The following is a 56,025-nucleotide window of genomic DNA, read 5'->3' as shown; positions in this document are numbered from 1 at the left end:
CAGTGTGCTCGCGATCGCTCTCAGCCTGCCGCTCGGCATCCTGGCGGCGAAATCCGCGGTGGCGTCCAACATCATCCGGCCGATTCTCGACTTCATGCAAACCATGCCGGCCTTCGTGTACCTGATTCCCGCGCTGATCCTGTTCCGCGTGGGCGTCGTGCCCGGAATCGTGGCCACCATCATCTTCGCGATGGCTCCGGGAGTCCGCCTCACCGAGCTGGGCATCCGCGGGGTCGACCGAGAAGTGGTCGAGGCCGGACAGGCATTCGGCGCCTCGCCCTGGCGCATTCTCCGGCAGATCCAGCTTCCGCTGGCGATGCCGACGATCATGGCGGGTATCAACCAGGTCATCATGCTCTCGCTGTCGATGGTCGTCATCGCCGGTATGGTCGGGGCCGGGGGGCTGGGAGCGGATGTCGTCGCCAGTCTGAACCGCATCGACGTCGCACTCGGTTTCGAAGCCGGCCTCGCCGTGGTGATCCTCGCCATCTTCCTCGACCGCCTGACCGCCGCACTCGGCACCGGCGACACCCCGCTCGGTCGAAGCATGTCGGCCCGCAAGCGCCGTGCCCAGCAAGCCCTGGCCGCCTGAGTCCGTGCGCCGCGCACAGAACCTCCTGATTTCTCATTCTGCCCCGGTCGCCCACCAGGCGACACGAAAGGAAACAATATGAAAAACCGATCACTGTCCCTGCTCGCACTCGGAGCCGTTGGGCTCCTCGCACTCAGCGGCTGCGCCTCGGCCGAGGCCGCCGTCGTCGGCGACGGGAACAAGGACCAGAAAGACATCACCATCGCCGTGTTCAACGGCTGGGATGAAGGCGTCGCGGTCTCCGAACTGTGGAAGGCCATCCTCGACGAGAAGGGCTACAACGCGGAGTTGGAATACGCCGACGTTGCCCCCGTCTACTCGGGTCTCTCCACCGGAGACTACGACATCAACATGGATGTCTGGATGCCGGAGACCCACGCGTCCTACGTGAAGGAGTACGGCGATGACATCGTCGACCTCGGCGCATGGAACGAGGAATCCCGCCTGACCATCGCCGTCAACAAGGATGCCCCCATCGATTCCCTCGACGAGCTGGCCAGGAACGCCGACAAGTTCGGCAATCGCATCGTCGGAATCGAACCCGGAGCAGGCCTGACCAAGGCCACCACCGAGAAGGTCATCCCGGCCTACGGCCTCGACGACATGGAATACCTGACCTCATCGACCGCAGCCATGCTCACCGAGCTGACGGCGGCCACCAAGGCGGGCGAGAACATCGTCGTCACCCTGTGGGAGCCGCACTGGGCCTACGGTTCGCTGCCGATCAAGACCCTCGAGGACCCCAAGGGAACCTTGAAGAACACCGAGTCGCTGCACAGCTACGTCAAGTCCGACTTCGCCGCGGACTTCCCGCAGGCCACCGAGTGGATCAAGGGCTTCGACATGGACCTCGACAAGCTGTACTCGCTTGAGAAGGCCATGTTCGTCGACTACGACGGCAAGGACTACGAGCCGATCGTGGCGAAGTGGATCTCCGAGAACCAGGAGTACGTGGATTCTCTGACCACCGCATAACACAGAACACAAACTGCCCTGGTGCCGTCGCCGAGCTCGACGGCGATTGCCCCGGCAACGGTTGCCGACTACGGGGTTGTCTGTGTCAGGAATCCAGTGAGCTCGCGGGTGATTTCGGCGGCAACGGCATCCGTTGACTTGGTGGCAACACCGTCGCCGCTCTGCACGCCGTAGTCGCCGAACCGCGCATGGTTGGCTCCGTCGATTTCGACGAAACGGGTGTCGGGCACAAGCAGATCCGCGCTGTCGGCGATCTTCTCCGGGGTGCTGAGGCGGTCGGCGCTGCCGCTGAGGCTGAGGGCCCGCAGATCGGCGCGCTCCGGCGCGACCGCGCAGTAGCTGCCGAACAGTACGAGCCCGGCCACCGCGGGATCGTCCGCCAGCATGCAGGCTCGCACGCCGCCGATCGAGTGGCCGCCCACGAACCAGGTGGAGACCTCGGGGACGGCGTCGGTGAAGGTGGACAGCATCCGGCGGTCGAAGATGGCGAGGTTGAGCACCGGCTTGGTGATCACAACGGTCACCCCGGTGTCTTCAACCGTGCCTGCCAGCTTGTAGAGGTAGGCATAAGGGTCGACCCGGGCACCGGGAACGAAGACCAAGCCGATGTCCCCGGCGTCGTCGGCGGGCGCGAGGACGACCGACGTGGGGGTGTCGGTGACGGTCACGTTCGGGCTGGCGAAAACCTCGTCCGCCGCGGCCCGATCGGCCACGCGCACAGTGTTCGCCCAGGCCAGGAACACGATCACGACGAGTACGAACGCGGTCAGGCTCCACCAGCCGCCGGCCCGGATGCCGCTCCGCAGCCGTCCTCGTCGTCGTGCCTCGGACGTACCGCTGGGCTGGGTCATCGCGTTCCGCTCCTCGCCTGTCCGGTCGGGGTGAGACCGGAAACCGCTGGTGGTCTCAACCTAGCCGCAACCGCACTGCCGGGACCGAACCGCTCCGGCCTCAGTCGTCGAGACCGCGGGCGGCCAGAGCCTCGCCGATCGCATCCGCGGCGTAGAGCGAGCGCACGACCACCGGCACGGCCAGGGCGAGCAGCGAACCCTGGGTGCCGCGCGCCCGACGTGCCTCGATCACCTCGGACACGATCTCGGTGACGAGCGGGATGCACCGCAGGGTGAGGGCGAGGAGGAGGCCGACCCGGTCGGCGTCGACCCAGCGACGGAACGGTCGCAGAAGCTTCTGAAAGCCCTCGAGCACGGCCGTGACCGTGGTCGTCACGGTGAACAGTGCCGCCAGCGCCACGGCGATCAGCAACCGCCCGGCCATCAGGCCGGCCGTGGTCCAGCCGGCGAACAGCGCCTGGAGTGGAACGGCGATCACCAAAATCCACAGAATCGGGCCGATCTGCTGCCACGCGGCGCCCAGCGGCACCCGCGCCACCAGGAACAGCGCGGCGACCCCGAGAAGGCAGGCACCCAGCTGCCAGAGCTCGCCGAGCGAGCCGACGAGCAGCACGGCGAGCGAGAGAAGCACGAGCTTGAGCAGCATCGGCGCGCGGTGGATCAGCGAGTGGCCAGGGTGATAGAGCCCGATCATGCCGGCCCGATCATGCCAACAGCTCCCGGTACGCGCCGAGCGCGGCATCCGGTTCACCGTCGGCGACCACCCGGCCGTCCTCGATCACAATCACGCGGTCGAAGGCGGCGAGCAGGTCCAGCTGGTGGGTGACCACGATGACCTGCTGGCTCAGGCCGAGCAGAAGTTCGGTGATGCGCCGGGCATTGCGTGCGTCGAGCAGTGTGGTCGGCTCGTCGGCGACCACGATCTCAGGCTCCACCACGAGCACGGCCGCCAGCGCCAGCAACTGCTTTTGGCCGCCGGACAGCCGGTGCGCCGGATGGTCGGCGTGCTGGTCGAGCCCGAAGCGCTCGAGCGCCGCCCGCGTGCGGGTCGAGATCTCGAGCGGGGTCAGCCCGCGGCGGCGCAGGGTGAAGGCGACGTCTTCGGCCACGGTGGGCATCACGATCTGGTTGTCCGGGTTGGTGAAGATGAAGCCGACCTGCCGGCGCACCGCCTTGGTGTTCCGGGCCACGTCGAGGCCGCCGACGCTGACGATTCCGGTGTCGGGCTTGATCAGTCCGTTGATCAGGCGCACGAGGGTGGACTTTCCCGACCCGTTCGCCCCGACAATGCCGATGCGCTGTTCGGTGAGGGACAGACGGATGTCCCGCAGCACCATCCGTTCACCGAACGCATGCGAGACACTGTCGAAGTCGATCCTGCTCATGATGCGGGCGTGACTGCTCCGGCGGTGACGTCGTCGGCCTCGGGCGCGGGAGCGGCGCGGCGGCGCGGCGGGATCAGACCCGGGTAGGCCCTGTGAACCTGGCGGGCCACCAGTACGGTCACGACCACCTTGATCAGGTCGCCGGGCAGAAACTTCGCGGCGTCGACGAGAGCAACCCACAGCGGCAGGCCCAGGTTGATTGCGGTGACGGGCACGCCGATCAGGTAGACCACGACGATGCCGCCGAGCGTGGTGGCGCCGAGCGCCGCCCAGAGCCGGTAGCGGGGGAGGAGCAGGCCGGTCAATGAGCCGATGACCAGGGCGCCGAGCAGCCAGCCGTAGAGGTAGCCGGCGGAGGGTGAGGTGGTGAACCAGACGATGCCGCCGCGCCCGCCAGACAGCAGCGGGAGGCCGGCGGCGGCGAGGGCGAGCAGGAGGAGCACGGAGAAGAAGCCCTTGCGCGCGCCGAGGATCGCCCCGGCCAGCATCACCCCGAGGGTCTGGAAGGTGATCGGCACGGCCACCGCCCCGATGCTCAGGGCGCCGGGCAGTCCGAGTGCGGCGATCAGGGCGGCGAAGATGGCGATTTGCGACAGGTCGCGCGCGCTCATGATGCGGGTTGTCGGGGTGCGGGCGATGCGGGGGCTGGAAGTCATGTTCTTCAATCTAGAATTCCGCGGCAGGGCGAGTCCGAAGAAGACCTACAAAGAATGCGGCGGAACTCTATCAGGATGCGTCCGGCGAGCCCCCCGGCGCAGGGGTGCGCCGGGAAGACCCCGGCGGGACGCATCCGCTCCTCCGCGATGAGAGTGAGGTCGAGTCTCCGTTGAGCTGTGCAGCTTCGTGCGCTTGAACGGGAACACGACACTGTCGTCGAGCGTCGAGCGTCGAGCGTCGAGCGTCGTCCTCTCGGCCCTGCCCGACGCCGACGTGTGGGGACTTCGACCGGCTCTATCACCGGGGGGCTCACGCCGGGCGGGTGGCCTGGGTCAGGCGACGAGGCGGGCGTTGTCCGTCGAAGCAGCGGCGGAGAAGCGCGGAAGGGAGGCCGTCGGCGCCCGCTCCGGTTCGGCCCAAACGGAGATCGGGGCGGGGATGAAGGGGAGCGCGGTGGGCTCGGCGATGACCTCGCCGCGCAGAACGGCGGTCTCGGTGCGGAGCACGGAGGCCAGGGACGAGGCAATCTGGTTCGCCTTCAGATCGTGGAAGATCACGTCGGTGTCGTCACTGCTGCGGGGAACCAGAGTCCACTGGCCTTGGGCGCCGACGAGACGGGCGATTTGGGTGTGCAGGAGCTCGAACACCTGAGCGTCGCTGAGCTCGGGAACGGGCGGGGGGATGACCGGTGCGACCGGTGCGACGCGACGTCGACGACCAAACATCGGGAGCCCCTTTCGGCTAACGTGCCCGTGAACTCTTCAGTTTGCCGTGCGGCGCCCTGCGGCCCGCGCTGACACGCCGACAGTGGAAGACTTAGTCCTCGATTCGGCGATCGTCGGCATCCTGGATGACGGTTCCGATGGCGACCGCGGCGCTGAGCAGCCAGCCGACCCACATCAGCACCAGGCGCCAGTCACGCGGACCGGTGCGGGTGGCACTCAGAATGTTCCAACCGCCGGCGAGCACGCCGATGATGGCACTGCTGAAAATGAACTTTCGCATGAAGACCTCCGCGCCTAACGCTACCCGGAAGTCGCCCGGCTGCGCGTTTCCCGACAATCTGACCGATCGGACAGGCTCTGACCGATCGGTCAGGTACCGTGATCGGGTGACTCCAGAGCCCGTTCTGCCCCAGCCCCCCCACAACCGCCAGAGCACCAGCGTAGAACTGCGCGCGACAGCGCTGGAACAGTTCGCCTCGGTCGGGTTCGCCGGCACCTCGCTGCAGCAGATCGCCGACGCGGCCGGGTACTCCAAATCGAGCGTGCTCTACCACTTCGCCTCCAAGGAAGCGCTCCTCGACGAGGTGCTCACCCCGGCGGTGAACCGGCTGGAGGCCATTCTCGAACGGTTCCTCGCCACCGAGGAGAGCGCCCTGACCCGGAGCCGGTTCGTGAACGACTTCATCGACTTCATCCTCGAATTCCGCCTCGAGCTGCACACCTTCATCAACCAGTCTCAGTCGCTGCGCGGCATCCCCGTGATCGACCGTGCAGGAGTGGTGATCGTGCGCCTCTCCGACACGCTGTGCCACGGCGATGCGAGTACGGAGGACCGCATCCGCTTCGGTATCGCCCTCGGCGGCGCCGCCTACACCCTGGTGGCCGGCATGACGTTCCTCGGAGAGGAGATAGCCCCGGTGGAACAGGTCCGACCGGCTCTTTTGACCGTCATCACCGAGCTGCTTGCCCCTGTCACCGTTCGCACCGCCCCGTCCCGGAAGTAGCACCCATGGCAACCCTGCTCTATCGAATCGGCCACTTCGCCTACCGGCGTGCGGGCCTGATGCTCGGCATCTGGGCCATCCTGCTGGTCGGGATCCTCGGCTCCGGGTTGGCCCTCGGTGGCCAGACCCAGGAGTCGTACGCGATTCCCGGCACGGAATCACAGGACACCATCGACAAGCTCGGCGAGGTGTTCCCCCAGGCGGCCGGCGCCGCGGTACAGGTTGTCTACACGGCCCCGGACGGGGCATCCGTCACCGACGAGCCTTACCGCACGGCCATCGTCGACATGGCGGCCGAACTCGCGGACGTGCCCGGCGTCGACTCGGTGCTGACGCCCTATGACGAATATGCGTCGGGCGCGATCTCCGACGACGTGGAGAGTGCGTTCAGCCAGATTCAGTTGTCCGCCTTATCAACCGACGTCACCGCGGAAACCCTCGACGACGTGACCGGGACGCGGGATATCGCCGAGGAGGCCGGACTCGAGGTCGCTTTCGGCGGCCAGGTGTTCCAGGACAACACCTTCGGCATCACCATTTCCGAGGTGCTCGGCCTGATCTTCGCCGGCGTGGTGCTGATGATCACCTTCGGTTCGCTCGTATCCGCCGGGATGCCGCTGCTGATGGCCCTGGTCGGCGTCGGCGTCGCCATCGGCGGCATCACCGTGATTTCCGCATTCGTGCCCGTCTCGAGCACGGCCCCCATGCTCGCCCTGATGCTCGGGCTCGCCGTGGGCATCGACTACGCGCTCTTCATCCTGTCGCGGCACCGCACGCAGCTCGCCAACGGGGTCGAACCACACGATTCGGCCGCCTCGGCCGTGGCCACCGCCGGCAGCGCCGTCGTCTTCGCCGGGATCACCGTGATCATCGCCCTGCTCGGGCTGCTCGTGGTCGGCATCCCGTTCCTCAGCGTGATGGGGCTGGGCGCCGCCTTCGCCGTGCTGGTCTCTATCTTCGTGGCGGTCACGCTCCTCCCCGCCGTTCTCGGCCTTGCCAAGGGGCGCCTCACTCCCAAGACAGGCAGCCGCGCGTACCGCCGGGCCACCCGTCCAGACACCGGCCGGCCCACCCTCGGCCACCGCTGGGTCAACCTCGTGCTCAGGGCGCCGGTCGTGGCCGTGCTCCTCGTGGTGGGCGTGCTCGGCACGCTGGCGATCCCGGCCCTCAGCCTCGATCTGAACCTGCCTGACGGGGCATCCGAGCCGGCCGGTTCGACGCAGCGAGAGGCGTTCACCATGCTCGAGGAGGGCTTCGGTCCGGGCTACAACGGTCCGCTCATCGTCGTCGTCGACATCACCCAGACGACGGATATCTTCGGTGACCTCGACACTATCGGCGCGGCCCTGCGCACCCTGCCCGACGTGGCCTTCGTCGGCACGGGCACTCCGAACCCGACCGTCGACACCGCCATCATCCAGGTCATGCCGGACAGCGCGCCGAACGCGCCCGAGACCAAGGCGCTCGTGCAGGCCATCCGCGATCTGGCACCATCGATCGACGACAACTTGGGCACCCCCATCGCCGTGACCGGCGCGACCGCCGTGTCGATCGACATCTCCAACCGCCTCAGCAACGCGCTCGTGCCGTTCGCCCTGATCGTGGTGGGGCTCTCGATCATCCTGCTGACCATGGTGTTCCGGTCGATCTTCGTGCCGATCAAAGCTGCCCTCGGGTTCCTGCTGTCGGTGGCCGCATCGCTCGGCGCGACCGTGGCGATCTTCCAGTGGGGCTGGTTCGCCGAGCTGCTCGGGGTGGAAACCCCCGGGCCGATCCTGAGTTTCCTGCCCATCCTGCTGATGGCCGTGCTCTTCGGGCTGGCCATGGACTACGAGGTGTTCCTCGTCTCGGGCATGCGGGAGGAGTTCGTGAAGACCGGCCTGGCCCGCGAATCCATCGTGCACGGGTTCTCCCACGCCGCCCGCGTGGTCACGGCCGCCGCCCTGATCATGTTCTTCGTCTTCTTTGCCTTCGTGCCCGAGGGCACCGGGGCGATCAAGGGCATCGCGTTCGCCCTCGCCGTCGGAGTCTTCCTCGACGCGTTCCTGGTGCGGATGACATTGGTCCCGGCCGCGATGGCCCTCGCCGGCGATGCCGCCTGGTGGCTGCCACGCTGGCTCTCCCGCATTCTGCCCGACGTCGACATCGAGGGTGAGGGTCTGCGCCGACACCTGGCCGACAAGGAATGGGCCATCAGCCAGCCGCACGCCATCACAGCCGAGGGAGCCGTCTTCGGGCTGCCGGAGAGCCCCTTCAGGCCGCTGGACCTCACCATCGACGCCGGCGCGGTGGTGGTACTGACCGGCTCCGCCACCCACCGCCGCGTCGTCGCCGCCACCCTGGCCGGCCGGCTCGACCCGGTGTTCGGCCGCCTCCAGGTCATGGGCTCCCCGCTGCCGTCCGAGCGCAGCCGCGCCCTCCGCGCGGTGGCGCTCGCCGACGTGGGCGACAGCCGCGACAGTGGACTCACCGTGGGGGAGTTGCTGGCCGAACGGCTGGACCTGGCGCATCCGTGGTACCGCGCCGCGTCGCGCCGCTCGCTGCTCGCGGGGTGGATCGCGCGCCTGAACGGTGCGCTCGGCACTCCGCCGAGCGGCCGGGACTCCGGCCCGATCGTGGGCGGCACGACGGTATCGTCCCTCTCCGCCCTGGGCCGCGCCGCGGTGCTCGTGACGGCGGCGCTCACCGAAACCCCGGGAGTTGTCATCGTCGACCTCGGCGAGGGACTGCCCGTCGACCCGGCGGGGCGGGACCTCGTGCAGGTGCTGGCGATCCTCGCTCCGGCATCGACCGCCCTCATCGTCGGTGCCGCCTCCTTTCCTGAGGCGATCCCGGTCTACCGCGGGGCCCGCCCGGTGCAGACCCTCGAACTCGATTCCCGTGACCGAAAGGCCCTGCAGCGATGAGCACCAGGCTCGAGAAACTGTTCAGCCGCACGCCCGGGCAGCGCCGAGGGGCTCTCGGGGCCCTGATGGCGGGTCTGATCGTGGTGCCGTTGGCGGTCGCCGGACTCTTCGCCGGCGCCCTCGCCACCGCCGATCAGCGCGTGGACACGCTGCCGGCGATCGTCGTCAACAATGACGAGATCGTCACCACCACCCTGCCCGACGGCACCGAGCAGCCGGTGCTCGCCGGCCGCCTGCTCGTGACCGAACTCACCAAGCCTACCGATGCTGGGTCCGAGGCCACCGGGTTCGACTGGACCATCTCCAACTCTGCGGATGCCGCGGCGGCCCTGGACTCCGGCGACGCCTACGCGGTGCTCACGATCCCGAAGGACTTCTCGGCGTCGGTGACCTCGCTGGGCGGGGCGGCTCCCACCCAGGCCGACTTGGGCATCCGCACGGATGACGCGCACTCGTTCCTGGCCGGATCGGTGGCCCAGTCGGTGGGCACCGCCATGTCGGGCGTCTTCGGCCGCGAGATCACCTCGCAGTACCTCAACGGGCTCTACACCAACCTGGCCGTGCTGGGCGAGTCCCTCACGCAGGCGGCGGATGGCGCCGCGCAGGTTTCGACCGGGGTCACCGGCGTGGCCACCGGACTCAATTCGCTGGCCGGCGGCACGGCCGCCGCGGCATCCGGGGCCTCGTCCGCCGCGACCGGCGCCGCCAGCTTCTCCTCCGGCGTGACCGAGTACACCCAGGGCGTCACCGGACTGAGCCACGGCCTGACCCGGCTGAGCACGGGCGCGGCCGGGCTGGCTCCGCTCGCGACCGGCCTACCGGCCTACGCGGCCGGGGTGCAGGCCAGCGCCGACGGTTTCAGGCAGCTGAACACGGCCATGCAGAGCGACTCGCGGGTCGCCGACTACGCGCCAGCCCTGCTGCGGCTCCAGAGCGGACTCGACGCCCTCGCCGCGCAGAGCACCGGCATCAGCCAGGCGGGTCCGGGCCTCGAAAGCGTGCTCGATGGAGTGTCTCAGAGCGCCAACGGTGCAAGCCTGCTCTCCGCCGGCGGAAGCGACCTCCGCGGCGGTGCCAGTGACCTCGCCACCGGCGTTGCCGGCATCTCCACCGGCCTCTCGCAGCTGGCCACCGGAACAACGGATGCCGCGGCGGGCGCCCGCCTGCTCGAATCGGGCGCGGTCGAACTCGCCAGCGGACTGCGGGACGCCGCGGACAGCGCGGCCCCGCTCACCGACACCGACCCGGTGACGACCGCGGCGGTCGTCTCCGAACCGGTCGGCATCACCGCGGAGCGCGACAACGCCTTCGCGTCGATCGGCCCGGTCATCGGCATGGTCTTCGTGCCGATCGGCCTGTGGATCGGTGCCCTGGCGATCTTCCTGGTGATGAAGCCGCTGTCCGCGCTCGCGCTCGCGTCGACCGCGTCGACCGGCAACCTCGTGGCCCGCAGCCTCGGCCGTGCGTTCGGCATCGCCGCAGCGCAGGCCGTGGTCGTGGTGTTGTTGCTGCACACCACTCTCGGCGTCTCGTGGTCGATCCTGCCGTCGACCCTGGCCTTCGCGGTGTTCCTCGCCTTCGTGTTCGCGGCGGTGCACCACTTCCTCACGGCGGCGTTCGGCCGGGTCGGAATCGTGGTCTCCCTGGTACTTCTCGCGCTGCAGCTCACCGTGGTGGGTGGGCTTTACCCGATTGAGCTGGTGTCGGCCCCGTTCCAGGTGATCAGCCCGTACCTGCCGCTCACCTGGGCGGTGCGGGGCATGCAGGCCATCGTCTCCGGGGGAGGCGGCAGCGCCGGCGGGCCCGCGGCCATCCTGCTGATCGTCGCGCTGGTGAGCGTTCTGACCTCGTACTGGACCGTCGCCAGTCGGCGCGGCGCCCGCTCGTTCGGCCTGGCGCAGGCCCGCAGCTGACGCGGGCCATCTGTGCGCGTGTGGCTGACTCAGGACATCCGTCGCCCACATTCTTCAGTCGCCGCGGACCAGTGCGGAACAGGTGCGGATACCCGGCTCGGTCCGGCCGGATTTCCTGAGTGGGCCACATCTCCCGCCTGATGCGCCGAAGTGCCTGTGCGGTTCGGGCATGCACCTCGCGCCGTGTTCTGTCGTGCAGCGCGAACGAATTCGACGGAGATTTTGTCAAGATCGATCCCGGATGCCCTGGGGCGACCAGGATCAGGGGAGAGGCGGGCCCTGGCCGATACTCAACCAGGCGTCGGTTCCTCCGCGAGCGTTCGGGCCGGGGCCTCGGTCCGTGGCGCGGGCGTCCTTCATCGCTTGAAGCTGGCGGTCGACAGCCGCTCTGGTCGCCCCCGCCGAAAGCTGCCGCTCGAGGTCCGCGTCGAGCGGGGCCGTGACATCGTTCAGAGCGCCGCTGGAGAGCAGCTCGTCGGTGGCGGCGGCGCGGGCCTGCATCTGGGTGACCCGGTCCTTGGCCCGGTCGAGGTCGGCACCGACCGTGCCCAGTTGCGAGCCGATGCCCGACGCGGCCTCGTTGGCCTTGACCCGAGCCTCGGAGGCAGCGTAGGTGGCCTTGATGGTCTCCTTCTCCGTGCGGAAAGCGGCGACACGTTCGGCGAGGCGTCGCTCGTTGTCCTGCAGTTGCGCCTGCTGCTGCGCCAAAGTGAGGTACTGGTCACGGATGGCTGCCACCTGGCCCTCAAGGAGCGACCGGCGTTCCAGCGCCGTGCGGGCCAGATCTTCCCGGCCCTGGTTCAGCGCCTCCTGGGCCTGATCGGCCAGCCGCTGGTAGCGGCCGCCCATGTCCTGCCCCTGCAACTCAATCCGCTTCTTCGCCGTTGCGACCTCGGCCAGCCCCAGACGCACCTGCTGGAGCGACTTCACCTGCTGCTCGTAGCTGTCGTCGAGGGCCTCGCGGGGGTCTTCGATCCGGGTCAGGGCCCGGTTTGACTTGCTGCGGAGGATGACGCGCAGCCGCGAGGTGAGGCTCATGATTCGGTCCTTCTGTTGAAAGTATTCATGGGCAGGGGCCGGCGCGGATCGGGGAGCCCGCCGTTGCCGTTGAGGGACTGGCCGTTGAGGGAGCGCAACTCATCGACCCCAGCCCGGAGCGCGGCTACCTCGCGGTCGACCTCGGAGCGAAGAACCGTAAGGGTGTCATCGGTGAGCTCTCCGAGACCGGCAGCGACTGCCGAGCGCAGCCGGCGCACCAACCCGGCCACCTGGTCGACGCGGCGGCCGGCCACCGACAGCGCCTCGGCGAGCACGACAGGATCGGTCTCGCTCGTCAGCAGCCGCAGCTGTGATTGCAACGTGACGCTTTCGTCCTGAATGCCACGGAAAAGTCGTGGAAGCTCGCCGAGCGGGCCCTGGCTGCTCCGGGCCAGGTCGACGGCTGCCTGACCACTGTCGAGAGATTCCTTCAGCCGCAACTGCAGCTTCCTAACCTCGTGTTGCGGTCCCCAACTCAGGATGGTGCGAGAACGTAACACCGCGCCGGTCAGCCTGCGGCTACGGCGAATGCGCCGGTACAGCCTCCGCACCAGAACGAAGAACGAGACGGAGACAGCGAGGCTGATGGTCGCGAGTGAGATCAACACCCAGCTCAGCAGTGAATTCAGGTCCATGGGTCCGCCTCTTTCAAACAGTCAGCCGGGGTCGCGCCACACCCGGACACGATCCACGGGATAAAATACGCGAGTTACCTCAAAGTTGTCCCCATGTCGGGCGATCGTGGCCGAGGGGCCAACCCGGCCACCGCTTTCGGCCCACTGGTAGCCTTCGGAGACCACCAAGGCGTCGCTCTGCGCTCGCCGGAACGGACGATCCCATTACCTCTGCAGCCGAACCCACGGCATCCGCCACCCCGGACTCCACCTATTCGCTGGTCGTGGTCTCCAACCGCCTCCCGGTCGAGATCGAGGTTTCCGAGGACGGAACGGAGGGCTGGCGCACCTCGCCCGGCGGCCTGGTCACCGCCCTCGAGCCCATGATGCGCAGCTCCGACGGCGCCTGGGTAGGCTGGCCCGGCATCGCCGACCGCACCTTCGATCCGTTCGAGAACGACGGCATCTCCATCGTGCCGGTGCGGCTCAGCGAGTCGGAGCTGGAGGAGTACTACGAGGGCTTCTCCAACGACACGATCTGGCCGCTGTACCACGACGTGATCGCGCCACCGCGCTACCACCGCGAATGGTGGGAGGCCTACGTTCGGGTGAACCGCCGCTTCGCCGACGCCGCCGCATCCGCCGCCGCGCCCGGCGCCACGGTGTGGGTGCACGACTACCAGTTGCAGCTCGTGCCACGGATGCTGCGCGACGCGCGGCCCGACCTCGTGATCGGGTTTTTCAACCACATCCCTTTTCCGCCCTACGGGATCTACGCCCAGCTACCCTGGCGCAAGCAGATCCTCGACGGACTGCTCGGCGCCGACCTGATCGGTTTCCAGCGCCTCGCCGACGCCGGTAACTTCTCCCGAGCCGTGCGGCGCCTCTACGGCTATCCGACCCGCGGCGTCGCCATCGATGTGCCCGCACCCGAGGGCAAGCATCGCCGGGTGATCGCCAAACACTTCCCGATCTCCATCGACGCCGCCGCCTACGAGGAACTGGCGCGGCGGCCCGAGATCCAGGAGCGGGCGCGCCAGATCCGGGAAGACCTCGGCAACCCCCGGACGATCATGCTGGGCGTGGACCGCCTCGACTATACCAAGGGCATCGCCCACCGCATCAAGGCGTTCGGCGAGCTGCTCGCCGACGGCAGCCTGAGCGTGGAGGACGTCACCCTGGTGCAGGTCGCCAGCCCCTCCCGGGAACGCGTCGGCGCCTACATCGCCCTGCGCGACGAGATCGAACTGGCCGTCGGCCGCCTCAACGGCGACTTCTCCACCATCAGCCACACCGCCATCAGCTACCACCACCACGGTTACCCGCGCGAGGAGATGGTGGCGCTCTACCTCGCGGCCGACGTGATGCTCGTGACCGCGCTCCGTGACGGCATGAACCTCGTCGCCAAGGAATACGTGGCCGTGCGCTTCGACCGCGACGGCGTGCTCGTTCTGAGCGAGTTCGCCGGCGCCGCCGACGAGCTCAAACAGGCCGTGCTGATCAACCCGCACGACATCGACGGCGTGAAGGCCGCCATCCTCCGGGCCGTCGCGATGCCCCGCCAGGAACGGCTGCGACGCATGCGCGCGCTCCGCCGCAAGGTCTTCGACAACGACGTCGCCGCCTGGTCCTCTTCCTTCCTCCGAACCCTGACCGAAGGGGCCGCCGTTCGTCCCGGGATCCCCGACACCCTCGCCGGTGCGCTGAAGGATCTCAGCCGCGCCGACAACATCCTCGTGGCCCTCGATTTCGACGGGACGCTTGCCCCACACGTCGACAATCCCGAAGACGCGCGCGCCGTGGCAGGCACCCGCGAGGCCGTGCAGCGCCTGCTCGACCTCGACGGGGTGCGGGTCGCGTTCGTCTCCGGCCGGGCCCTGGTCAGCCTGCGGCACGTGTCGCAGCCGCAGACCGATGTGCTCCTCACCGGCTCGCACGGGATCGAGGTGCAGCTGGACACCCCCGAGATCGAACTCGACCTCGTCACCGAGGAACTCGAGCAGCTCGACGTCCTCGCCCGGGTGCTTGAGCGCATCTCCGGGAGCATCGACGGAACCTGGATCGAACGCAAGCCGGCCGGTCTCGCCCTGCACACCCGGCTGGCGACGCCCCGGAAAGCGGCGGCCGCCCTAAAGGCCGCACGCGAGGAGCTGGGCACGCTGCTGCCCGGCCTGACCGTGCGGGACGGCAAAGACGTGATCGAATTCGCGGTGCGTGCCAGCACCAAGGGCGACGCCCTTGAGCGGTTGCGCCGGCACGCGGGGGCCGACCGGGTCTTCTACGCCGGCGACGACACCACCGACGAAGACGCCTTCGCCGTGCTGCGGCCCGGCGATGTCGGCCTCAAGATCGGGGCAGGCGACTCGCTCGCCGGCTACCGGGTGCGCGGCCCCGAAGACGTGCCGCTGGTACTGGGCCTGATCGCCGCTGCCCGCGCAGCCGTCGCCGCGGAGCGTGAGGCCGCCGCCGGAGCGTGACCCTCGGGCGACGTTCCGCCTTCAGCGGACGTTCTAGACTCAGTGCATGACTGAGATTGACATGAAGCCTCGCAGCCGAGACGTCACCGATGGTATCGAAGCCACCACCTCGCGTGGGATGCTCCGGGCCGTCGGTATGGGAGACGCTGACTGGGAGAAACCCCAGATCGGCATCGCAAGTTCGTGGAACGAGATCACGCCCTGCAACCTCTCCCTGGACCGCCTCGCGCAGGCCGCCAAAGAAGGCGTGCACGGCGGCGGCGGCTACCCGCTGCAGTTCGGCACCATCTCCGTCTCCGATGGCATCTCGATGGGCCATGAGGGAATGCACTTCTCCCTCGTCTCCCGTGAGGTCATCGCCGACTCTGTCGAGGTCGTCATGCAGGCCGAGCGCCTCGACGGCTCCGTGCTGCTGGCGGGCTGCGACAAGTCGCTGCCCGGCATGCTGATGGCCGCGGCCCGCCTCGACCTGGCCAGCGTTTTCCTCTACGCAGGATCGATCGCACCCGGCTGGGTCAAGCTTTCCGACGGCACCGAAAAAGACATCACCATCATCGACTCCTTCGAGGCGGTGGGCGCCGTCAAGGCCGGACGGATGTCCGTGGCCGACGCCAAGCGCATCGAGTGCGCCTTCGCTCCCGGCGAGGGTGCCTGCGGCGGCATGTACACGGCCAACACCATGGCCAGCGTGGCCGAGGCTCTCGGCATGAGCCTGCCGGGATCGGCTTCCCCGGCCTCCGCCGACCGCCGCCGCGACTATTACGCGCACCGCTCCGGCGAGGCCGTCGTCAACCTGCTGCGCCTGGGGATCACGGCCAGGGACATCCTGACCCGCAAGGCCTTCGAGAACGCGATCGCCGTGGCGATGGCGTTCGGCGGCTCCACCAACGTGGTGCTGCACCTGCTGGCCATCGCGAACGAGGCCGAGGTCGAGCTCACCCTCGACGACTTCAACCGCATCGGCGACACGGTGCCGCACATCGGCGACCTGAAGCCGTTCGGCAAGTACGTCATGAACGACGTCGACCGTCACGGCGGCGTGCCGGCCGTGATGCGGGCCCTGCTCGAGGCCGGTCTCATCCACGGCGACGCGCTCACCGTGACCGGCAAGACCGTGGCCGAGAACCTTGCCGAGATCGACCCGCCCGAACTGGACGGCGAGGTGCTGCGCACCCTCGACAACCCCATTCACGCCAGCGGCGGAATCACCATCCTCAAGGGCTCTATCGCCCCCGAGGGTGCCGTCGTCAAGACCGCCGGCTTCGACTCCGACATCTTCGAAGGACCCGCGCGCGTGTTTGAGCGTGAGCGCGCCGCCATGGACGCTCTCACCGCGGGGGAGATCCAGAAGGGCGACGTCGTCGTCATCCGCTACGAGGGACCCAAGGGCGGGCCCGGAATGCGGGAGATGCTCTCGATCACCGCCGCCATCAAGGGCGCCGGGCTCGGCGCCGATGTACTACTCTTAACGGACGGTCGATTCTCAGGCGGCACAACCGGACTGTGCATCGGCCATATAGCACCCGAAGCGGTGGACGAAGGTCCTATCGCCTTCGTGCGCGATGGTGATCTGATACGGGTCGATATCGCAGCTCGCACGCTCGACCTACTGGTCGACCCTGATGAGCTGACCGCCCGGAGTGTTGGCTGGGCACCTCTGCCTCCCCGCTACACCCGGGGCGTTCTCGCAAAGTACTCGAAGCTTGTCCAGTCTGCGGCCGTCGGCGCCGTCACGGGCTAGCACTCACTATTCGTCATCGAACTAGGGAACTGATCACATGACCGCGGAAACACCCGTGCCATCACCGTCGCCCTCACCTGCCGCGGCCGCCGGGGCGCCCGACTCGGGGGCGCCGGAAATCCTCACCGGTTCCGGTGCGATCATCCGCTCGCTGGAGTTGCTGGGCGTCACCGACGTCTTCGGTCTGCCGGGCGGCGCCGTCATTCCGCTCTACGACGAGCTGATGAGCCAAACCGTGATCCGGCACATCCTGGTGCGGCACGAGCAGGGTGCCGGCCACGCCGCGGAGGGCTACGCCTCGGCGAGCAACCGCGTCGGGGTGGCCATCGCCACCTCCGGGCCCGGCGCCACCAACCTTGTCACCGCCATCGCCGACGCTTACATGGACTCGGTGCCGATCCTGTGCATCACCGGACAGGTCTTCTCCACCCTGATGGGTACGGATGCCTTCCAGGAGGCCGACATCGTCGGCATCACCATGCCGATCACGAAGCACTCCTTCCTGGTCAAGCGTCCCGAGGACATCCCCGCGGCTATCGCGTCGGCTCACCTGATCGCCTCCACCGGCCGGCCCGGCCCGGTCCTGGTGGACATCACCAAGGACGCCCAGCAGAAGAGCGCCCCGTTCATCTGGCCGCCCAAGCTGGACCTGCCCGGCTACCGGCCGGTCACCAAGGCCCACGGCAAACAGGTGCAGGCTGCGGCCCAGCTGCTCGCCGAGGCCAAGAAGCCCGTCCTCTATGTGGGTGGCGGCGTCATCCGTGCCCGCGCGTCGGAAGAACTGCTCGCGTTCGCCGAACTGAGCAAGACGCCCGTCGTCACCACGTTGATGGCGCGCGGCGCGTTCCCGGACTCGCACGACCAGCACCTGGGCATGCCCGGGATGCACGGCACCGTGTCCGCTGTGCTTGCGCTGCAGGAGGCCGACTTGATCATCGCGCTCGGCTCCCGCTTCGACGACCGGGTCACCGGCAAGGTCTCCGAGTTCGCGCCGCACGCCACGATCGTGCACGTCGACATCGACCCCGCGGAGATCGGTAAGATTCGCGCCGCCGACGTTCCCATCGTCGGTGATGCCAAGGAGGTCATCGCCGACCTCACCATCGCCTACGCGGCCGCCATCACCACGACGACGCCCGACGTCAGCGTTTGGTGGACCTATCTCAAGGGTCTGCGGGAGGAGTTCCCGCTGGGCTATTCCGAGCCGACCGACGGCCTCATGAGCCCGCAGTTCGTGATCCAGCGCATCGGCGAGCTGACCGGGCCGGAAGCCGTCTACGCGGCCGGTGTCGGCCAGCACCAGATGTGGGCGGCCCAGTTCATCAAGTACGAGCGGCCCAATTCCTGGCTGAACTCCGGGGGCGCCGGCACGATGGGCTACTCCATCCCCGCAGCGATGGGCGCCAAGGTGGCCGAGCCCGACCGGGTGGTCTGGTCGATCGACGGCGACGGATGCTTCCAGATGACCAACCAGGAACTGGCCACCTGCACGATCAACAACATTCCGATCAAGGTCGCCATCATCAACAACTCCTCGCTGGGCATGGTGCGCCAGTGGCAAACCCTGTTCTACGACGGACGGCACTCCTTCACCGATCTGCACACCGGGCACGGGTCCGCCATGGTGCCGGACTTCGTGAAGCTGTCGGAGGCCTACGGTGCCCTCGCCATCCGGGTCACCAGCCCCGACCAGGTCGACGAGGCCATCAAGCTGGCGTTGGCGACCAACGACCGGCCCGTGGTGATCGACTTCATCGTGAGCCGGGACGCAATGGTCTGGCCGATGGTGCCGCAGGGTGTCAGCAACAGTTATGTGCAGTATGCCAAAGAACACGCACCGACCTGGGAAGAGGAATAACCCGTGAGCACCCACGTCCTGAGCCTCCTCGTCGAGGACAAGCCCGGCCTGCTCACCCGGGTCGCCGGCCTCTTCGCCCGCCGCGGCTTCAACATCGAGAGCCTCGCCGTCGGCCACACCGAAATCCCCGGGCTCTCCCGCATCACGATCCTCGTCGACGTCGAAGACGCGCCGCTGGAGCAAGTGACCAAGCAGCTGAACAAGCTGATCAACGTCATCAAGATCGTCGAACTCGACCCGGCCCAGTCGGTGCAGCGCGAACACCTGCTGGTGAAGGTGCGCGCCGACAACACGACCCGGTCGATGGTGCTCGAAGCCGTGACCCTGTTCCGGGCCCGGGTCGTCGACGTGTCCGTCGACGCGGTCGTGATCGAGGTCACCGGGGACTCCGGTAAAACGCAGGCGCTGCTGCGCGTGCTCGAACCCTACGGGATCAAGGAAATCGCCCAGTCCGGCCTGCTCGCCATCGGCCGCGGGTCGAAATCGATCAGCGAGCGCGTCTTCAAAAACTAGAGCTTGACCACCGACTACAACAACAAGGAGAACATTTACTCGTGTCTGAGATTTACTACGACAAAGACGCCGACCTGTCGATCATCCAGGGCAAGAAGGTAGCCGTCATCGGCTACGGCTCGCAGGGTCACGCCCACGCGCAGAACCTGCGCGACTCGGGTGTCGAGGTCGTCATCGGCCTCAAGGAGGGCTCGAAGTCCAAGGCCAAGGCCGAAGAGGCCGGCTTCACCGTTCTCAGCACCGCCGAGGCATCCGCCTGGGCCGACGTCATCGTCATCCTGGCGCCCGACCAGGTGCAGCGTCACCTGTTCGCCGACGACGTGCTGCCGAACCTCGCTGCGGGCAAGGCCCTTGTCTTCGGACACGGCTTCAACATCCGTTTCGGCTACATCAAGGCCCCCGAAGGCATCGACGTCACCATGGTCGCCCCCAAGGGACCGGGCCACACCGTGCGCCGCGAGTATGAGGCCGGCCGCGGCGTTCCCGTGATCGTCGCCGTCGAGAAGGATGCCTCGGGCGCGGCCTGGCCGCTCACCCTCAGCTACGCCAAGGCGATCGGTGGCCTGCGCGCCGCCGGCATCAAGACCACCTTCACCGAAGAGACCGAAACCGACCTGTTCGGCGAGCAGGCCGTGCTCTGTGGTGGCGCGTCGCAGCTGATCCAGTACGGCTTCGAGGTTCTCACCGAGGCCGGCTACCAGCCGCAGGTTGCCTACTTCGAGGTGCTGCACGAGCTCAAGCTCATCGTCGACCTGATGTGGGAGGGGGGCATCGCCAAGCAGCGTTGGAGCGTCTCCGACACCGCCGAGTACGGCGACTACGTCTCCGGCCCGCGCGTCATCGACGCCCACGTCAAGGAGAATATGAAGGCCGTTCTCGCCGACATCCAGAACGGCGCCTTCGCGGCCCGCTTCATCGGGGACCAGGACGCCGGAGCACCGGAGTTCCTCGCTCTGCGCAAGAAGGGTGAAGAGCACCCCATCGAAGCCACCGGCCGTGAGCTGCGCAAGCTGTTCGCCTGGAACGCCTCCGCCGACGACGACTACACCGACGGCGAAGCCGCGCGCTAACACCCGAGCTCGCATCGGCAGCGGGGCCAATCCAGTCGATTGGCCCCGCTGCCTGTTAGCGGCGCTGATGGTCCCGAGGATGCGTTCGGGGTGCTTGCCACGCCCAGTCGACCATTCCGTGGGCTTTCGGGTGATCACGGTGATTCCGCGGAACTTCAGCTGTCAGCTGAGCGCCGTGCATCGGGAAGGCACGATTCGGCCTTCCGGGGAATCCATCCCCGCCGAAGCGGTGCGGGCAATGGACCTCCGGAGAACCCTCAAGGAATCGGAGGTGAACAAGTAACTGGAGTGCACGGCTCCGTGAACAGGCACCCCCAGACTGGGTGGCATGAGTCCTTTCAACAGACGTGATCTGCTGCGATCCGCCGGCGTCATCGCCTTCGCCGGGGCAACCGCGAGCGCGGCCCAAGGTCGCCCTGGCCCGGCCGCCGGTTCCGCAGCCGTCCCTGATTTCCTGCACGGCGTCGCCTCCGGAGACCCTCTGCCGGACAGCGTGCTGCTCTGGACCCGGGTCACACCGACGCCCGATGCGCTGCCCGGCTCGGGCTCGGCCTCGACATCACGGTCGGCTGGGAAGTGGCCGAGGACTCCGGATTCCTGCGGGTGGCTAGCAGCGGCTCCGTCACCACGGGCCCCGCCCGCGACCACACGGTCAAGGTGGTCCCGACCGGACTGAGGCCCGGCACTCCCTACTGATACCGATTCAGCGTCGCGGGAGCGACCTCAGCGACGGGCCGCACGCGCACGGCCCCAGCCGCCGGGGCTGCCGTGGAGCGCCTGCGGATGGGTGTCGTGTCCTGTGCGAACTGGCAGGCCGGCTACTTCTCGGCTTACCGCTATCTCGCCGATCGGGGCGACCTGGACGTCGTTCTGCACCTCGGCGACTACCTGTACGAGTACGCTCCGGGCGAGTACCAGGCACGCGACGTCGTCGTGCGCGCGCATGACCCAGCGGTCGAGATGACCACGCTGACCCATTACCGTCGTCGGCATGCCCAATACAAGACCGACCTCGACCTGCAGGCGCTGCACGCCGCGGTCCCGTTCGTGGTCACCTGGGACGACCACGAATTCGCCAACGATGCCTGGTCTGGTGGGGCGGGAAACCACACCGACGGCATCGAGGGCACCTGGGCGGTCCGGCGCGAGGCTTCCCAGCAGGCGTACGCCGAATGGATGCCCGTGCGCTACGAGCCCGGCGGTCACATCTATCGGCGTTTCACCTTCGGCTCTCTGGCCAGCATCTCGATGCTGGACCTGCGTAGCTACCGCAGCCAGCAGGCGTCGAGCGTCGTTGATCCCGCTGTCGGCAGCCCAACCCGCACCCTGACCGGTGAGGCGCAGATGACCTGGCTGCTGGACGGCTTCTCCTCGACCCAGGCCCAGTGGAAGCTGATCGGAAATCCCGTGATGATCGCGCCCATCCGGTTCCCGTCCACACTCAGCGCGAGGGAAGTCGGCGCCGTGGGACAGCTGCTTGGGTCGACCACGATCGACGGCGTTCCCTACAACGTGGACCAGTGGGACGGCTATCCGGCGGACCGCAGCCGGGTGATCGGTCACCTCCGGGACAACGCGGTCACCGATGCGGTCTTTCTCACCGGGGACATCCACTCGGGCTGGGCCTGCGATGTACCGGCGGATCCGCTTACCTACCCGTCCAACGGTGCGTCCGTGGCCACTGAACTGGTCTGTACCTCGGTGACCAGCGACAATCTGGACGACATCCTGCGGTCACCGCCACGTACGGCATCTCTGGCCGTCGAGGAAGCGTTCAAGGCCGCGAACCCGCACGTGAAGTACCTGGATTTCGACTCCCACGGCTTCTCCGGGCTCGAGGTCACGCCGGCTTCCCTGCGCATGGATTGGTATGCGCTCTCTGAGCGCACCGACCGTGCGGCGACGATCAGCCTGGCCACGTCCTGGCAGGTCGCCGCGGGCACCCAGTCCGTCCGGCCCGCCCGGTGAACGGCGTACCGATGAGCTTCTCCGAGCCCGACCGCCGCCAGTTTCTCCGGCTGGCGGTGGCCGGTGGGGCCTCCGTCGTGCTGTCCGCCGCGGTCGGGAGCGAATTCCCCGCTTCCGCCCGGGCGGCCGGCGGCCTGGCCACGCCGGACCGCACTCGGGTGTACGTCATGGTGGTGGACGGTTGTCGGCCCGATGAGATGACGCCACAAGTGACACCTCGGCTGGCGGCATTGCGCGCTGCCGGAACCAATTTTCCCGGCGCCCGGTCGCTGCCGGTGATGGAGACCATCCCCAATCCCGTGATGATGATGACCGGGGTTCGACCCGCGCGCTCCGGCGTGCCGGCGAATGCCGTCTACGACCGAACCGCCGCCGTGGTGCGCGACCTGGACCGGCCGACCGATCTGCGCTTCCCGACACTCCTGGACCGGCTCAGGGACACAAGCTTCACGACGGGCTCGGTACTCAGCAAAAGGTATCTCTTCGGCATCTTCGGCGAACGCGCCAGCTACCGCTGGGAGCCGTCCCCACTCCTGCCGGTGACCGGGCACGCCCCGGACGACTTCACGATTGATGCCCTGATCGCCATGGTCGACGGTGTCGACCCCGACTTCGTGTTCACGAACCTGGGTGACGTCGACCGGGTGGGGCACTCGGATATCACCGGCACCACCGTGCAGGCCGCACGGACCGCTGCCCTGCGCGGAACCGACAACCAGGTCGGCCGCTTCGTGGACCACCTCGTGGCCACCGGGCGATGGGAGAGCAGCGTGTTGATCGTGCTCGCGGATCACTCTATGGACTGGTCGATTCCGTCGAACGTCATCTCCGTGGATCAAATTCTCGGTGCACGAGCGGAGCTGCGGGCGCAGATCCAGATCGCGCAAAACGGCGGGGCCGACCTGCTCTATTGGACGGGGCCGGCGGCTGACCGTGATGCCGGGCTGGCCGAGGTCCGCTCTCTCGTGACGGCGCATCCGGGCGTCTTGTCGATCAGGGACCCGGCCGAGCTGGTCCTGGGCCCGGAGGCCGGCGATCTGGTCGCCTTCTGCCGCGCGGGCTGGCGATTCTCTGACCCGTGGGTCGCGTCCAACCCCATTCCCGGCAATCACGGGCACCCAGCCACTGAGCCGATCCCGTTCTTCATCAGCGGAGGCAGCCCGCGGGTCATTCGCGGTGCAGTGCTCTCCGAGCCGGCGCGCACGATCGACGTTGCACCCACAGTAGGTTCGCTTTTCGGGCTGGCCGCCCCGACGGGCGGCTATGACGGCACCGAGAGGGCCGGGGCGTTCCGATCCTGACGGTAGACACCGGCGCCGGCAGGCCTCAAAAATCAACTACGGGAGTACCGTGAGCGGTGGTGGGCGATAGCCGGATCACGTCGACGAAGGAGTCAGCAATGAAGGCACTGGTGTATCACGGTCCCGGCATGAAGGCGTGGGAAGACGTGCCTGACCCCACAATCGGCGGATCGGCCGACGCGATCGTGCGCGTGGACATGACCACGATCTGCGGCACGGACCTGCACATCCTCAAGGGCGACGTGGCGACTGTGGCGGAGGGCCGCATCCTCGGGCATGAGGCTGTGGGCACGATCGTGGAGATCGGCACCGCCGTGCAGACCCTCGCGGTGGGCGACCGGGTCATCGTCTCCTGCATCAAGTCCTGCGGGCACTGCGTGAATTGCAAGACCGGGCTGTACTCGCACTGCCTGGGCGACGAGGGGGCGTCCGGCATCGGCTGGGTCTTCGGCCACCTCATCGACGGCACCCAAGCCGAATACGTGCGGGTTCCCTACGCCGAGAACTCGCTGCACCGGGTGCCGGCCGGGGTCACCGACGAGGAGGCCGTCATGCTCTCCGACATCCTGCCGACCGGGTTCGAGATCGGCGTGCAGTACGGCCGGGTCAAGCCGGGCGATGTGGTGGCCGTGATCGGCGCCGGGCCGGTCGGCCTCGCCGCCATCACCACGGCCGGGCTCTACGGCGCCGGAACGGTCATCGCCATCGACACCGACGAGAACCGGCTGGAGCAGGCCCGCCTGTTCGGGGCGACGGACGTGGTCGTCTCCGGCGGCCCCGACTGGAAGCAGCAGGTGCTGGCGTTGACCGACGGAGCCGGCGTCGACGTCGCCATCGAGGCGGTCGGCATCCCGGCCACCTTCAGCATGGCGCTCGAGGTGGTGCGCCCCGGCGGCAATGTGGCCAACGTGGGCGTGCACAGCAAGCCGGTCGAGCTCCATCTGGAGGACCTGTGGATCCAGAACATCAACATCAGCATGGGGTTGGTCAATACCAACACCACGCCCATGCTGCTGAAGCTCGTCGCGCAGAAGAAGATCCCAGCCGACAAGTTGGCCACGCATCGGTTCCGGATGGACCAGATCCTCGAGGCGTACGACACCTTCTCCCGCGCGGCGGAAACCAAGGCGCTGAAAGTCGTGATCAGCCGGTAGCGTGCGCCGACCCGGGCGGCGCTCGGTACGCTGGACCCATGACTTCTGGACACTCCGGTGACGACAACCGGGACGACGCCCTGGGCTGGGCCGGCGACGACGACCCCACGCTCGTCTCCGGCGACGAGTCCGGCGAGGCCGAAAGGCCCGCCGAGCCCGATTCGGGTGCTTTCGTCACGACCGGCTCCGGCTCTGGCTCCGGCTCTGGCTCTGAAACCGACATCGCGGCGGATGCCGACACCGGTTCCGTCGCGCCGCCGGAGGGATGGACCGTGGCCGGTCCGGCATCCGCTGTCGCGGCGAAGGCGGCGGCCGACGCCGCCGTGACCCGCACGGCCACGAGTTCCCTGGCGCTCGTCTCGCTCGGAATCTTTGGCGGAATATATCTGCTCTACACGGTGGGCTGGTTCATCGGCGTGGGCCGCATCCAGACCCCGCCCGCCGACGTGTTGTCCGAGTCCATGTTCTCCCTCGGTCTCTGGCTGGCCGTGGCCGCCCCCGCGGTCTGGTTCGCGGTGACGTTCTGGCTGACCAGAACGCATCCCCGAGCCCGGATCGGCTGGCTACTCCTCGGAGTCGTTCTACTCGCCCCGCTGCCGTTCATCTCCGGACCGGGGGTCATCGCATGACCGATTCACCGGTGACCACGCCCGCGGCCGTCCCCTCATCCCGGCGGCGCACCCCGCGCTGGCTGTCGACGGGCATCGCGATCCTGTTCGGCCTCTTCTATGCCTACGACATTTGGGAGGGCGTCGGCAACCTCGTCGGCCTCAACATCCTGGCTCGAAGCCTCGACACCCAGCTGAGCGGACTCGGCATTTTCGTGCTCCTCGTCGGCATCCTGGGCCCGCTCCTCGTCTTCGTGCTTGCCGCATGGATCGGGCGCTCACGCGGACCCGCCGCGCAGGTTGCCCTGCTCCTGGCCGGCCTGGGTCTGAACGCCGCGATCGCCGCCAACATCTTCACCCTCGGCGCGGGCAGCCTGCTCGCCTAGCCCGGCCTGCTCGCCTGGCCCTGCCGCACGCTGTCCCGAACGAATTCGACGGAGATTTTGGCTCTCCTGCTCTCTCCGTGGGTGTTTGACTCAAAATCTCCGTCGCATGGGTTCGACACCGGGCAGGGCGCTCCGCCTGTGGTGCACGGCGTCGCCTAGCGCTCAGGCGATCGCGACGACGATCAGCCCCATCAGCACGAGCTGCCCGGCCAGCCGCGGCACGAGGGGGATGGCGGCCACGCCGAAGCGGTCCGGGTAGCGCGCGGCGAAGGCGTTGGCGGGGAAGATCGCGGCCAGGAACACGATCAGGCAGACGCCGGCCGTCACCATCGTGGGTGGATACAGCAGCCCGAACCCGCCCGCGATCTCGCAGACCCCGGTGAGGATGACGAGGTTGTCGGGGCTGAGCATTCCGGTCGTTCGCAGCCGTGGCGGGATCATCGCACTCATCGTGCGCGCCACCCTCGGCACGAAATGTGTGATGCCGGCGCCGATGAAAACCACCGCCAGCACGATGCGCACGGCGAACTGGAGGTCGGGGAATGTAACGCTGCTCATGGCTCTATTCTCCAGCCGATAGAGTGTTTTCATATCTGGCGCCCCACGGTCGCGGCGCAAGCCATGTTTTTCTGCTGTAATCGGAGGATCCGTTTTCGTGTCAAAACCTGTTGTCCTAATCGCTGAAGAATTATCGCCTGCCACCGTCGACGCCCTCGGGCCCGACTTCGAGGTTCGCTCCGTAGACGGCACCGACCGGGTCGCGCTACTCGCCGAACTGGCCACGGCGCATGCCGTGCTGGTGCGCTCCGCCACGAAGGTGGACGCGGAGGCAATCGCCGCCGCACCGTTACTGAAGGTCATCGCCCGCGCGGGCGTCGGCCTCGACAACGTCGACATTAAAGCGGCCACGGCTGCGGGCGTCATGGTCGTCAATGCCCCGACGTCCAATATTATTTCGGCCGCAGAACTGACCGTCGGGCACATCATCAGCCTGGCCCGTCACATCCCGGCCGCCCACGGCGCGCTGGCGCAGGGGCAGTGGAAGCGCTCCAAGTACACCGGCGTCGAGCTCTACGAAAAGACCATCGGCATCATCGGCCTCGGCCGCATCGGTGCCCTCATCGCGGCGCGGATGCAGGCCTTCGGCACGAACATCATCGCCTATGACCCCTACATCACCTCCGCCCGCGCCCAGCAGCTCGGCGTGGTGCCGGTCAGCCTCGATGAGCTCCTCGCGCAGTCGGACTTCATCACCATTCACATGCCCAAGACGCCCGAGACCAACGGCATGATCGGCGCCGAACAGTTCAAGCTGATGAAGCCCACCGCGTTCGTCGTGAACGTGGCCCGCGGCGGCCTCATCAACGAGGACGACCTCTACGACGCCCTCACGGCCGGCACGATCGCCGGCGCCGGCCTCGATGTGTTCGTCAGCGAGCCGCCGACCGGGTCGAAGCTGCTCGGCCTCAACAACATCATCACCACGCCTCACCTCGGCGCCTCCACGGACGAAGCCCAGGAAAAGGCCGGCGTCTCCGTCGCCAAGTCCGTTCGCCTCGCCCTGTCGGGGGAGCTCGTCCCCGACGCGGTCAACGTCGCCGGAGGCGTTATCGACCCCTACGTGCGCCCCGGCATCCCGCTGGTGGAGAAGCTCGGCCAGGTCTTCTCCGGTCTCGGCGCCCACAGCCCGCTGACCAGCGTCGACGTCGAGGTGCGCGGCGAGCTCGCCGACTATGACGTGAGCGTGCTCCGGCTCGCCGCGCTCAAGGGCATTTTCACCAATGTCGTCAGCGAGACCGTGTCCTACGTCAACGCGCCGTTGCTCGCCGAGCAGCGCGGCGTCGCGGTGCGCATGATCACCGACAAGGAGTCGCCGGAGTACCGCAACGTCATCACGCTGCGTGGCGCCCTCGCGGACGGCTCGCAGGTCTCGGTGTCCGGCACCCTGACCGGCACCAAGCAAATCGAGAAGATCGTCGAGATCAACGGCTACGACGTCGAGGTTCCGTTCGACGACCACCTGATCGTGATGCTCTACACGGACCGTCCGGGAATCGTGGCCGTCTACGGCCGCGAGTTCGGCGACGCCCAGATCAACATCGCGGGCATGCAGATCGCCCGCCACGTGGCCGGCGGCAAGGCCCTGAGCGTACTGACGGTCGACTCGCCCGTTCCGGCGAGCCTGCTGGCCACGGTGCGGGACGCGATCTCGGCCGAGGCCATGATCGAAATCTCCATCACCGAATAGCAGTTCCGTCGGTCATCCGGTCGATCACCGCGAGCAACCGGTCCAGCCTCGTCTTCGATGTGTCATCGACGGCAGGCTGGCCGGGGCTCGCGAGGGTGGATTCGTAGTACAGCCCGTCACTGACGAGCATGATCACCTCGGCCACGTCCGGGTCTCCCACCGCCTCCTCGATGACGCTCAGCCACTGGCGCCGAGTTGAGGCCAGGGCCGCATTGGCCAACGGATGTGCCCCCTGCGCGAGCCTGACGGCCGCACCGATCGACTGGTCGAGCACCGTCCCCTCGCTCATCGACGTGCGGATCAGGTAGTCGATCGCTCCGGCCGAGGCCGCTCGAATTTGTTCGACGTCGTCGGCGACGAGCGCGTCGAGCCGGGCCAGGAGCCCCTCCACGAGCGCGTCTTTCGACCCGAAGTGGTAGAGCAGGCCGCCCTTGGACAGGCCGGCCGCCACCGCCACCGCCTCGAGGGTGGCCGCCCGCTCGCCCTGGTCGATCAGGAGGTGCGCGAACGCGTCCAGGATGCGATCGCGCGTGGGGGAGAGGCGGGGCACGTTCCCGGTCGGGGCTGCGGTCTCAGTACTCATGGTGCTACTATACCGTCTGGACGGTTTACTTTACCGTCTGGACGGTACAGCATCCGTCCCCGGAGCCGAAAGCAGTCGTTGCCGTGTCCAATTCCGTCCGAGAAACCGCCACCGTCGTCGCCGTCAGCCGTGTGATCAGCCCCCGCCGCCGGTGGTGGGCGCTCGTCGTACTCATGCTGCCCGTGCTCCTGGTCTCGATCGACAACACGGTGCTCAACCTCGCCCTGCCGGCCATTTCCGAGGACCTGCGGCCGACGGGCACGCAGCTGCTCTGGGTGATCGACATCTACCCGCTCATGCTCGCCGGACTGCTGGTGGCCATGGGCAGCCTCGGTGACCGGATCGGGCGCCGCCGGCTGCTGCTGATCGGGTCGGCCGGGTTCGGCGCCGTCTCCGTGGTGGCCGCCTTCGCCCCGAGCGTCGAGTGGTTGATCATCGCCCGCGCCGTGCTGGGCTTCTTCGGCGCCATGCTGATGCCGCCGACGCTGTCGCTGCTGCGGTCCGTCTTCACCGACCGCAACCAGCGCCGGCTGGCGATCGCGATCTGGGCGAGCGGTTTCGCCGCCGGCAGCGCGCTCGGCCCCGTCGTGGGCGGCATTCTGCTGGAGCACTTCGCCTGGGGCTCCGTCTTCCTGCTCGCGGTGCCGCTGCTCCTGCCGCTGCTGGTTCTGGGGCCCCTGCTCGTGCCGGAGTCCCGCGACCCGAACCCCGGACGCATCGACGCCCCGAGCATCGCGCTCTCGCTGGCGGCCATGCTGCCGGTCGTCTACGGGATCAAGGCCCTGGCGGAGCACGGACCCACGCCCTTCTCGCTCGGCCCGATCGTGCTCGGACTCGCCGCAGGCGTGCTCTTCGTGCGTCGCCAGCCCCGGCTGACGCACCCGATGATCGACCTCGGGCTGTTCCGCCAGGGGGCCTTCAGCGGGGCGATCGGCGTCAACCTGCTGAGCGTCGTGGCTCTCGTCGGCGGCCTGTTCTTCGTCTCCCAGTACCTGCAACTCGTGCTGGCCCTTTCGCCTCTGGAGGCGGGGCTGGTGCTGGTGCCGGGACTGGCGGCGATGATCGTGTCCGGCCTCGTTATCGTGCCCATCGCCCGGCGCGTGCGGCCGTCGATCGTCGTTCCGGTGGCACTGCTGATCTCGGCCGTCGGCTACGCGGCCGCTGGCCTGCGCGGGGGAGACCTCGACGCGGTCGGCATCGCGCTCGTCTTCGTGGCCCTCGGGATCGGGATCGGAGCGGCCGAGACGGTCTCGAACGAACTGATCGTGGCGAACGCCCCGGCGGACAAGATGGGGGCGGCATCCGCTGTCGGCGAAACGGCCTATGAACTGGGCGCCGTGCTCGGCACGACCATCCTCGGTACCATCCTGACGGCGTCCTACCGCAGTGCGGTCGTTTTGCCGGAGGCCCTCACGGCGGCGCAGAGCGCGGCGGCGGCGGAGACCCTCGGCGGTGCGGTGGCGGTGGCCGACGGGCTGCCCACCGGTCTGGCAAACGTGCTGCTCTCATCGGCCCGCGATGCCTTCACCAGCGGAATCGGGCCCACGGCCTGGATCGGCACCATGCTGGTGCTGGCGGCGGCGTTTGTGGCGCTGGTCGCCCTGCGCAAGGCGACCTGATCACCTGATCCGCGTCGTGCCGGTGGCCGGCTTTGAACCAATTCGACGGAGATTCTTGTGAAAAAGCCCTGCTTCACCGTGTTCAGGGGCGATTCCGGCAAAATCTCCGTCGAATTCGTTCTGGAACGGTCAGGACTCATTCATGAGGAGTCACCGCCCTAGACGTCGTCGACGGATCGCTTCTGCGACGTGACCTGTTCCCCGCTCGCCGGGTCGACGGCGCTGCGGGTCGTGGTGATGCTGCTGCGCTTGCGGGTCAGCAAGACGATGCCGATGACCATGATGACGGCACCGGCGCCCATCAGGATGTAGCCGACCAGCTCGATGTCCATCCACTCGACGGTCACGTTCAGGGCGAACACCATGATGGCGCCGACGACTAGAAGGAAGATTCCCAATCCGAGACTCATGCGGAACTGCTTTCTATTGGTTGTCAGGAGTTGTCCAGCTTAGACACTCGTTGCGTCGCAGTAGGGTTTATCTACAGCCAACTTTCAGACATACGGAGTCGAATGTCCCCTCTCATCAAGCTTGCTGTCATTCCCGGCGACGGAATCGGTCCCGAGGTCGTCGCCGAAGCGGTCAAGGTTCTCGAGGCGGCCACGTCTGCCGACGACGTCACCTTCGACGCAACCTGGTTCTCCCTCGGCGCCGCACGGTTTCTGGAAACCGGCGATGTGCTGACCGATGACGACCTCGCGGCGATCGCCGGCCACGACGCCATCCTGCTCGGCGCCGTCGGCGGCGTGCCGGGGGACCCCCGTCTCGCCAACGCGAATATCGAGCGCGGCCTGCTGCTCAAGTTGCGCTTCTCGCTCGACCACTACGTGAACCTGCGCCCGAACGTTCTCTTCCCTGGCGTGCCCAGCCCGCTGGCGTCTCCGGGCACCGTCGACTTCGTCGTCGTGCGCGAGGGCACGGAGGGTCCCTACGTGGGCAACGGCGGAGCGATCCGCCAGGGCACCGCGCACGAGGTGGCTAACGAGGTCTCCGTCAACACGGCCTTCGGCGTCGAACGCGTGGTGCGCTACGCCTTCGCCCAGGCTCAGGGTCGGCCCCGCCGCCACCTCACTCTCGTGCACAAGACCAATGTGCTCGTCTTCGCCGGCAGCCTGTGGCAGCGGATCGTCACCGCCGTCGCAGCCGAATACCCCGAGGTGACCGTCGACTACCTGCACGTCGACGCGGCCACGATTTTCCTGGTTTCAAATCCGAGTAGATTTGACGTCATCGTCACGGACAACCTCTTCGGCGACATCCTCACCGATCTCGCGGCGGCAATCACCGGCGGCATCGGCCTTGCGGCCTCCGGGAACATTAACCCTGAGGGCAGGTTCCCCAGCATGTTCGAGCCGGTACACGGTTCGGCACCGGACATCGCGGGCAAACAACTGGCTGACCCCACGGCGGCCATCCTGTCGGTGGCGCTACTCCTGGAGCACTTCGGATTCACGGATGCCGCGGCCCGGGTGACTGCCGCCGTGATCGCCGACATCGTGGCCCGGGCGGCTCTCGGCACACCCCGGAGCACCAGCGCCGTGGGTGACGCCATCGTGACTCGACTGACAGACAAGGGAATCCAATGAGCCAGCCAGCGCCCCCGACGACATCCGGCACCGCCACCTTCCCGCTGAGGTTCAGCCTGACGCCGTCGACCGCGGCCCGCACGAAGATCGAGCGCGAAGAGATCCTCGTCGATCCCGGCTTCGGCAAGAAGTTCACGGACCACATGGTCGCCATCGACTGGACCCTCGACGCGGGCTGGCACAACGCCCGGGTCATGCCCTACGGTCCGCTGCACCTCGACCCGGCCTCCTCGGTGCTGCACTACGGCCAGGAGATTTTCGAGGGGCTGAAGGCCTACCGTCACGCCGACGGGTCGATCTGGACCTTCCGCCCGGAGAAGAATGCCGAGCGCCTGCGGCGCTCCGCACGCCGCCTGGCACTGCCGGAACTCTCCGAGGTCGACTTCATCGAATCGATCAGGCAGCTCGTGGCCGTAGACGGCGACTGGGTGCCCTCCGCTGCGGAGACCAGCCTTTATTTGCGCCCGTTCATGATCGCCAACGAGAGCTTCCTCGGCGTGCGGGCCGCGCACCAGGTCGGTTACTACGTGATCGCCAGCCCGGCCGGCGCCTACTTCGCCGACGGTGTGGCCCCGATCAAGATCTGGCTCTCGACCGAGTACTCCCGCGCCGGCCGCGGCGGCACCGGCGCGGCCAAATGCGGCGGCAACTACGCCGCCAGCCTGCTGCCTCAGATGCAGGCTTATGACAACGGCTGTGCCCAGGTGCTCTTTCTCGACGGGGAGACCAGCAGCCGCATCGACGAACTCGGCGGCATGAACGTGTTCTTCGTTCATGGCACCGACACGCTCGTCACCCCGCGCTTGACCGGCGCGATCCTCGAGGGCGTCACCCGCGACAGCATCATCCAGCTCGCCCGGGACCGAGGCCTGACCGTGGAGGAGCGCGACGTGACCCTCGGTGAATGGCAGGACGGTGTCGCATCCGGTGCCATCACCGAGGTGTTCGCCTGCGGCACGGCCGCCGTCGTTACCCCGATCTCGCAGCTCAAGGGCCCGAACCTCTCCATCGGCGACCCGGATGGCCCGGCCGGCCAGATCACGATGGCGCTCCGCCAGGAGCTGACCGACATTCAGTACGGCCGCCTGCCCGACCGCCACGGCTGGCTCACCCGGCTCGACGCCCCGGTGCGACCCGCGTGAAAATCGCACGGTTCAGTCACGAGGGACTCATCTCGTTCGGCATCGTCGACGACGACGACATCGTCGTTTTAAAGGGTGACCCGATGTTCGCGGGCTATGACCCGTCCGGGGAGCGCGTGGCCCTGCGCGACGTGAAACTGCTCGCCCCGGTGATCCCGCGGTCGAAGATCGTGGGCATGGCGTGGTCCTACTTCGCCGACCCGGCCGAGCAGTCTGCCGCGGCCGGCTCGCCCGGTGAGCCCAGGTTTTTCCTCAAGCCGAACACCTGCGTCGTCGGCCCCGGCGACCCGATCACCGTGCCGGCGTCCTCGGACGACGTGCACGTCGAGGGGGAGCTCGCGATCGTGATCGGCAAGATCACCCGCAACGTGTCCGTCGACGTCGCCGAGGACTCCATCTGGGGCTACACGGTAGCGAACGATGTCACCGCCCGAGATCTGCAGGAGCGCGACGGCGACCTCACGCGGGCCAAAAGTTTCGACTCGTTCTGCCCGCTCGGACCGGTCATCGACACCGAATACGATTGGACCACGCTGACCATCGAGTCCCGCATCAACGGCGAGGTCTTCCAGAAGGGCAATGCGACGCTGCTCAAGCACACCGTTGCGGAGATGATCTCCTTCGTCTCCAGCGTGTTCACCCTGCTGCCGGGCGACGTCATTCTGACGGGCGCCCCCGACCGGTCCGCCTCCGTCGTGCACGGTGACGCCGTGCAGGTCGAGATCGCCGGCATCGGCGTGCTGGCGAACCCGGTTCGGCGCGCCTGATCGTCAGGCGTCGGTCGCGGCGTGCACGGGAAACCAGGACCGGATTTGCTCCGTCGCTGTGTCCAGCAGCGCCACCGATTCGGTCGCGTTGACCCGGGCGAGCAGCATGGCGCTCATGCCGAGCGAAGCCAGGGTGCGGGCGCGGTCCGGCGCGCGGTCCGGCGCGCTTCCTCCGGCGGCGGTCCCGGCCGCCCGGAGGGCGTCCTGGAGGGTGTCCGTCAGCTCGGACCGGTAGCCCTCCACGACCTGGCGGGCCGGGTCGTCGTGCCCGGCGAGGCCTGCGGCGCAGTTCACGAGCAGGCAGCCGCGGCGCGGGGAGTCCTCCGGCAGGGCGGAGACCGCCGACCTGAGTTCGCTGAAATAGGCCAGCAGCGAGGCCCGGCCGATCCCCGGCCCGGTCAGGGTCCGCAATCTCGGGCGGATGACGGAGGCCTGGTAGTCCTCGACGGCGGCGTCGAACAGACCACGCTTGCTGCCGAAGGCGTGGTAGAGGCTGGATCGACGGAGACCGGTCGCTTCTTCGAGGTCGGCGAGCGACGTAGCCTCGAAGCCCTTGTCCCAGAACAGGTCCCTGGCCGTCTGGACGACGGCTATGCGCTCGAAACTCTGCAGCCGCCCCATGGTGTTTCCTCCGTTTTCGCTGTGAGTGGTTTTGTGTATCGTTCAGTACACAATATATTAAACCATCCGTTACAAAAAGCAGAGGAGCCGCCATGGCCTCGTCCAGCACCAGCACCCAGATCCAGCTTGTCGCCCGCCCCACCGGCTGGCCAACGGATGCCGACTTCGGCGCCATCCGCATCGACCTGCCCGAGCTGACCCCCGGTCAGGTTCGCGTGGCCAACGAGTTCGTCTCGGTCGACCCCTACATGCGCGGCCGGATGAACGACGCCAAATCCTACTCCGCCCCCTACGCCCTCAACGAGACGATGACGGGCGGGGCCGTCGGCCGCGTCGTCGCATCCGCCTCTGACGAGGTTGCCGTCGGCGACGTGGTCGTGCACCAGTTCGGCTGGCGCGACCTGGTTCAGGAGGAAGCCGCCGGCTTCCGCGTCGTCCCGGAAATCCCCGGCGTGCCTCTCTCCGCCTACCTCGGCGTGCTGGGCATGACCGCACTCACCGCCTACGTGGGCCTGCTCGAGGTGGCCCAGCTCACGGACGGCGACACCGTTTTCGTTTCCGGCGCGGCCGGGGCCGTAGGCAGCATGGTCGGCCAGATCGCCCGCCTCAAGGGCGCGAACCGCGTGATCGGTTCCGCCGGGTCGGCCGAGAAGGTTGCTGTGCTGACCGAGAAGTACGGCTTCGACGACGCCTTCAATTACAAGGACGGCGACATCGCCAAGCAGCTCGCCGCCGCGGCTCCGGACGGCATCGACGTCTACTTCGACAACGTCGGTGGCGAGCACCTCGAGGCTGCCCTGGCCAGCTTCAACGACGGCGGACGCGCCGCCCTCTGTGGCGCGATCTCCGTCTACAACAACACCGAGGCGACCGGCGGCCCGCGCAACCTGGCGAACATGATCGGTCGCGGGCTGACCCTGAAGGGCTTCATCGTGGGCAACTACATGCAGCATTTCCCCGCGTTCTCCGCCGACATGGCCGGCTGGCTCGCCGCGGGCGACGTCGTCTTCGACGAGACCGTGGTCGACGGGATCGACCACGCGGTCGACGCCTTCCTCGGCCTCATGCGCGGCGAGAACATCGGCAAGATGGTCGTCCGCACGAACGTCTGACTTTCCCGACAGCATCCATTTCACACGATCACACACTCTGGAGAACCCATGAATTCCGTACTTTTTGTCGTCAGCGCCGCTGATCACTGGACCCTCAACGACGGCAGCCTGCACCCCACCGGCTATTGGGCCGAAGAGCTCGCCGAACCGCACCGCCTGTTCACCGAGGCCGGCTGGCAGATCACCATCGCGACGCCCGGTGGCGTCGCCCCCACCATCGACGCGGGAAGCCTGGCACCCCAGGCGGCCGGCGGGGAAGACCGGGCCGCGGCCATCGTCGCCTACCTCGACACCATCGGCAGTGAACTCGACGAGCCGCGCTCGATCAGTGACATCACGGTCGCCGACTACGACGTGGTCTTCTACCCCGGCGGCCACGCCCCGATGGAGGACCTGGCCGTCGACGCCGACTCCGGACGCATCATGACCGAAGCCCTCGACTCCGGAACGATTCTCGGCGTACTCTGCCACGCCCCGGCCGCCATGCTCGCCGCCCAGCGAGCCGACGGCAGCTGGCCCTTCACCGGCTACCGCATGACCGGCTTCACCGATGAGGAGGAGACTCTCGGCGGCCTCGCCCCCAAGGCGCCGTGGCTCGTGCAGAGCCGCCTGGTCGCGCTGGGCGCCGACTTCGTCGCCGGCGCAGCCTGGGCCGAGCACCTGGAGATCGACCGCAACCTGTACACCGGCCAGAATCCGGCTTCCTCCGCTGCTCTCGCCGGCGCGATCATCACCGCCGTCACCGCACAGAAGTAGTCGAGTCGCTGCGAGACCCTGTGGCCGAGCGGCCCCTCGCGCCCGTCGAGACCTGGCTACGAACGCAGGGCGCGCAGGGCGTCGGCGACGTCGTCCTCGTCATTCCACAGGTGGAAGGCGACGCGGGCCCGCCCGGCCCTGCCCGACGCGGTGAGACCTGCCCGGGTGAGGCGGTCAAGGTCGGTGCGGTCGGCATCCGGCCAGGTCACGATCGACTGCCCGGCCGGGGCGAGCCCGAGCCCGGTGCAGAGCGCGTCGCCCAGCGCCACCGCGTGGTCGCGCACCGTCGACAGGTCGAGCCGCCCGAAGAGCTCCAGTGCGGGTTCGGCGCCCACCCAGGCGTTCCAGGCCGGGGAGACGTCAAAGCGGCGCGCATCAGCCGCGAGGTCCATGTCCGGTCCGTAACAGGAGGCCCACGGGTCCCGGCCGGCATACCAGCCCGACTGCACCGGGTGCAGCCGGGCGGCCAGCCGCTCGGCCACGGTCAGGAAGGCCACGCCGCGCGGGGCGCAGAGCCACTTGTAGCTGTGGCAGATAGAGGCGTCGAACACGGATGCGTCCACCGGCATCCACCCGACGGCCTGCGTCGTGTCGCAGAGGGTGAAGCACCCGTGAGCAAGGGCGGCGGCCACGATCCCCGCGGTATCGGCGACGGCACCGGTGGCGGACTGCACGAGCGAGAACGCCACAAGCCAGGTGTCGGCGGTGATCCCGACGGCCAGCTCGGCCAGAGGCAGGTGCCGCACGGTGACCCCGCGGTGCGCCTGGCTAAGGAACGGGAACACCATCGAGCTGAAATCGCCGTCGACGCAGAGCACCTCGGCCCCGTCGGGCACGCCCGCGGCGAGCAGGCCGGCCAGCACGGATGCCTGAGACCCGATCGCGACCCGGCTCACCGGAACAGCGACGAGTCTGGCATACGCGTGCCGGACCCGTTCGACCACGGCGGCGTACCCCGCCGCCGACGCGGTGCCCAGCGCCCAGGCGTCGGCGTCCACGCGCAGGGCCGCTTCCGTTTCCCGGGTCGGCAGCCCGAGCGTGCAGGCCGCCAGATAGCCGCGGCCGCCCCGGAACCGCTCGCGCGCCTCGCGTACGCCGATGCGGTCCGCCACCGTCGAAAGCGGCGAACGGGACGCGGAAGATTCGCTCTGGTTCATCCCTCCAGCATGCGACCGGCCTATTCATTCGACAACAGCCAGTAGCTGAGGCAATCCATAAGCATCAGTTATGATCACTTCGTGCCCGCCCTCGTCCAGCCCGAACTCGACTCCACCATGCTGCGCGTCGTGGGCGCGCTCGCCGACTGCGGCTCAATCACGGCGGCCGCGGCGGCGCTCGGCTACAGCCAGCCCGCCGTGAGCCAGCAGCTCAGACGGCTCGAGCAGCGCATCGGGATGGCCGTGATCGAACGCATCGGCCGCGGGGTGCGGCTCACCGAGACCGGCCGGCTGCTCGCCCGGCACGCCACCATCGTGAGCGGGGCCCTGGACGCCGCCGCGGGGGAATTGTCCGAGCTGCGCGGCCTGCGCGCGGGCCGGGTGCGACTGGCGGCGTTCCCGTCCGCCTCGGCGACCATTGTGCCGCGCCTGCTCGCTGACCTGCAGCGCCGTCATCCGGGAATCAGCGTCACCTACCTTGAGGCCGAGCCGCCCGAAGCCGTGGCTCTGGTGCGCCAGAACCAGGCCGATCTGGCGATCACGTTCAGCTACCCCGGCGACCGGGTCGACCCTCACCGGGACAGCGCCGAAGGCCTCGTCGTGACCCGGCTCCGCCGGGACGAGATGATGCTCGTGCTGCCGGCCGGACACGCCCTGGCCAGAAACGGCGTAGTCGACCTCGGCGACCTCGCCGAGGAGAATTGGATCGGCGGATGTCCTCGGTGCCGCGGCCACCTGCTGGAGCTTTGCGGTCACAACGGTTTCACGCCCCGCATCTCCTACGAGACCGACAACGCGGCCGCCGTGCTCGGCCTCGTGGCGGCCGGCATCGGGGTGGCGATGCTGCCCGCGCTCGCCCTCGACTCCGTCGGCGCGCAGCCCCTCGTCGCCATCCGGCCCACCCGCGGCCGCGACCACCGCACCCTGCACACGGTCACGGTCACCGGGGCCGCGGGCGTGGCGGCCATTGCCGTCACCCTGCGCCGGCTCGCCGCACTGGCCGGACCGGAGGCGGCACCCGCGGCGCCACCCGTATCCCCACCCGCGCCTCACCCGGAGGCAACTAGAATCGGGGGTGATGTCTGAGACAATTGCGCACCCGTTTTCCACTGCCACCGGCACCGACGTTCGCGTTCGGTTCTGCCCCTCACCGACCGGAACGCCGCACGTCGGCCTGATCCGCACGGCGCTCTTCAACTGGGCTTACGCCCGGCACACCGGCGGCACGTTCATCTTCCGGATCGAGGACACCGATCCGGCCCGCGATACCGAGGAGAGCTTCGTGCAGCTCCTCGACGCGCTGCACTGGCTGCGCCTGGACTGGGACGAGGGCGTCGAGGTCGGCGGACCGCACGCTCCCTACCGCCAGTCCGAGCGCTACGACATCTACCGTGACGTGATCGAGCAGCTCACGGCGTCCGGTCACATCTACGAGAGCTTCGCCACCGGCGAGGAGATCGAGGTGCGAAACGTCGCCCTCGGCCGCGACCCCAAGGCCGGATACGACAACTTCGAGCGCGACCTCAGCGATGAGAAGAAGGCGGCCTTCCGTGCCGAGGGTCGCTCGCCGGCGCTCCGCCTCAAGGTGCCCGACACAGACATCTCCTTCGACGACCTGGTTCGCGGCGAGATCACCTTCCCGGCCGGCTCGTTCAGCGACTTCGTCGTCGTGCGGCCCAACGGGCATCCGTTGTACCCGTTCGTGAACCCGGTCGACGACGCCATGATGGGCGTCACCCACGTGCTGCGCGGCGAAGATCTGCTTTCCTCCACGCCGCGCCAGATCGCGCTGTACCACGCGCTGATCGACATCGGACTGGCCACGTTCGTGCCGCGTTTCGGGCACATGCCGTACGTCATGGGCGAGGGCAACAAGAAGCTCTCCAAGCGCGACCCCGAGTCCAACCTGTTCCACCACCGCGCTCGCGGCTTCGTTCCCGAGGGACTGGTCAACTACCTGTCGCTGCTCGGCTGGTCCCTCTCCAGCGACCGCGACGTGTTCACGATCAAGGAGATGATCGCCGCGTTCGACGTCGTCAACGTGCTGCCGAACCCGGCCCGCTTCGACCTCAAGAAGGCCGAGTCGCTCAACGGCGACCACATCCGGCTGCTCGACCCGGCCGATTTCGCCGCCCGAGTCATCCCGTACCTGGTGGCCGCCGGCGACGTGATCGAACCACTCAGCGAGGTGCAGCAGGCTATTCTCGAGGCCGCCGCACCGCTCGTGCAGGAACGCATCGCCCTGCTCGGCGAGGCACCCGGCATGCTCGGTTTCCTGTTCATCGGCGGCGACTCGCTGGCCTACCAGCCGGATGCCCTCGCCTCGCTCCCGCAGAACACGCGCGAGATCCTCGCCACGTCCACGGCAGCGCTGCTCGACATTCCCGAAGCGGAATGGACGCACGACCGGGTGCACACCACCCTGACCGAGACGCTGATCGACGGGCTCGCGCTCAAGCCGCGCGTGGCCTTCGGCCCCCTGCGGGTCGCGGTCTCCGGCCGGCGCATCTCGCCGCCGCTGTTCGAGTCGATGGAGATCCTGGGCAAGGCGGAGTCCGTGCTGCGTCTTGCACGTCTGGCTGCCACCACTCTCGAGTGACTGGCCTCGCGGGGCCGGGCCCTTCGGGGTCTGCCCCGGCAATCGGCTCGAGCCGGCGACGATTTCGGCTCTGGGTTTGTCCCGGCCCTCTGAGTGGGTTAGAGTTACGAGTCGGTCCGTTCTGAGGAACAGACATTGGGGTATGGTGTAATTGGCAACACGACTGATTCTGGTTCAGTTGTTCTTGGTTCGAGTCCAGGTACCCCAGCAGTAGCAGGCGCAGGATTCCGCGGCGATATCACCCATCGCCCATCCTTCCCTCGCGGCCCGAAACGGCCCTGGTGGCCAGAACCAATACCACAAGCGCCATGCGGGGCTGCAGCGGCGTTTTGCTGCCCGGGTTGATTCGCTCTCGTCACGACGCAACCGAGCTGACCCTCGTCGCATAACGACCGTCGGCGTGCGCTGTGCGGATCGGCATGATCCTGGCCAGCGCGTTTCATCAAACCTTCACATGCACAGGGGCTGGAGCTTCATGCGCGGTCAGCATGCTGGTGTGTAGACATCAACTTGGTGGCTGAACGTGAAAGGTGTTGAGGCTGATGAAACTCAATCGGAAGAACATGACCGCTGGTATTGCGGGACTCGGGCTCGTCGGAGCGCTTGCCACGGGCGGTGTTGCCGCGGCGCAGGCCTCTACCGGTGGTGGGGCGATTTCCCAGCCACCATCGACGACCTCGTCGTCAGTTGGCGACCACCGGTCAGGCCACATGGCCGGCATGGCATTCGGGCAGAGTTCGCCCATGGTCGCGGTCGCGAGCTACCTCGGCTTGAGTCAGACGGAGTTGCACGACCGGCTGCAGTCGGGTGGGTCCCTCGCGGATGTCGCTGAAGCCCAGGGCAAATCGGTTTCTGGACTCAAAGACGCAATGGTCTCGCAGCAGAGGACCACTTTCGACTCCAACAGCACTCTGTCATCTGATGACAGGGAGGCAGCCGTAGAACAGATGAAGAGCCGCATTGACCTGATGCTGAATGCGACCCACACCCCAGGTGAGGGGATGGGCATGGGTTCGGGCGTCGGTATGCACTCGGGCGCAGGGAATGGTGACGACCTGACCGTCTCCTGAACAGGCAGACCGGTCCAGGGGCTGCCTGAATGTCCATAAATAAACACAAATTGAAGGAGCAGAAGAAATGATGTGGGGAAACGGATACAACATGACGTGGGGATGGCCGGTCGGGCTGCTCATGCTCATCGCAGTCATCCTCCTTGTTGTTTGGGTTGTGCGGGCTTTTGCTGGCGGAACTGAACGCGGTGGGTTCCGCGGGACTACTCCGCTGAGCCGCGGACAAGGCGAGCGCAGTCAAGCGCGTCAAATACTCGATGATCGATTCGCGAAGGGCGAATTGAATGAAACGGAATACCGAGAACGGTTGCAGGTACTCGAGAGCTAAGGCCTGGGGTGGTCCTCCCTCGCCGAGTCCCCGGGGCGCAGTGCAGAGACCGTGCCGCCGGACGGCGATAATCAGAAGAAAAGGGGTGAGCGATGCAGAAGGTCCTGGTTGTCGACGACGAGGCGCAGATCAGGACGGTCCTGCGTGGCTACCTGGAAGCGGAAGGTTATAACGTAGCGGAGGCGGCGGACGGCGCCGAGGCACTTGCGGCACTCCGCACGGAGCCACCCGCACTCGTACTGCTGGATGTGATGCTGCCGGGGATCGACGGGCTGGAGGTTCTCCGGCAGTTGCGAGGCTTCAGCGACGCGTACGTGATCCTCGTCACGGCCAGGGCGGAGGAGGTCGACAAGCTCGTGGGGCTCGGTGTGGGTGCGGATGACTACGTGACCAAGCCCTTCAGCCCGCGCGAGGTGACGGCTCGAGTGAAGGCAATGCTCCGTCGTGACAATCGGGGTGAGCGGACCGACGGAGACGCCCTGCTTCGCTTCGATGGATTGTCCATCAAACCCGCCCACCGAGAGGTTGTGGCGAATGGAGTCTCCGTGGGGTTGTCGAGCCTGGAGTTTGACCTTCTCACCGCACTCGCCACCGAGCCCGGGCGGGTGTTTTCCCGGGCACAACTGCTGGAAAAAGTCTGGGGCTACGATTTCTACGGCGACGAACGGGTCGTCGATGTCCACATCCGCAGTTTGCGCGCGCGACTCGGCGACGATGCCGGCGATCCACACCTGATCGCCACGGTGCGGGGCGTGGGCTACAAGTTTGTGGCCGGGTCCAGATGAAGATGCGTCTCTCGCTGCGCCTGTTCATCTCCTATGCCGCTATTGCCGTGGTCGGCGGCGTGGTGGCCTATCTGACGATCTCGCTGCTTGCTCCTCGATTGTTCGAAGACCGGCTGGGAATGATGATGGACAGTGAGGGCACCGGAATGTCGATGGGGGTTATGGACGCGACCAGCGTGCGCTCCGCTTTCCTATCCGCGCTCACGACCTCGCTGATCGTCGGGGTACTGGCCAGCGTCATCGCCGCAGGTTTCGTCGCCGCGGCAGTCACGGGGCGCCTACTTCGCCCCCTCAACGCTGTGCGGGCCGCGACCAAGCTGATCGCTGCCGGAAAATACGGAGGCAGGGTCCCCGTCCCGTCCGAGCCGGAACTCGCAGCGCTGGCCAGCGACGTCAATACGCTGGCCCAGGCCCTGGCCGATACCGAGTCCCGGCGAACCCGGCTGCTCGGGGAGGTTGCGCATGAAATGCGAACCCCACTGACCGTTCTGGACGGCTACGTCGAGGGGCTGATCGATGGCGTGTTCACCGCCAGCCCCGACACATTTGCCTCCCTCAGCGAGGAACTGCGCCGCCTGCACCGCCTCTCCGATGACCTGTCCAGCCTGTCGCGGGCTCAAGAACAGCGGCTCGACCTGCATCCAGTCGATGCCGACCTGGCCGATCTTGCGCGCCGCACGGCCAACCGGCTCGCTCCGCAATTCGAAGATTCGGGCGTGACGTTGACACTCAACGTCGACACGCCGCTACCCGTGCACGTGGACCCGGACCGGATCACCCAGGTTCTGACCAACCTTTTCGGCAACGCCCTGCTCGCCACCCCGGCGGGCGGTGAGGTCACGATCACGACGCACGGCGCCGACGGCCGGGGTGAGGTCGTCGTGATCGACACGGGAGTGGGCTTGGCTGAGGAAGACACAGACCGTGTCTTCGAGCGGTTCTACCGGGTGCCCGGACAGACCCGCCGCTCCGGCGGATCGGGAATCGGTCTCACGATCGCCCGCGAGATAGCGCGTGCACACGGCGGGGACGTGACGGCCTCGTCGGCAGGGACAGGGCAGGGAGCCAGATTCGCGGTCGTGATACCCCTGCGCGCCGCAGCCAGATCAGGCTGAAACTCCGACGTCATTCCCTGTTCCATCAGCCAATGTGGTGGCCGTTGTGCTCTCGGGCTGTCGCGGGAGGCGCAGCCGCTTGAGCAGCAGCGCGTTGACCGCGACGATGACGCTGGAACCGGACATGGAGATGGCGGCGATTTCCGGACTGAGCCGGATACCGAACGTCGGAAAGAAAACGCCGGCGGCAATGGGGAGCGCGATCGCGTTGTAGCCGACCGCCCAGCCAAGGTTTTGGCGCATTTTACGCACGGTGCCTTTCCCGATGCGCAGGGCGATGGGGACGTCGAGGGGGTCGGACCGCATCAGGACCACGTCCGCCGTATCGATGGCGACATCCGTCCCTGCCCCGATGGCGATGCCCAGGTCCGCCTGTGCCAAGGCCGGAGCGTCGTTGACTCCGTCGCCGACCATCGCGACTCGCTTGCCGGATGCCTGCAGCTCCTTGATTTTCGCGGCCTTGTCTTCCGGGAGCACCTCGGCGATCACAACATCGATGTGGAGCATGGAGGCGATCCGCTGCGCGGTCGCCTCATTATCGCCGGTGAGCATGACCACCTCAATGCCCGCTTCGTGAAGAGCGACGACGGCGGCCGCCGCGGTCTCCCGTACTGCGTCGGCCAGGGCGATGACCCCAACGGCCTTCCCGTCAACGGCAACGAGGACCGCCGTCCGTCCGGTCGCGGCCAGCGTCTGACGCTGCGCGGACACCGGATCAATATCGATGCCCTGGGCAACCATGAGTTTGCGGTTGCCGACGAACACCTGGCGTCCTGCGACTGTGGCGCCGGCACCATGTCCCGGAACATTGCGGAACGCAGATGCGTCCAACGCTTGTGCGCCGCGTCTGACGGCGTAACCGACGACGGCTGCGGCGAGCGGATGCTCAGACTCCCGTTCCACGGCAGCGACAAGGGCCAGCAACTCGAGCTCATCCATCCCAACAGCAATGAAATCCGTCACCTCTGGTTCGCCCTTGGTCAGGGTTCCCGTCTTGTCCAGCACGACCGTGTCAATGCGAGCCGAAGTCTCCAACGCGGTCGCGGTCTTGAAGAGCACTCCGCGTTTGGCGCCCAGACCGGTGCCCACCATGATGGCGGTCGGTGTCGCGAGGCCCAACGCATCCGGGCAGGTGATGACGACAACGGTGATCGCAAAGAGGATCGCGGTAGGAAGGCTCGCCCCGGCCAAGAGCCACGCACCCAGGGTGACGCTGCCGCCAATGAGTGCCACGAGCACAAGCCAGAACGCCGCACGGTCCGCCAGGCGTTGCCCGGGGGCCTTGGAATTCTGCGCTTCCTGAACCAGGGCCACGATCTGCGCAAGCGCGGTATCGGCGCCGACCTTGGTCGCGCGCACGCGCAAGGTTCCCGTCGTGTTCACGGTTGCGCCGATCACGGTCGATCCGCTGCTCTTGGCGACGGGAAGGCTCTCCCCGGTAACCATGGATTCGTCGATGTCGGACTCACCGTCCTCCACAATTCCGTCGGTTGGAATCTTCCCACCGGGCCGCACCAGGAGCAGGTCGCCCGGGACAACCTCCGCGGTCGGAACCTCAACCGGATCCCCGTCCCGAATGACGAATGCCATCGACGGTGCCAACTCCAGAAGCGTACGGATGGCATCGTTTGCGCCGCCCCTGGCCCGCATTTCAAACCAGTGGCCCAGGAGGACGAAGCTGGTCAGAACGGTCGCAGCCTCGTAGAAAACTTCCCCACCACCGGTAAGGGTGACAGACAGGCTATAGAGCCAGCCCGCTCCAACACCGACGGCGACCAGAACCATCATGTCCAGGGTTCGGGCCCGCAGCGCCCGGAAGGCCCCATCGAAAAAGATCCAAGCCGAATAGAAAATGACCGGCAGAGACAGGATCAACGCCACAACGTCATCCCGCAGCCCGAAGGGGGCAGGAACTGCGAAACCGAAAACGTCCCGGCCGATCGGCGACCACAGAGTGATCGGAACCGACAGGATCGCCGCCACCACGAACCGGTTGCGCATATCCCGGATCATGCCGGCCATGGACATGTCGCCGTGCGCGCCGCCATGCCCCATGGTCTCCTGCATGGTTCGAGGCGGTTGCCCGGTCTTCATCTCATGTTCGGTGTGGTCGGTGACGGATGACGCCATCGGATCGCAGATGTGACCCGGCACGGAGCGTCCAGCGCAGTGGTAACCGCATTCCCGGACCCATGCCGCCAGATCAGTGACGGAGGTCTGCCTGGGATCGAAGGTCACGCTCGCGGTTTGCGCTACTGGATTCGCATCAACGCTCAACACGCCGGGGCGGCGGGCGAGTACCGACTCGACGATTGCTCGCGAGGACGCCCATTGAACGCCCTGCACTTCGAGGACGGTAGTTTCGGCTTCCTGAGTCATGTGAATCTTCCAATCTGAAAAATCGGCCTCACAGCGACAATCTCCGTGGCGGATACTCTCAACCTATACCCATGGGGGGTACGCGACCGGGGCGATCCACCTCGTTGGTGGGCGGCTGTCGTCGGGCCTCTGGGGCACTAATCAGCCAACGCTACTAGGGTGGATAGTATTCCGGAATGCTTCTACCGGCTCACGGCTTGCTTGTCGATCGTTGCTCGCCGTGACGGTTTGAGGCGCACTGAACGACTACCCCTTCCGGGAGGATGTACCGCCTGAAAACGGGGAGTGGTGCACGCCGTCTATTGTCCAAAATACCCCAAGGGGTATGCTTGTGGCAGAATCTATTCTCGGAATTTGAGTCGAAGGAGTCGGATCGTGATGTGGGGCTATGGAGGAAGTATGGGGCTGTACTGGCTCTTCGGGCTGCTGGCAGTTGTCGGTATCTCGTTGCTGGTCGTGCTCATGGTTCGGCTGTTTTCTGGCGATCGTAGTGTCGGGCCAAAACAGGGGGGAGAGGTTGGGCCTGGCCGCGCGCGCCAGATACTGGATGAACGTTTCGCCAGGGGTGAGCTGACCGCGGAGCAGTACCGCGAACAGCGCGCAGTCCTGGGCGAGGATAAGTGGTGAAGCCTCTCAGCCGTCGAAGCGCGCTCACGCTCGGTGGCCTCGGGCTGGCGAGCACGGTTGCCGGGGGAGCGGGACTTCTCTGGAGCCAACAGACGGCATCGCCTTCGGGCACCGACTCAGGCTTTGGGGCACCCTCCGGTGATCCACTGGTTCAGCCGCCCGAGCTGCGTAGCGCCGATGGCCGCCTCAAGGTCCGCCTGAATGCTGCACCGGGGGACGTGAAGATTTCCGGCCGCGACGCCACCGTGCTGAGCTATAACGGGGGCGTGCCGGGGCCTACCCTACGTGTTCAGGCGGGCGACACGCTCAGTGTGAGCCTGCACAACGGGCTCAACGATCCGAGCAACCTGCACGTGCACGGATTGCATGTTTCTCCGTCGGACAACGGCGACAACATGTTCGTGACCGTTGAGGCCGGAGACTCATTCGACTACGAATATCAGTTGCCGGCTGATCACCCGCCAGGAGTGTATTGGTATCACCCGCACCACCACGGGTTCGTCGCCGATCAGGTCTTCGGCGGCCTTTACGGGGCCATCATTGTCGCGGACCCCACGCCCATCAGGGCTGCGCGAGAGCGTGTGCTCGTCATCTCAGACATCACACTGGACAGCCTGGGCCGCATCCCTCCCGTGAGGCCGATGGAACAGATGGCGGGACGGGAAGGACAACTCGTCCTGGTCAATGGGCAGGTGAATCCGGTAATGACCGCCCGTCCGGGGGAACGCGAACGTTGGCGCATCGTCAACGCCTGTGTGTCCCGGTACCTGCGGCTGCGTCTCGACGGGCAGGAGCTACAACTTCTCGGCATCGACTCGGGACGGTTCCAGACCCCCGGCGACGTCGATGAGATAGTGCTGTTACCCGGCAACCGAGCGGACCTCCTGGTTACCGCTGTCGAAGGGATATCCATCTTCCAGACCCTGCCCTACGACCGCGGCGGCACGAACGGAATGATGGGCGGCGGCGCTGGACCCAGCGGGCAGGAGGCTCAGAGCAACCCTCGCGGCTTTTCGGTGGCGACACTAACGGTGTCCGGTGATGCGGCGACCGCCCTGACCGCAGTCCCCGAGCAGGCCGTGCCCTCAGATCTTCGTTCGCGGCCCGTGACGGCGCGTCGCGAGCTGACGTTCGGGATGGGAATGGACGGGATGAGGGGCGGCTCGATGATGAGTTTCACCATTAATGGAGAGGCGTTCGATGCGGACAGAACTGACACCACGGTTCAGGCCGACAGCATCGAAGAATGGACCCTGACAAATACCACCCAGATGGACCACCCCCTGCACCTGCACGTGTGGCCGATGCAGCTCGTTGAGGAAAATGGCAGGGCGGTCGAGTCTGTGGTTCGGCAAGATGTTGTCAATGTTCCGGCAGGAGCACGAGTGAAGGTCCGCATCGCCTTCGACGACTTCGCCGGACGGACTGTTTATCACTGCCACATCCTCGATCACGAGGACAACGGGATGATGGGCGTCATTGAAGCAAAGTAAAAACAAAGAAGGAGGCGCTCATGCGCTCACGAATCTGGATCATCTCCCTGGCCGCTGGTGCGTTGCTTGCAGCAGGCACCATCGCTCCGGCCTACGCGGCCGAGGGCAGCAGCCCCCCGGCCCCGGCGGGTCAGGCCGAGGATAGCGCCCGCGGACACATGGCCGCGATGCACAGAGCACCCGGCCTGGTGAAGATGCACGAACAGATGATGGCCGGGATGTCCGACACGGCTGACATGACGGCCGGTGCAGCCAGCCTGGCGAGAATGCACGAGCAGATGATGGCCCATCACCCGGCTGGCGACGCTTCGTCGCAGGCTGGCACTAAATAGAGGCGTCACGGTGAGTACGGCTCTCTACGGTCTGGCCCTGTTGGCGTGCCCTGTGGCTATGGCTTGATGATGTGGTTCATGATGCGAGGGAAGAAGACAGCTGATGCGCCGAAGTCGCTGTCGGCGGCCGATGACATGGAGTTGACCACACTGCGCGCCGAGGTGGACACGCTGCATCTGCCGAATTGAGGTTTTTTCCTGCCTCAACACGTGTTCGATGGCCGTCAGTGCGGTTGCAGTGTGAGATCCGGGCTTCCGGGGGAATGCGCAGCGTCGATCACATGATCAAGGATTGCTTGTCCTCCGGGCACGGGTCCATTGTTCCCGCAGCGGATGCGGGGGCGATGGCGAGGAACAAAGGAAATGCGATCAACAATCCCATAGCCAAAGCAGCGACGGTGGTCTTCCCGGCGCCGAGGGGCCGAACCGGTGAAATGAGTCTCCTCACTCGGCTGGGTGCTGACTCTCCCCCCGCGCCGAGGGCTGCCGCGGGGGTCAGACCGTGTTCAGCGAGGCGCACCAGGGCGGTGGCCACTGTGGTCCGGTCGCTGTGTCTGGCCGCACTGTCATCGGCCAGCATCTCGACGAGCCGGCCGAGTTCTCTGCGTGCGGTTCGAAACGCTGTGACGCGGGGGAACGCATGCTGCAGCGCGTCGGATGCCGCGAGGATGAGGTGGTGGCGTCCGCGCAGGTGCGCCCTTTCGTGGGCCAGAACGGCGAGGAGCTGATTGTGATTCAACGCCGACAGGGCGGCGCTGGTCAAGACGACCTGGTGAATCCTGCCTGGTAGGCAGTACGCGGCTGCGGACGGATGGTCGACGACGAGAGCGTCGTATCGGAGGTGGGGTCGCGCAATGAGGGCCAGGGCGTCCAGTTGCACTTTCCTGTTACGGGCTGCGATTGCCCGGTCCGCGGCCAGGCAATAGGCGACCCGGACGAGGATGGCACTTGTGGTGGCAGCGCCGGTGGCGCTGACCACGGCACCGCCCGGCGTGGAGTATTGCGCGAGGAGGGCCATCGCGCAGGTTCGGATCCAGTCGGCGAGGTTGATGGTCCAGGGAATCGCGGGGATGGCCAGGCTGGAGCCGGCAAGCAGCACCGCCAAAACAATTGAGGCGCTCAACGTTTGCCAAGCAGCGATCCCGACCCGGGGAGACCGCTCGAGCCACGAAATCCGGCGCAAGAGGGCCGGCCCCAGGACGGCCAGAGTCACGGCGAGGACCATCAAAACGGCTGGAGCAATCATGGCGCGGTGCTTGTGCGACCCTGGAGGTGCTCGTCAAGGGCAAGACGGAGGCTGGCGACTTCCTCTGGCGGAATATGGTCGAGAAAGTGCAAAAGTGTCACCGAAGTGTCAGCTCCTCCGGCAAGGACTTCCCCCATGAATGCGGCAGTGTGCTGCTCACGCGTCTGCGCAGGTCGGTAAAGGTACGCACGGCCGTCCTTCTCCCGGGTCAGCAAGCCTTTGCGGCGCAGGTTGTCCATAACTGTCATTACCGTTGTGTAGGCGAGTGTGCGCTCGCGTTGGAGATCCTCCAGCACCTCGCGAACGGCGACCGGGCGCCCCCAGGACCAGATGCGATCCATGACGTGCTGTTCCAGCGTGCCGAGTGGGCGCACCATGGGTTGCTCCCTTCAACGCTCTAATAGAAACGAGAACCCCTAATCGACTACCTTCCATAGTAACGTACGGTCCCTGCTGCGCTCGCGGGTTCCTGTGCCGATCAGCCCTGGACGCCACCAGAGCAGGGTGCGCCGGGTTCGGGTGCCTGTGGGCCCTGTAGGTAGGTCTGCAGGAACAACTGCAGGCGGGGGTCATCCACGCTATCCAGTTGCAGTTGTTTTCCCCAGGCGCTGGCGATAATCGGGGCGGGGAGGTCGGGATACGGGCTCAAGAGTTCGTATGGGTTCGACTCGGCATCAGCCGTCAGAGTGTCAATCTGCTCTTGCGGCAGATCGGATCGGTAGGTGACCCACACCGCGCCATGCTCGAGCGAGTGCACGGCCCGCCAGGTGTCTACCGGCTTCGTATACACGCCACAGTTTGTCAGCTCGGCGGAATGTTCCCCGCCGACGGGGGGAAGCGTTGGAAACGCAATCTCGTTGACCACGTGGTCGCGGCTCAATCCATCAGAACTCTCCACGCCGCTGATTGGCTTGTCTGCTGCCGAACTGGCTGCGTCCTGGTCTTTCTGGTTGAGAATGAAGATGGAGACAACGGTCGCCACGAGGGTGATTGCGACGACGGTGCCCAAGCCGAAGATCCAGAAGCTCCGACGCCGCTCGCCCCGCTTCAGCTCCGCTCGTGCGGCCGCGACGATCGCCTGCCGATGTGCTCTGTCCTCTGTGTTCGGGTGTTCCATTTGGACGGTCCTCTCTATTTTTGTTCTGCATTGTGATGTACGGCAACGCCCTGTCAGCTGCCGTTCGAGCCCGGCCGCCCCTGGGCGGCTACGTCGGAGCGGGACAGGTGGTGCCGCAGCTTCTTCTCCGATAGCCGCCCGTAGCTGAACATGACGTCGTCGATCAGGATTCCGGGGGCAAAGATGATGCCGTTCCGAGCGGCCAGAGCCCGGCCTGCATCGGTGTCCAAGCCGATCGTCTCGACCTGAAAGGAATAGTCCGCGGCGAGTCGGGACAGTACCAGCTTGGCTTGATCGCAGGCGTGGCACGAGGGTTGCGTCAGTACGGTGATTCGCATCAGGCGTCGGTCCGGAGAACCTGCATCTGGGTGAGAATCTCGTCTACCGGCACGTACATGGTGAAATTCGGCGGGCCGCCGTGGTCGGCGCGCCACTCAATTTCCCCCGTCGGCCCAACCAGGATGAAGCTGTGCCCGTTGCGGGATTCACCCATCATTCCGTACTTGTTGGTCTGGTAAGTCAGGGAGACATCCAGGCGGGTATCGGCCAAAGCGACCGCCGTCAGCTTGTCGTCGGCCATTTTTTGGGCGATCAGGTCCACCGGTCCGCTGGTGATGGTGAGGAGCTGATCGACGCCGGCAGACTGCAGTTTGGTCTGGGCGGCCTCCAGATCGCGGATTTGGTCCCAGCACGGCTGGCACCCGATTCCCTCATGGAAAAAGAGCAGAACGGACTCGCCACGGTAGTCGCTGAGATTGACCGTCCCCCCGGCCGTGGAAGCGAGAGAAAAATCTGGGGCTTCCGCGCCCGGGCCGGGAGCACCCACGGCGTAGCTGACCGAGGCGGTGTCTTCCACAGCCGTGGGGGTCCCGTTCCACGTGCTGTCCATGGCCACCAGGATGGCTGCCGCAACCGCCATGATGCCCACGACCATCGTTGCCCGGCGCAACCCAGTGCTCCTGGCACGTGATTGCAGGCGTGTGCCCGGACGGCGATTCTCTCGTGATGCCATTACTGTGACTCCTCTGTCCGGGTGCGCGTATGCGCCTGGTCGGGTCGGTTGCCGGAGGCGGTCGGCGTGGCTGCGTGCTTTCGGCTGCGCAGCGCCGTCCAGACCACAGCGCCGAGAGCGGCGAAGACGGCGAGCGTCGAGACCCACCCTGGAATGAAGGCCAGGAACTGCTGGATGACGGCGGCCCAGTGCCCCAGTGCTGCGGCGAGTTCAACCTGCCACCCGTCCGGTGCCATGCCCGGTCCCTGCACTGCGAGGACGACGGTGAGCACGCCCATGGCGATCATCAGCGCGCTTGAGAGCACTGTTCCCACGGGTAGCCGCCACCGGGCTCCGGGTCCGATCGGAATGGTCGTGGACGCGAGCAGGCGACTGGCTCCCCAGTTTTTTCTGTCCCACACCAACGCCAAGGCGCACAGGGGTGCGATCATCCCGAATACGTAGGCGACGCCCACTGCGGCGGCGGCCGGGAAAGACGAAGCGGCACCGGAGAGCGCCGCCACTCCGGCGAGGACTGGGGCGCAGCACGCGCTGGCGGCACCGGAGAACACTCCGAGTCCGTACACCGAGCCGATGCTGGTTCCGCCGCCGCGTCCGGAGGGCATCGGTAGCATCATTTTCCAGCCCCCCAGGGTGGCAGCGCCCACTGCCACCATCGCGAGCCCGACGACACTGAAAATTCCAAAATGGTACTGGAATAGGATGCGGCTGAGGAAGGCAGCACCTAAAGCGATGGGGAGGATGATGGTGCCGACTCCGGCGGCGAACACCAGTGTCATGCCGAGGATCTGGCTCCGGCTGCGGAAGCTGGAAGCGAAGAACGCCGGCAACATGACGGAGGCGCAACATGGGGCCAGGAGGGCCACGACACCGCCGAGAAACGCTGCCAGAATCGTTGTCGAGAGCAAGACCTGCCCCATGAACGAGCTCCAATCAGTACGAGTTGGGAGCATTCCCAACTACTATTTGCCATAGTAGTTCAGCGTGGCTGAGCGTTCACCCTGCGGCCGACGACGGCTCCTGAGCTCGGCGGATACTGCCCTGCGTTGCTTTGCAACGCCGGCCGGGGGCTAGCCAAGGGTGATTCCTCTCGCGCTCATGAAGGGTGCCGGGTCAATGCGCGCTCCGTCAGCCCGAGTTTCGAAATGCGAATGGCACCCGCTGGACGCCCCGGTCGTGCCGACGAGCGCGATCGTCTCGCCGGCGGCCACGCTCTGCCCATTGCCGACAAGGATCTGGCTGTTGTGGGCATAGCCGGTCTGCACACCGTTGCCGTGATCGAGGAGAACCCAGTTGCCGTAACTGCCGAGATAACCGGAGTAGATGACGGTGCCGCCGGTGGCCGCCGAAACCGCCTGCCCGCACCCGACAGCGATGTCGGTGCCGTAGTGAAAGGCTCCGACACCGTCAACGGGTTTGGAGGGGCGTGGGCCGAAGGAGTCGCTGATCCATCCAGCCACAGGGAGCGCCCATCCCTGGCCGCTGAGCTGACCGGAGTCGCGGTCCGCGCTCCGAGCGTTACCGCCGGTGCTGGGGGCAGCGGTTGCAGCGGTGGCCGCCGCGGCCGCGGCCGCTCGTCGTGCTTCCTCGCCCGTGGCAAAGTCCGCTTCTGTTGCCGCACGATTTTCGGTCAGGACCGCTAGCTGTGCCTGGAGGTTGCCCGAGTTCTGTTCGTGTTCGGCGAGCTTGGTCTCCAAGGCGGTGCTGGCGATAGTGGCATCGGTCAGAGCCGTCTCCGCTTTCTTGGCCAACGCGCCAAGCTCCTTCTGTGCAACATTTGCCTGATCGGTCAGGGAGGTCGCGGAGTTACGGTCTGCTGCTGCCTGGTCATAGATCGTGCTTGAACGCTCGGTGAGCTTGCTCATGGCGCCGAGCTGGTAGAGCAGCGCGTCTGCGTTTTCTCCTTCCAGGAAAATGTTTATCGAGATGTCGGAGGCACCCGCACGCGCCAGCAAGGCCGCCAATCGGCCGGCCTGTTGCTGCGAAATATTGGCGAGCTGGTTCGCTTCATCGGCCTGGCCCTGGAGCGTCGTGGCACGGTAGGTGGCCTCGTCGAATGCGCCTTGAGCGTGCTCGTATTCAGCGCCACGGCGCGTGGCCCGGTCACGGGCCGCAGCCACCTCGGTCGTCAGCCCGGCGATGAGGTTTTTGAGCACTGTGATTTGAGTTTGCTTCGCCGTCTCGTTTGAACGGGAGGTCTCAACGTCTGGCCATGACGGGTATTCGGCTGCCGCCGCACGCGGCGCGACACCGATGATGGCGAGGAGGGAAAGAGTGGCCACCATCGTTCCAGCCCACTTCAGGAGAAGCGGGTGCCGAGGACGTGATTCAGTTTGCGTCATCGGGGCGAACTCTCTCTGTGAGCCAGGCGAATGGGTCCGTCGGCTTTGAACCGCCGAGGAGGATCTCGAAATGAAGGTGTGGACCGGTGCTCTGCCCGGTGCTGCCGACGTTGCCGACGAGCTGGCCGACGAGTACGGGTTGCCCGATTTCGAGAGCCAGGGTGCCTTCCGACATATGGGCGTAAAGGCTTCTGACCAGGCGGCCGTCGATCATGTGCTCGATGATGGCGTACACGCCGAGGCCGCTGTCGTCGGTTGCCGAGACGTCCTTCACGATGCCGTCCGCGATTGCCTGGATGGGAGTGTTCACTCCGGGATTCATGTCCAGGCCCTTGTGGAAGCTTGAGCAGCCGTCGCAGGGGGCGGTACACGTGGACCGAAGTCGGTCGTGATGGGGACCCCGACTGTGAACGGCCACTGGACCGGCGAAGTCACGTCATTGACAATGGTGCTCGCCGTTTGGGCGTAGGCGCCCGGCGAGGACGGCTTCTGCACTCGGCCCACGGTGAATCCGTCGCGCAGGATGGTGACGGCGTCCGCTGCGTTGACTGGCAAATTTTGCGGTGCGTCAGGGACCGGCTGGCTCTGTTGATTCGCCGTGGCCGCTTCGGGGTTCACAGCGAGAGCGGGGAGTGAGACGCTGACGGCGAAAAGCCCGACGAAGACCATCGCCACGACGCCGAACAGTCGCTGCCGCACCGGTGGCGGAACCGGTCGGTCGGACTGCTGTCGGCGCGGTTTGTGTGTCAGCCTGCGGGGTTGCCGATGACGCTGGTGTTTTTCTGCCGCCCGCAGAAGGCGACGGGATGTGTCTGGGGGAGTGTTCATGCATGGTGTTCCTTGTACCGATGGCATGGCCGAGCGGAGAAACCTCAGCGATTGTTCACAGCGGGCGAGCGCATGACAATGAGCGGGGACCGCAGGACGGTCCCCGGGTGGTGGGGGGTCCTACAGGGTGGAGAGGATGTCCTTCATGACATCGATCTCATCGGTCTGGCTCGTGACGATGTTCGACGCCATGGCCTTGGCGTCCTCGTTTTGACCTTCATCCAGTTCCAGCTCCGCCATCATGATCGCGCCCTGATGGTGGACGATCATCTGTTCCAGGTAGAGCTCGCCGGCCTGCGGGCCCGACGCATTCTCCAGGGCCATCATGTCGTCGTCGGACATCATTCCATCCATGCCGCCGGTGCTGGTCTCATCGGCGCCCCACTCGGTCAGCCAGTCTCTGAGCTGCTCTATTTCCGGTTCTTGGGCGGCTTTGATCTGCGTGGCGAGGTCAGCGATGCGCACGTCGACCTCGCCCTTGGCGAGGATGTCCTCGCTCATCTCGACGGCTTGCTCGTGGTGGGGGATCATCATCTGTGCGAAAGTCACATCAGCCGACGCGAAAGAAGCGGAGGCAGTGGGGGCGCTGGATGACCCGGACGGACTGCGGGGCTCCGTCCCGTTGGTGCAGGCGCTGAGCGTGAGCACGGCGGCGAGGGCCGCCCCTGCCAAAAGATACGTACGTGGTTTGAACATTGTTTTTCCATTCATTAGCAGACCAGAGAAACCGAGGCGCCGGCAGGGCGCAAGAAAGCCACGCGGCCACGAGGGCGCGTCGGCGGCGGTTCGGTCTAAATGCGACTGATGGAAAGAATGGTCAGATTCGGCCTGTGAATATCCAGTACCGGGCGGAGAGAGAGCCAAACGATGTCACCGCCCGCGTCGAGCAGTCGGCGGTACGTCGACGGCAACCGAGCCAACACGACCAACGATGCAATCACCAGCAGAATGGTGCAGGTCATCGCGACGATCGCACAGTCCAACAGGCAGTCGGAACAATCGACGGCTCCGAGACCGGTGTGGGCGATGACGGACATCGCCGGGACTGCGACTGCCGCGACGCCCGGGAAGACACCAGCCTGTGTGGTGTGGTCGGACGCAACCTGGGTCCAACCTGTCTCGTGACCGGCATGCGTTGAGTTCATGGCCAGCACACCGAAGAGAAGTGCGGCCATGGCGACCAGCGCCACCAACCCGGACACGGGGACAGGCCGGTTGCGCGAAGCAACGTGTGCCGTGCTATCCAGCTTCATGTCACCTCCGGTTCCGTGCCTGGCGGTTCGATTCCCGCCCATACCTACCCAAGAGTATCGACTTTCACATGGTGTGATCTGTGAGATGCGATTCCACAGTTCACCCGATGGTGGCCGGATGTGCGGTGAGCGTTCCGGTAGGTATCGGGGCACTCGTCATGTTGAGTCCGCG

At 66.8% G+C, this 56,025-nt stretch carries 57 protein-coding genes, 1 tRNA gene and 1 pseudogene (2 of these 59 cut by a window edge); 34 read left to right on the top strand and 25 right to left on the bottom strand.

Annotated features, from left to right (window positions below; genetic code table 11):
- Both E3O22_RS07975 and E3O22_RS07970 read left to right on the top strand, forming a co-directional pair.
- Positions 1-592: the 3' portion of a proline/glycine betaine ABC transporter permease gene (locus E3O22_RS07975; protein ID WP_134394238.1), read on the top strand. It extends 296 nt beyond the left edge of the window; 592 of the gene's 888 nt are visible here — the last part of the coding sequence; its start codon lies off the left edge, out of view; its stop codon occupies positions 590-592.
- A 78-nt stretch (positions 593-670) separates the two neighbouring features.
- Complete coding sequence (locus E3O22_RS07970) at positions 671-1,567, top strand: glycine betaine ABC transporter substrate-binding protein (protein ID WP_134394237.1); 897 nt, start codon at positions 671-673, stop codon at positions 1,565-1,567.
- Between the two features lie 68 nt (positions 1,568-1,635).
- Here the strand turns inward: E3O22_RS07970 and E3O22_RS07965 are convergent, their stop codons facing one another.
- The 6 genes from E3O22_RS07965 to E3O22_RS07940 form a co-directional block, all read right to left on the bottom strand.
- Positions 1,636-2,418, bottom strand: a complete 783-nt coding sequence (locus E3O22_RS07965; protein WP_134394236.1) for an alpha/beta hydrolase — start codon at positions 2,416-2,418, stop codon at positions 1,636-1,638.
- A 100-nt stretch (positions 2,419-2,518) separates the two neighbouring features.
- Complete coding sequence (locus tag E3O22_RS07960; protein WP_134394235.1) at positions 2,519-3,112, bottom strand: energy-coupling factor transporter transmembrane protein EcfT; 594 nt, start codon at positions 3,110-3,112, stop codon at positions 2,519-2,521.
- 10 nt (positions 3,113-3,122) lie between these two features.
- Complete coding sequence (locus E3O22_RS07955; RefSeq protein ID WP_134394234.1) at positions 3,123-3,803, bottom strand: energy-coupling factor ABC transporter ATP-binding protein; 681 nt, start codon at positions 3,801-3,803, stop codon at positions 3,123-3,125.
- Positions 3,800-4,459 (bottom strand): biotin transporter BioY, encoded by a 660-nt coding sequence (locus E3O22_RS07950; RefSeq protein ID WP_134394233.1) that lies wholly within the window; start codon positions 4,457-4,459, stop codon positions 3,800-3,802. Before E3O22_RS07950 ends, E3O22_RS07955 begins: the two co-directional genes overlap by 4 nt.
- Positions 4,460-4,792: 333 nt before the next feature.
- Entirely contained in the window at positions 4,793-5,185 is a 393-nt protein-coding gene (locus E3O22_RS07945) for a hypothetical protein (RefSeq protein ID WP_134394232.1), read from the bottom strand.
- Positions 5,186-5,276: 91 nt separating this feature from the next.
- Entirely contained in the window at positions 5,277-5,465 is a 189-nt protein-coding gene (locus E3O22_RS07940; RefSeq protein ID WP_134394231.1) for a hypothetical protein, read from the bottom strand.
- Positions 5,466-5,571: 106 nt separating this feature from the next.
- Between E3O22_RS07940 and E3O22_RS07935 the strand changes: the two genes are divergently transcribed.
- Genes E3O22_RS07935 through E3O22_RS07925 form a run of 3 tightly spaced genes read left to right on the top strand, consistent with a single transcriptional unit; the run spans position 5,572 to position 11,008 of the window.
- Complete coding sequence (locus E3O22_RS07935) at positions 5,572-6,189, top strand: TetR/AcrR family transcriptional regulator (RefSeq protein ID WP_241976561.1); 618 nt, start codon at positions 5,572-5,574, stop codon at positions 6,187-6,189.
- Positions 6,190-6,194: 5 nt separating this feature from the next.
- Positions 6,195-9,095 carry an MMPL family transporter gene (locus E3O22_RS07930; protein ID WP_134394229.1) on the top strand — a complete coding sequence of 967 codons (2,901 nt, stop codon included), beginning with the start codon at positions 6,195-6,197 and terminating at the stop codon, positions 9,093-9,095.
- A complete protein-coding gene (locus E3O22_RS07925) occupies positions 9,092-11,008 on the top strand; it encodes a YhgE/Pip family protein (protein WP_134394228.1) in 1,917 nt (638 codons plus the stop codon). The genes E3O22_RS07930 and E3O22_RS07925 overlap by 4 nt, the downstream gene beginning before the upstream one ends.
- A 261-nt stretch (positions 11,009-11,269) precedes the next feature.
- Here E3O22_RS07925 and E3O22_RS07920 read toward each other — a convergent pair whose 3' ends face one another.
- Complete coding sequence (locus tag E3O22_RS07920; protein WP_134394227.1) at positions 11,270-12,046, bottom strand: PspA/IM30 family protein; 777 nt, start codon at positions 12,044-12,046, stop codon at positions 11,270-11,272.
- Positions 12,043-12,681, bottom strand: coding sequence for a hypothetical protein (locus tag E3O22_RS07915; RefSeq protein WP_134394226.1), 639 nt, complete (start codon positions 12,679-12,681; stop codon positions 12,043-12,045). The genes E3O22_RS07920 and E3O22_RS07915 overlap by 4 nt, the downstream gene beginning before the upstream one ends.
- A 203-nt stretch (positions 12,682-12,884) precedes the next feature.
- Between E3O22_RS07915 and E3O22_RS07910 the strand changes: the two genes are divergently transcribed.
- The 12 genes and pseudogenes from E3O22_RS07910 to E3O22_RS07865 all read left to right on the top strand — a co-directional run bounded on the left by E3O22_RS07910 (position 12,885) and on the right by E3O22_RS07865 (position 25,736).
- Complete coding sequence (locus tag E3O22_RS07910) at positions 12,885-15,137, top strand: bifunctional alpha,alpha-trehalose-phosphate synthase (UDP-forming)/trehalose-phosphatase (protein ID WP_134394249.1); 2,253 nt, start codon at positions 12,885-12,887, stop codon at positions 15,135-15,137.
- Between the two features lie 46 nt (positions 15,138-15,183).
- Positions 15,184-16,878 (top strand): dihydroxy-acid dehydratase, encoded by a 1,695-nt coding sequence (ilvD, locus tag E3O22_RS07905; protein ID WP_134394225.1) that lies wholly within the window; start codon positions 15,184-15,186, stop codon positions 16,876-16,878.
- A 37-nt stretch (positions 16,879-16,915) separates the two neighbouring features.
- Positions 16,916-18,736, top strand: a complete 1,821-nt coding sequence (locus E3O22_RS07900) for an acetolactate synthase large subunit (RefSeq protein ID WP_134394224.1) — start codon at positions 16,916-16,918, stop codon at positions 18,734-18,736.
- Between the two features lie 3 nt (positions 18,737-18,739).
- The gene (gene ilvN / locus E3O22_RS07895; RefSeq protein ID WP_104102867.1) at positions 18,740-19,249 is read left to right on the top strand and encodes an acetolactate synthase small subunit; all 510 of its coding nucleotides are present in this window, start codon (positions 18,740-18,742) and stop codon (positions 19,247-19,249) included.
- A 41-nt stretch (positions 19,250-19,290) separates the two neighbouring features.
- Positions 19,291-20,319, top strand: a complete 1,029-nt coding sequence (gene ilvC / locus E3O22_RS07890; RefSeq protein WP_134394223.1) for a ketol-acid reductoisomerase — start codon at positions 19,291-19,293, stop codon at positions 20,317-20,319.
- Positions 20,320-20,647: 328 nt separating this feature from the next.
- A pseudogene (locus tag E3O22_RS16305) lies at positions 20,648-20,830 on the top strand (alkaline phosphatase); the annotation flags it as partial.
- Between the two features lie 65 nt (positions 20,831-20,895).
- Entirely contained in the window at positions 20,896-21,015 is a 120-nt protein-coding gene (locus tag E3O22_RS16300) for a hypothetical protein (protein WP_370448403.1), read from the top strand.
- 96 nt (positions 21,016-21,111) lie between these two features.
- Positions 21,112-22,287, top strand: a complete 1,176-nt coding sequence (locus E3O22_RS07885; RefSeq protein ID WP_241976559.1) for an alkaline phosphatase D family protein — start codon at positions 21,112-21,114, stop codon at positions 22,285-22,287.
- 11 nt (positions 22,288-22,298) lie between these two features.
- A complete protein-coding gene (locus E3O22_RS07880; protein WP_134394222.1) occupies positions 22,299-23,588 on the top strand; it encodes an alkaline phosphatase family protein in 1,290 nt (429 codons plus the stop codon).
- Positions 23,589-23,686: 98 nt separating this feature from the next.
- A complete protein-coding gene (locus E3O22_RS07875) occupies positions 23,687-24,742 on the top strand; it encodes a zinc-dependent alcohol dehydrogenase family protein (RefSeq protein WP_134394221.1) in 1,056 nt (351 codons plus the stop codon).
- 38 nt (positions 24,743-24,780) lie between these two features.
- Positions 24,781-25,371, top strand: coding sequence for a DNA polymerase III subunit gamma/tau (locus tag E3O22_RS07870; RefSeq protein ID WP_134394220.1), 591 nt, complete (start codon positions 24,781-24,783; stop codon positions 25,369-25,371).
- Positions 25,368-25,736 carry a hypothetical protein gene (locus E3O22_RS07865; protein ID WP_134394219.1) on the top strand — a complete coding sequence of 123 codons (369 nt, stop codon included), beginning with the start codon at positions 25,368-25,370 and terminating at the stop codon, positions 25,734-25,736. The genes E3O22_RS07870 and E3O22_RS07865 overlap by 4 nt, the downstream gene beginning before the upstream one ends.
- Before the next feature lie 162 nt (positions 25,737-25,898).
- On the opposite strand, the gene E3O22_RS07860 is transcribed toward E3O22_RS07865, so the two are convergent.
- On the bottom strand, positions 25,899-26,294 hold the full coding sequence (locus tag E3O22_RS07860; protein ID WP_134394218.1) for a DoxX family membrane protein: 396 nt from the start codon (positions 26,292-26,294) through the stop codon (positions 25,899-25,901).
- Between the two features lie 97 nt (positions 26,295-26,391).
- Here E3O22_RS07860 and serA point away from each other — a divergent pair, with 97 nt between their 5' ends.
- Positions 26,392-27,984, top strand: coding sequence for a phosphoglycerate dehydrogenase (gene serA, locus E3O22_RS07855; protein WP_134394217.1), 1,593 nt, complete (start codon positions 26,392-26,394; stop codon positions 27,982-27,984).
- Here the strand turns inward: serA and E3O22_RS07850 are convergent.
- Entirely contained in the window at positions 27,974-28,567 is a 594-nt protein-coding gene (locus E3O22_RS07850) for a TetR/AcrR family transcriptional regulator (protein WP_134394216.1), read from the bottom strand. The genes serA and E3O22_RS07850 overlap by 11 nt on opposite strands.
- Before the next feature lie 131 nt (positions 28,568-28,698).
- Between E3O22_RS07850 and E3O22_RS07845 the strand changes: the two genes are divergently transcribed.
- Entirely contained in the window at positions 28,699-30,186 is a 1,488-nt protein-coding gene (locus E3O22_RS07845) for an MFS transporter (RefSeq protein WP_241976565.1), read from the top strand.
- 158 nt (positions 30,187-30,344) lie between these two features.
- On the opposite strand, the gene E3O22_RS07840 is transcribed toward E3O22_RS07845, so the two are convergent.
- Positions 30,345-30,596 carry a DUF6458 family protein gene (locus tag E3O22_RS07840; protein WP_134394215.1) on the bottom strand — a complete coding sequence of 84 codons (252 nt, stop codon included), beginning with the start codon at positions 30,594-30,596 and terminating at the stop codon, positions 30,345-30,347.
- A 102-nt stretch (positions 30,597-30,698) separates the two neighbouring features.
- Between E3O22_RS07840 and E3O22_RS07835 the strand changes: the two genes are divergently transcribed.
- The 3 genes from E3O22_RS07835 to E3O22_RS07825 are packed head-to-tail and all read left to right on the top strand — an operon-like array spanning position 30,699 to position 33,681.
- The gene (locus tag E3O22_RS07835; protein WP_134394214.1) at positions 30,699-31,772 is read left to right on the top strand and encodes a 3-isopropylmalate dehydrogenase; all 1,074 of its coding nucleotides are present in this window, start codon (positions 30,699-30,701) and stop codon (positions 31,770-31,772) included.
- A complete protein-coding gene (locus E3O22_RS07830) occupies positions 31,769-32,914 on the top strand; it encodes a branched-chain amino acid aminotransferase (RefSeq protein WP_134394213.1) in 1,146 nt (381 codons plus the stop codon). The genes E3O22_RS07835 and E3O22_RS07830 overlap by 4 nt, the downstream gene beginning before the upstream one ends.
- Positions 32,911-33,681, top strand: a complete 771-nt coding sequence (locus tag E3O22_RS07825) for a fumarylacetoacetate hydrolase family protein (protein ID WP_134394212.1) — start codon at positions 32,911-32,913, stop codon at positions 33,679-33,681. The genes E3O22_RS07830 and E3O22_RS07825 overlap by 4 nt, the downstream gene beginning before the upstream one ends.
- A 3-nt stretch (positions 33,682-33,684) precedes the next feature.
- Here E3O22_RS07825 and E3O22_RS07820 read toward each other — a convergent pair whose 3' ends face one another.
- Positions 33,685-34,302 carry a TetR/AcrR family transcriptional regulator gene (locus tag E3O22_RS07820; protein WP_134394211.1) on the bottom strand — a complete coding sequence of 206 codons (618 nt, stop codon included), beginning with the start codon at positions 34,300-34,302 and terminating at the stop codon, positions 33,685-33,687.
- A 92-nt stretch (positions 34,303-34,394) separates the two neighbouring features.
- Between E3O22_RS07820 and E3O22_RS07815 the strand changes: the two genes are divergently transcribed.
- Together E3O22_RS07815 and E3O22_RS07810 are read left to right on the top strand one after the other, a co-directional pair.
- Positions 34,395-35,414 (top strand): NADP-dependent oxidoreductase, encoded by a 1,020-nt coding sequence (locus E3O22_RS07815; protein ID WP_134394210.1) that lies wholly within the window; start codon positions 34,395-34,397, stop codon positions 35,412-35,414.
- Positions 35,415-35,462: 48 nt separating this feature from the next.
- Positions 35,463-36,170 carry a type 1 glutamine amidotransferase domain-containing protein gene (locus tag E3O22_RS07810; protein ID WP_134394209.1) on the top strand — a complete coding sequence of 236 codons (708 nt, stop codon included), beginning with the start codon at positions 35,463-35,465 and terminating at the stop codon, positions 36,168-36,170.
- 56 nt (positions 36,171-36,226) lie between these two features.
- On the opposite strand, the gene E3O22_RS07805 is transcribed toward E3O22_RS07810, so the two are convergent.
- Entirely contained in the window at positions 36,227-37,327 is a 1,101-nt protein-coding gene (locus tag E3O22_RS07805) for an aminotransferase class V-fold PLP-dependent enzyme (protein ID WP_134394208.1), read from the bottom strand.
- Positions 37,328-37,408: 81 nt separating this feature from the next.
- Between E3O22_RS07805 and E3O22_RS07800 the strand changes: the two genes are divergently transcribed.
- From E3O22_RS07800 to E3O22_RS07770, 6 genes are all read left to right on the top strand, one after another.
- Positions 37,409-38,413 carry a LysR family transcriptional regulator gene (locus E3O22_RS07800; RefSeq protein ID WP_241976558.1) on the top strand — a complete coding sequence of 335 codons (1,005 nt, stop codon included), beginning with the start codon at positions 37,409-37,411 and terminating at the stop codon, positions 38,411-38,413.
- Complete coding sequence (gene gltX, locus E3O22_RS07795; RefSeq protein ID WP_134394207.1) at positions 38,406-39,926, top strand: glutamate--tRNA ligase; 1,521 nt, start codon at positions 38,406-38,408, stop codon at positions 39,924-39,926. Before E3O22_RS07800 ends, gltX begins: the two co-directional genes overlap by 8 nt.
- 136 nt (positions 39,927-40,062) lie before the next feature.
- Positions 40,063-40,134, top strand: a tRNA-Gln gene (locus E3O22_RS07790).
- 334 nt (positions 40,135-40,468) lie between these two features.
- Complete coding sequence (locus E3O22_RS07785; RefSeq protein ID WP_134394206.1) at positions 40,469-40,996, top strand: hypothetical protein; 528 nt, start codon at positions 40,469-40,471, stop codon at positions 40,994-40,996.
- Between the two features lie 420 nt (positions 40,997-41,416).
- The gene (locus E3O22_RS07775) at positions 41,417-42,109 is read left to right on the top strand and encodes a response regulator transcription factor (protein WP_134394204.1); all 693 of its coding nucleotides are present in this window, start codon (positions 41,417-41,419) and stop codon (positions 42,107-42,109) included.
- A complete protein-coding gene (locus tag E3O22_RS07770) occupies positions 42,106-43,224 on the top strand; it encodes a cell wall metabolism sensor histidine kinase WalK (protein ID WP_134394203.1) in 1,119 nt (372 codons plus the stop codon). The genes E3O22_RS07775 and E3O22_RS07770 overlap by 4 nt, the downstream gene beginning before the upstream one ends.
- Here E3O22_RS07770 and E3O22_RS07765 read toward each other — a convergent pair.
- Positions 43,216-45,603: a cation-translocating P-type ATPase gene (locus tag E3O22_RS07765; protein WP_134394202.1), complete on the bottom strand. Its 2,388-nt coding sequence runs from the start codon at positions 45,601-45,603 to the stop codon at positions 43,216-43,218. The two genes, E3O22_RS07770 and E3O22_RS07765, sit on opposite strands and share 9 nt — an antisense overlap.
- A 399-nt stretch (positions 45,604-46,002) precedes the next feature.
- Here E3O22_RS07765 and E3O22_RS07760 point away from each other — a divergent pair, with 399 nt between their 5' ends.
- The 4 genes from E3O22_RS07760 (at position 46,003) to E3O22_RS16560 (ending at position 48,244) form a co-directional block, all read left to right on the top strand.
- Complete coding sequence (locus E3O22_RS07760) at positions 46,003-46,230, top strand: SHOCT domain-containing protein (RefSeq protein ID WP_347232327.1); 228 nt, start codon at positions 46,003-46,005, stop codon at positions 46,228-46,230.
- Positions 46,227-47,723, top strand: coding sequence for a multicopper oxidase family protein (locus E3O22_RS07755; RefSeq protein WP_134394200.1), 1,497 nt, complete (start codon positions 46,227-46,229; stop codon positions 47,721-47,723). Before E3O22_RS07760 ends, E3O22_RS07755 begins: the two co-directional genes overlap by 4 nt.
- Before the next feature lie 20 nt (positions 47,724-47,743).
- Positions 47,744-48,055: a hypothetical protein gene (locus tag E3O22_RS07750; RefSeq protein ID WP_134394199.1), complete on the top strand. Its 312-nt coding sequence runs from the start codon at positions 47,744-47,746 to the stop codon at positions 48,053-48,055.
- Between the two features lie 66 nt (positions 48,056-48,121).
- Positions 48,122-48,244 carry a hypothetical protein gene (locus tag E3O22_RS16560; protein ID WP_255570046.1) on the top strand — a complete coding sequence of 41 codons (123 nt, stop codon included), beginning with the start codon at positions 48,122-48,124 and terminating at the stop codon, positions 48,242-48,244.
- Between the two features lie 88 nt (positions 48,245-48,332).
- Here E3O22_RS16560 and E3O22_RS07745 read toward each other — a convergent pair whose 3' ends face one another.
- The 11 genes from E3O22_RS07745 to E3O22_RS07695 all read right to left on the bottom strand — a co-directional run.
- Positions 48,333-49,301 (bottom strand): M56 family metallopeptidase, encoded by a 969-nt coding sequence (locus E3O22_RS07745; protein ID WP_134394198.1) that lies wholly within the window; start codon positions 49,299-49,301, stop codon positions 48,333-48,335.
- The gene (locus tag E3O22_RS07740) at positions 49,298-49,678 is read right to left on the bottom strand and encodes a BlaI/MecI/CopY family transcriptional regulator (RefSeq protein WP_104171636.1); all 381 of its coding nucleotides are present in this window, start codon (positions 49,676-49,678) and stop codon (positions 49,298-49,300) included. Before E3O22_RS07740 ends, E3O22_RS07745 begins: the two co-directional genes overlap by 4 nt.
- Before the next feature lie 101 nt (positions 49,679-49,779).
- Entirely contained in the window at positions 49,780-50,418 is a 639-nt protein-coding gene (locus E3O22_RS07735; protein WP_134394197.1) for a DUF3105 domain-containing protein, read from the bottom strand.
- Positions 50,419-50,471: 53 nt separating this feature from the next.
- A complete protein-coding gene (locus E3O22_RS07730; RefSeq protein WP_134394196.1) occupies positions 50,472-50,756 on the bottom strand; it encodes a thioredoxin family protein in 285 nt (94 codons plus the stop codon).
- Positions 50,756-51,337: a redoxin domain-containing protein gene (locus tag E3O22_RS07725; protein ID WP_304988610.1), complete on the bottom strand. Its 582-nt coding sequence runs from the start codon at positions 51,335-51,337 to the stop codon at positions 50,756-50,758. The genes E3O22_RS07730 and E3O22_RS07725 overlap by 1 nt, the downstream gene beginning before the upstream one ends.
- A gap of 92 nt (positions 51,338-51,429) precedes the next feature.
- Positions 51,430-52,350, bottom strand: coding sequence for a cytochrome c biogenesis CcdA family protein (locus E3O22_RS07720; RefSeq protein WP_134394194.1), 921 nt, complete (start codon positions 52,348-52,350; stop codon positions 51,430-51,432).
- A 150-nt stretch (positions 52,351-52,500) separates the two neighbouring features.
- Positions 52,501-53,715 (bottom strand): M23 family metallopeptidase, encoded by a 1,215-nt coding sequence (locus E3O22_RS07715; protein ID WP_166784593.1) that lies wholly within the window; start codon positions 53,713-53,715, stop codon positions 52,501-52,503.
- A gap of 43 nt (positions 53,716-53,758) precedes the next feature.
- Positions 53,759-54,190 carry a M23 family metallopeptidase gene (locus E3O22_RS07710; protein WP_255570045.1) on the bottom strand — a complete coding sequence of 144 codons (432 nt, stop codon included), beginning with the start codon at positions 54,188-54,190 and terminating at the stop codon, positions 53,759-53,761.
- Positions 54,191-54,720: 530 nt separating this feature from the next.
- Positions 54,721-55,296: a DUF305 domain-containing protein gene (locus tag E3O22_RS07705; protein WP_134394191.1), complete on the bottom strand. Its 576-nt coding sequence runs from the start codon at positions 55,294-55,296 to the stop codon at positions 54,721-54,723.
- Between the two features lie 95 nt (positions 55,297-55,391).
- Positions 55,392-55,853 (bottom strand): hypothetical protein, encoded by a 462-nt coding sequence (locus tag E3O22_RS07700; RefSeq protein ID WP_134394190.1) that lies wholly within the window; start codon positions 55,851-55,853, stop codon positions 55,392-55,394.
- Positions 55,854-55,953: 100 nt separating this feature from the next.
- Positions 55,954-56,025, bottom strand: the final stretch of a protein-coding gene (locus tag E3O22_RS07695) for a cation-translocating P-type ATPase (protein ID WP_134394189.1). It continues 2,220 nt past the right edge of the window; 72 of the gene's 2,292 nt are visible here — the last part of the coding sequence; its start codon lies beyond the right edge, outside the window — the gene reads right to left on this strand; it ends in the stop codon at positions 55,954-55,956.

The sequence above is a fragment of the Cryobacterium sp. TMT2-18-2 genome, from assembly GCF_004402245.1.
GTDB classification, from domain to species: domain Bacteria; phylum Actinomycetota; class Actinomycetes; order Actinomycetales; family Microbacteriaceae; genus Cryobacterium; species Cryobacterium sandaracinum.
Note: the sequence above shows the minus strand (reverse complement) of the source record. Positions and strands in the feature narration are given on the sequence as shown.

Excerpts from the sequence above, each read along its gene's own strand:
- E3O22_RS07970 (WP_134394237.1), top strand. The coding sequence starts at position 671 with ATGAAAAACCGATCACTGTCCCTGCTCGCACTCGGAGCCGTTGGGCTC.
- E3O22_RS07965 (WP_134394236.1), bottom strand. The coding sequence starts at position 2,418 with ATGACCCAGCCCAGCGGTACGTCCGAGGCACGACGACGAGGACGGCTG.
- E3O22_RS07960 (WP_134394235.1), bottom strand. The coding sequence starts at position 3,112 with ATGATCGGGCTCTATCACCCTGGCCACTCGCTGATCCACCGCGCGCCG.
- E3O22_RS07955 (WP_134394234.1), bottom strand. The coding sequence starts at position 3,803 with ATGAGCAGGATCGACTTCGACAGTGTCTCGCATGCGTTCGGTGAACGG.
- E3O22_RS07950 (WP_134394233.1), bottom strand. The coding sequence starts at position 4,459 with ATGACTTCCAGCCCCCGCATCGCCCGCACCCCGACAACCCGCATCATG.
- E3O22_RS07945 (WP_134394232.1), bottom strand. The coding sequence starts at position 5,185 with ATGTTTGGTCGTCGACGTCGCGTCGCACCGGTCGCACCGGTCATCCCC.
- E3O22_RS07940 (WP_134394231.1), bottom strand. The coding sequence starts at position 5,465 with ATGCGAAAGTTCATTTTCAGCAGTGCCATCATCGGCGTGCTCGCCGGC.
- E3O22_RS07930 (WP_134394229.1), top strand. The coding sequence starts at position 6,195 with ATGGCAACCCTGCTCTATCGAATCGGCCACTTCGCCTACCGGCGTGCG.
- E3O22_RS07925 (WP_134394228.1), top strand. The coding sequence starts at position 9,092 with ATGAGCACCAGGCTCGAGAAACTGTTCAGCCGCACGCCCGGGCAGCGC.
- E3O22_RS07920 (WP_134394227.1), bottom strand. The coding sequence starts at position 12,046 with ATGAGCCTCACCTCGCGGCTGCGCGTCATCCTCCGCAGCAAGTCAAAC.
- E3O22_RS07915 (WP_134394226.1), bottom strand. The coding sequence starts at position 12,681 with ATGGACCTGAATTCACTGCTGAGCTGGGTGTTGATCTCACTCGCGACC.
- ilvD (WP_134394225.1), top strand. The coding sequence starts at position 15,184 with ATGACTGAGATTGACATGAAGCCTCGCAGCCGAGACGTCACCGATGGT.
- E3O22_RS07900 (WP_134394224.1), top strand. The coding sequence starts at position 16,916 with ATGACCGCGGAAACACCCGTGCCATCACCGTCGCCCTCACCTGCCGCG.
- E3O22_RS07880 (WP_134394222.1), top strand. The coding sequence starts at position 22,299 with ATGAGCTTCTCCGAGCCCGACCGCCGCCAGTTTCTCCGGCTGGCGGTG.
- E3O22_RS07875 (WP_134394221.1), top strand. The coding sequence starts at position 23,687 with ATGAAGGCACTGGTGTATCACGGTCCCGGCATGAAGGCGTGGGAAGAC.
- E3O22_RS07870 (WP_134394220.1), top strand. The coding sequence starts at position 24,781 with ATGACTTCTGGACACTCCGGTGACGACAACCGGGACGACGCCCTGGGC.
- E3O22_RS07865 (WP_134394219.1), top strand. The coding sequence starts at position 25,368 with ATGACCGATTCACCGGTGACCACGCCCGCGGCCGTCCCCTCATCCCGG.
- E3O22_RS07860 (WP_134394218.1), bottom strand. The coding sequence starts at position 26,294 with ATGAGCAGCGTTACATTCCCCGACCTCCAGTTCGCCGTGCGCATCGTG.
- E3O22_RS07850 (WP_134394216.1), bottom strand. The coding sequence starts at position 28,567 with ATGAGTACTGAGACCGCAGCCCCGACCGGGAACGTGCCCCGCCTCTCC.
- E3O22_RS07840 (WP_134394215.1), bottom strand. The coding sequence starts at position 30,596 with ATGAGTCTCGGATTGGGAATCTTCCTTCTAGTCGTCGGCGCCATCATG.
- E3O22_RS07835 (WP_134394214.1), top strand. The coding sequence starts at position 30,699 with ATGTCCCCTCTCATCAAGCTTGCTGTCATTCCCGGCGACGGAATCGGT.
- E3O22_RS07830 (WP_134394213.1), top strand. The coding sequence starts at position 31,769 with ATGAGCCAGCCAGCGCCCCCGACGACATCCGGCACCGCCACCTTCCCG.
- E3O22_RS07820 (WP_134394211.1), bottom strand. The coding sequence starts at position 34,302 with ATGGGGCGGCTGCAGAGTTTCGAGCGCATAGCCGTCGTCCAGACGGCC.
- E3O22_RS07815 (WP_134394210.1), top strand. The coding sequence starts at position 34,395 with ATGGCCTCGTCCAGCACCAGCACCCAGATCCAGCTTGTCGCCCGCCCC.
- E3O22_RS07810 (WP_134394209.1), top strand. The coding sequence starts at position 35,463 with ATGAATTCCGTACTTTTTGTCGTCAGCGCCGCTGATCACTGGACCCTC.
- E3O22_RS07805 (WP_134394208.1), bottom strand. The coding sequence starts at position 37,327 with ATGAACCAGAGCGAATCTTCCGCGTCCCGTTCGCCGCTTTCGACGGTG.
- gltX (WP_134394207.1), top strand. The coding sequence starts at position 38,406 with ATGTCTGAGACAATTGCGCACCCGTTTTCCACTGCCACCGGCACCGAC.
- E3O22_RS07785 (WP_134394206.1), top strand. The coding sequence starts at position 40,469 with ATGAAACTCAATCGGAAGAACATGACCGCTGGTATTGCGGGACTCGGG.
- E3O22_RS07775 (WP_134394204.1), top strand. The coding sequence starts at position 41,417 with ATGCAGAAGGTCCTGGTTGTCGACGACGAGGCGCAGATCAGGACGGTC.
- E3O22_RS07770 (WP_134394203.1), top strand. The coding sequence starts at position 42,106 with ATGAAGATGCGTCTCTCGCTGCGCCTGTTCATCTCCTATGCCGCTATT.
- E3O22_RS07765 (WP_134394202.1), bottom strand. The coding sequence starts at position 45,603 with ATGACTCAGGAAGCCGAAACTACCGTCCTCGAAGTGCAGGGCGTTCAA.
- E3O22_RS07760 (WP_347232327.1), top strand. The coding sequence starts at position 46,003 with ATGGGGCTGTACTGGCTCTTCGGGCTGCTGGCAGTTGTCGGTATCTCG.
- E3O22_RS07750 (WP_134394199.1), top strand. The coding sequence starts at position 47,744 with ATGCGCTCACGAATCTGGATCATCTCCCTGGCCGCTGGTGCGTTGCTT.
- E3O22_RS16560 (WP_255570046.1), top strand. The coding sequence starts at position 48,122 with ATGATGTGGTTCATGATGCGAGGGAAGAAGACAGCTGATGCGCCGAAG.
- E3O22_RS07745 (WP_134394198.1), bottom strand. The coding sequence starts at position 49,301 with ATGATTGCTCCAGCCGTTTTGATGGTCCTCGCCGTGACTCTGGCCGTC.
- E3O22_RS07740 (WP_104171636.1), bottom strand. The coding sequence starts at position 49,678 with ATGGTGCGCCCACTCGGCACGCTGGAACAGCACGTCATGGATCGCATC.
- E3O22_RS07735 (WP_134394197.1), bottom strand. The coding sequence starts at position 50,418 with ATGGAACACCCGAACACAGAGGACAGAGCACATCGGCAGGCGATCGTC.
- E3O22_RS07730 (WP_134394196.1), bottom strand. The coding sequence starts at position 50,756 with ATGCGAATCACCGTACTGACGCAACCCTCGTGCCACGCCTGCGATCAA.
- E3O22_RS07725 (WP_304988610.1), bottom strand. The coding sequence starts at position 51,337 with ATGGCGGTTGCGGCAGCCATCCTGGTGGCCATGGACAGCACGTGGAAC.
- E3O22_RS07720 (WP_134394194.1), bottom strand. The coding sequence starts at position 52,350 with ATGGGGCAGGTCTTGCTCTCGACAACGATTCTGGCAGCGTTTCTCGGC.
- E3O22_RS07715 (WP_166784593.1), bottom strand. The coding sequence starts at position 53,715 with ATGGTGGCCACTCTTTCCCTCCTCGCCATCATCGGTGTCGCGCCGCGT.
- E3O22_RS07705 (WP_134394191.1), bottom strand. The coding sequence starts at position 55,296 with ATGTTCAAACCACGTACGTATCTTTTGGCAGGGGCGGCCCTCGCCGCC.
- E3O22_RS07700 (WP_134394190.1), bottom strand. The coding sequence starts at position 55,853 with ATGAAGCTGGATAGCACGGCACACGTTGCTTCGCGCAACCGGCCTGTC.